Below are 55,958 nucleotides of genomic sequence, written 5' to 3' on the forward strand. Positions count from 1 at the left end.
CCTATCTAAAAGATATTTTATGTTCCTTTGGATTAACTTAGTGTCCACTGAATTTCTGATATAAAAAAGGCTTGATGGTAAAATCCGTCACCTGATGGGACCTGCCAAGTGCTCACAAAGAGTTCCATATCTCTTTCCTAGAATCGACCATTCAAGATTTTCAAGCGCATAAGATTTCCCCCTTCGTCCCATCTCCTTTCTTTCGAGTTCCGTCATTGTGACAAACGTCCTCAAGGCATCGTCCAGCTGCATGACATTGTAGGGCTCAATGCTTATGCCGCTTCCTGAGTCTTCGACAGGGTTGTTGCTCGCTTTTACTGCGTATAAGATCGGGCGTCCAGCTATCAGATAATCTCCTAATTTATTAGGACTGATGCCAAAGCGGAAAACAGGCGAGTTTTTCAGGCTCATAAAACAGACATCCGCCTGCAATATAGCAGATATAATGGCTTTTTTAGGGATTCTTGGAAGAAAACTGACAAAATCAATGTCATCATGATGCTGACGATCCACGAGCTTATTTTTATCTACACCTGAACCTATTAAGATAAAATGATATGGAGCTTCACGACTCTTTAAGACTTTTTTCAGATCAAGAATCTGATCGAGAGCGTTTGGGGGCCCATGAGCACCGGCATAAACAACAATCATTTTTCCCGATTCACGGCATTTATCAAAAACAGCCTGATGCTCTTCAGGTAAAGGCTCAAAAGGAGGATTCCATTCCTCCAGATCGACTCCATTTGGTATATAATGATATCGGTCAGGTAAAAGGCCTTTTTTGCTCATATACTCAACGGCATCGGGGACTAAGCTGACAACGGCATCAGCCTCCCGGTAAGCCATCTTTTCAATGTGTGACATCCATAAAATTAATGGGTGCCATGGAGGAACTCCTGCCAGTTCCACAAGGCTTAACGGCCAGATATCCCGAACTTCAAAGATGACTTTCGCACCACACAGCCGGGCTAATTTTTTTGCAGCCGGGTATGCAAAGATATGAACACAGGAAGGAATCAGAATATCGGGCTTCGGCAATTCACCTGAACGCACTTTCCCGGCAAGATGTTCCACCTCTCTTGAATAGTCAAGCATGTTGAGGACCCTGTATATCCCGTTACCCGTATACGGGCGGGTAGGCACATGATAATAAGAAACACCCTCATAAGCCGTTACATGGTTAATGTCCTCAACGGGCGCCGGCTTAATCCTTGTGTGATGATCAGAAGCCGCCACAATCAGAGGTTCGTGCCCCATATTCATGAGCGCCCGGGCAAGGTACAAGGATCTGCCCGGGGTACCGAATGATGAGGGTTTGGCATAATGGTTCAGATACCAGATATGCATGATATTAACGATCCATCATTTCATAAATCGAACACATTGTGTCTATGCAGGGGATTGATTACAACACCGAAATAGGTGAAGCACACACAGGAACTTTTTTCCCGCTACGTAACGGGACAAAGGCCATGATACTTGATCATTTTTGCCAAGCCAAGCATAACGCCGGGATGTTCTCTCTGTGAATGCTGCAATTTAGCGCTGTTATATTTATAAACGACTCGATAAACATTGCAATTGACTGTGCACAGATCCAACCATCGTGCAGCGGCATTGCTGAAGTCACTCCCCTTGCGATCATCGCTTCCGTCTACAAAAACAGAGAGTCTGTTGTTCTTGCAACGATAAGTGTTCAAAGTGTATTCGCAAATCTCCAGTCATTTCGGCTGAAGACAATATGTTTTGCGGCTTCACCATAGCAATTCAACATCAATCGCTCCGTGTGATATATCCTCCAGCCTGCCCTTACCAGGTCGATATCCCCAAACATACGAATTATTCTTTCCCAAAGACAGGTTATTACGCAGCGTCAAGGCGAGAGCTTTCGACTTGACGAGATATCGTTTCTGCCTGATACCAGCAATAAAGGACTCTTCAATCCCCATGGTTCCATTGAACGCTATAGCAGCATTACGAACAGCCTTATTCGGCTCGTCACCCCTCATTCTATAGTAACCCTGACCACTGACTCGATCCATCCACCATTGATCATTGAATTCCGCAACGGCTTCCTCGGCAAGGCCAATTATTTGCCAGCAACTCCCCGATAATCGGCTTCAGTTCCTTTCTTTCTTTAACAAGAGCGGCAAATTTTACGAGGGGATCGACAGTATTCCCGTCCCCAGGATGGTCACAACAGACACTTTACCCTTGCTTCCTTTGGTCGTACCCCATCCGGATCTCATTCGCCCCGTATAATCCTTTATGCCGCGCTGTTTGTCCGTTGTATTATAGACATCCTCAGCCTGTGAGACAAATTTTTCAATATACTTTTTATTCCCCGTTGCTTCATACATGACCAGATAAGCTTCCAGAAGGTAGCTTTCCGCCCATGACAGCACATTGGCCTCATTGGTCTTTTTACTATGACCTTGGCCACTGTTGATTGCAAAGTCAAAGCGATCAAACTGGGCAATCATTTTTTCTCTTTCATGACCATAGGCAATGCCGGTCACACTCATTAAAAACATCAAAAAAAAGACGACGTTTAAAAATGTTATCTTTCCCTTCATTTGTCCTCCATCTATTTGCAGGATTGCAATTCATTCATTGCGTCAAGATAATTTGAAAATTGATACCCCTCTTCCTGTAAATAAGAAATAACCCACTCATACCATGACTTGAAAACCTGAAAGGCTTCACTGTAATAGCGGTCATGAAATAACAGAGAGAAATAACGATTTCCGCTCTTCCGTGATTGCTCAATGATTCTGATCGTGTTCTCCTGAATGGTTTTGAAATTCGGCTTTCCTGCAATTTTCTTGTTCTGCACGACGCGACCATCCATAACGTGGATTGGGAACTCCCACATGCTTCCGATTCTAAAGGGATCTGCCTGATCGTAAACAGTCGCGTCGAATGCATACCCAGCTTCGGCAAGCAAATTGAGCGTTTTGGGGTCATTTCTCAGGTAGTGCATCCTGATCCCGAAGGTATCTGTCCCCGAAATTTCCTTGAACAGACGATGCTCTTTCTGGATGGCGGATTCGCTGTTATAAGCAACACCATGAAGACCTGCATGAAAACCTTCCGACCGTATCCGATTGATCCAGGGCTCAACATTTTTCAAAGAATAACACATCCCTTTCCCATGGGCCACACCAAGAAAAAACGTAGCTGGAACGTGGTGGGCCTTATTAAAAGCCATTAGTTCTGCGATGTTTTCCCATTTATTCGCCCTAAAGCATTTCAGCCTTTCTATCAGTTCATGCAGGGATATCTTGTTAAAACCATACTCAAGAATCGCCCTTACAAGAAATTTTGGAAGGACCAGATCGTAGGAATGCTCCCAGACGGTAAGATGATCAACATCATGAGATACTATGATTTTCATCCGGCAATTCGTTTATACAAATTAATCAATTTTTCTCCTTCATTATGCCAGTTATATCGATCATAAATGGCTCTTTTACCTCTTTCACCCATTGCTTTAGCTTCTGCGGGATTCACCAGAAGCCACTTTACAACCTCGGATATTTCCTCAACATTCAAAGGGTCCACAGTTATGCCGCATTTTGCGCCATCCACGATTTCTCTCCATAACGGAAAGTTGGACGCAACCACAGGAATGCCCGCCATCATATATTCAAAAAGTTTGTTCGGCTGGGACATCGTATGATTAGGCGCCGGATGGAAAAGAACTAACCCCACTTTGGATTTTGACAACAGATCATCGACAAACTGTCGGGATTGCCAACCATAAAAAAGCGTATTTTTCCACCCCGGCAGCTTGTTGAGATACTGTTCCAGTTCTTTGTCCTGCACACTCCCGGCAATGTGAAGTTGCCACTGAAGAGCATGGGGTAGAAGGGAAACGGCTTCTAGCATTTCTCTGGCTCCTCTCAAGACAGACATTCCACCGATGTATGTTATCACTGCGCCTCTCTTCTCATATGGCATCTCAACAGAAGGATTGAAATTTTCTATCTGTGGAAAATTTTGCACAACCACAGTCTTCGGAGAAGCAAACTGTCTGGCAATTTGGGGAGTCGCGGCAACAATGCCATCGAATGTATTCGCACTAAATGATTCTATGAATGAAAAAGCGTTGGCAACGAGATTGCGCAGGGATGAATGAATCCAACGTTTTTTTGCGATGGATGCCTTATAATCTTCGTGTACATCATAGATAACTTTTTTCCCCATTAATTTTAGTAAGATGCCAATCGAAATCAGCTCAGGATCATGAAAATGGTATGTTTCCGCATTTTCTTCAAGTGCTAATTTTAGTGTTGACAGGTTTAACCTGATCATCCGATCCATTCGATTGTTCGGCTTTGAAAGCATGCGGATCTTAATACCATCAATCTCTTCATCGCACTCATGCTGAACAATGTACGTCACGGAATATCCCGCCTGGCTGAGCGTTTTGCATTGTTTATGAAAAATCCGGTTACTGAAACAACCGTGAACCGTCGAAAGATGGCACACTTTGCACATAGTTGATTAATTCCTTCTTGATTTGCAGGCTGGATATCAAAAAGTTCTGGCTTATCTGCAGCCCTAAGCGATCCCTGAAAATCTATGAGCTTGTTCCGAATAAGTATCAGACTTTTCTGGGTGAGGATTATAGAGAATATGCCGGGACAGCCAATACTTAAATGCCAAAATGGATGAACGTTCTTCATACAGCCATAACATCATCATTCCAATCAACAGGCCGTTGGACAAAAAAGAAGAAAAAAGAGCCGTGTTGCTCAATTTCTGAAGGGGAATAATGACAGCCGATAAAGCCAAGCCGACATCTATATTCTTCGCACAGGAATCAACGAAAACCAATACAAGCCCTAAAATAAATGAGAAAGACAGCATTCCTGCGAAACCGAATTGCATATATGCGTTACCCAAATACCCGGTATTCATGTAGGTATTTATATTTTCCGCGTAAGTCAACCCCATTAAATTCGCGATGGCCACACCGGACTCTTTGTAAGGCGTATCAATCAGCCCCAGCGTTATCCTGGAATTCGACATGTAAACAAACTCGTTTTTTGAAAAATAATCATAATAATTATAGGTTACATTAGCGGGAACGAAAAAGACACGTCTCACCAACAGGGATGCGGGAAATTTCACGATGTCTTCACCGCGGAATGCGTAGAGAATGGATAAACTCAAGACAAGTACAATCAGTATGGACCTTGAAAGATTTTTACTTCTAACGGCAATAAAAAGACAAACAATGGCCAGCGGGGTAAAGAGAAAGCTTTTCTGTGCCAGATAGGCATAAAGGATCAACTGGACACCTAACGGAATCAGCAACCGAAAATATCGCTTCTGATAGCATGCCAGTCCGATGAGAAATGTATTGATCGCACAGGCGAGCCATCCGATCATATAGTTTATCAGCTGTGAACCACGTTCTGCCTCACCCCTGACTTCATAAACAGCGGCAAGATTGAAAGCCTTGAATGTGGGTAAGCCATTTTCTTTGATCAGCACGGAAAGCACAATCAAAGAAACAAATGTTACAAAGGCGTACATGGCGATGCTGCCATACTGTAGTTTTTTTATTCTAGCGGCAGGAATGATCGTTCTTACAACCATTGTAAGGACAAAACTGATGACGAAGAAATAAAAATAAGACCGTTCCTTATCGGTCAATGCATAAAAAGAGCAGAAGGGAACAACCATGAAGAGGAATAGAAGCTTTAATACAATTTTTGATGGAACGTCGTCATCCTCGGGCAGCATTAAATATAGAAGAATGATTAAAAAATAAGATTCAAATAATTTCGTGATATTTATATTCAGCCCATAACCTGCATACGAAAAAAATTCATAAACAAATTTAACATACAGCACTTCCAGAAATGCTTTAAATAGGAGCAGCAGGATGATGTTTATAATTTGATTTTTCTTAACAAGCATTATTAACGTTCCAAAGGTTGCCGACAATATCTTCCGTGTTTAAAAAGTTGTATTTCTTTAATCCTTCCAATAGATCTTTATATGCAGCCCCCTTGGATGACAGATCGAAAGTTTCAAAGATGTGTGTGTGAAAATTGATAGTCAGCACACCATGAACGAGCGAAACTTCATTGGCAAGCGAAAGGACTTCTCTGACGATTTCAGATTCCGCATCATTGGCGTTATCCATATAAATCATTGGAATTTCTAATATATTCAATTGCCTGTCCGCATGGATATCAAAGGGGTGATAGGGCCAGCAGGTACCCGCACGGAATCCATTGCCAGAACGCCAACCCACGTTCGAACAGACAGAAACACCGCACGCTTCTGCCATTTTCCATGAGTCAGGATAATGAACAAGCAAATGGTGATTTCTCAACACATTGACTGTTTTACCCAGTGCATGCTCAAGATTTCTCTGCTGGTTTATCAGGTGGCCTTTATCAAATGGCTTTGTATCTACCGGGATGCAAACCGATTTCGTTGCCATCCCCCACAAGATGACGTAATAGATTTTTCGCCTTGGGGTTTGATATAGGATATCGAAGCCGTTCACCCCACGATATGCCTCTTCGAAGCCCCATGAAAAAGTAGGTGCTTTTTAAACGATGTTCTTTTTCCAGTTCTGCCAGTTTCTGAATGCTTTCATAGATTGAATCTTCTCTACTTTTCAAATTTCTGAAACATTTCCTCAACCAATAACGTCCGTTTTCTTTATTTCCCTGTACCAGTTGTTTTGCCGCGAAAAATAACCAGACAGGGAGTTTCAACAACAACCCATACTTGATCATCAACCTGTCGACATCATGTGTTGCCCAAACGGCCATTTCTCCTCTTTCACCCCAGGGTTTTCGCCTGAGCAGAGGAAAACCAATTTTTTCTTCCATGACTTTGATAAGTTGAACAAGCAGGAGATCAAGGACAGGCCGTTTCCATTGACCTTTCCTGTATGCCAAGGACTTGCAGAGAAGGAATCTCCCTTCCCTGTCCCAGCAATCACTGTTATCACACTGTAACGTTTCCTCTTCACGATTCAGTATCCACAACGCAAAAGAAATCAAGTCAATGTCAGCTTCAATGATCGAATCATCTGCCTTTATCCAAGGTGTTCCTTGACTTATCTTGTCAAACACCAAGGACATCTCATCAAATGATCTCTGTTTCCGAGGTATATAAATATTCAGCTTCCTGTCTGAGAATTTTGTTTTTTCCCCGGTTCCGTAGGATAGATGAAGAGAATTCAAACGAGACCTTATGATTCTGTCCGAGAGGATATCACAAAACCAGGATACCTTTGCCGTATCGGCACGACGTGAAGAATAAGATATTTTTCCAGTTATTTCCATAACTTTTTAATTTGTGTCACGTGTTGACGGGTCACCACTCGTGTTACGATCAATAGCACCAAATAGAGAGAAACGCCGACAAGAGTGGTCAGAATTAGATTAAGCCATGATTGAACTGGCATCCAAGAAATACAGATCCCCATGAGAATGGAGATCGCTATGATTTTCAGGATCAATCTCCAAGGCAGGGAAAAGGTAATATATCTGCGTGCCCATAGGGAGATGATGAGCGCCATGACAAAAAACGTGACAAACCGCGCTATGCCTGCCCCAAGAAGTCCAATGTGGCTGATAAGAACATATCCGAGTATGTAGTTCACAACTGCAGTGAAGATGAAAAGCGCCGGGAGAAGATAGGTTTTTTCCATCAGATGGATTACATACAGATGATTCTGATAAATCATCAAAGCCAATCCGGAAAACATCAGATAGCCCACGAGATCGGGGGACACACTGTAATCTTGGCCTGCCAGCAGCGGGATCAATCCCTTGGAAATGACATACAGCCCGACGATCACAGGTGCACCGAAAACAAGAGTCAGGGTTGCGGCCTGAGAAAAATACCGGCTTGCTTCCTCTGTGTTGTCCGGACGCCATGAAGCCGCCGCCCGGGGAAATAAAACATAATTGATCGGACTCAAAACCACTGCAAGAAGATTTGAAATCTGAAGACTTACCCCGTAAACACCCATATAACTCAACCCCAGCAGATGGATGATCAGCAGCCGATCAACGGATTTTGTGAACCAGAGAAAAAGGGAATTTACGATGAGAGGTGCAGAATAGGGAACATATTTCTTGACCAGGTGAAAGGCAAGATCAGGACGCCTCAAAGGGAACGGTACGCCGATCTGGATCAATATCCAAATAAGCAACACGCTGTCACCAATGATGCAGATGACCAGCAGATAATTTACGTCAATGCGCAGTAAATAGGCAACGGTAACGGCACTGATGAGCCAGAGTGTTGACAGCAATTCTCGCAGGGAAAGGGTCTTGATCCGCTCCTGTGACCTGAGCACAACAAATCCGATATGCATGCAGGCATGAATGGATATCCAGACGGCAGCGAATAATAAAAGAACATAAAATCCCGCCGTGCCGAAAATCAAATTTGAAAGAAGATGGGGAAATAAAAAGATGGAGGAAACAAAAATCAGACAGCAGCATGCGGTAATCGTGAAAACAGATTTGATGACGTCTAGCTTGTTATCTTCGGAAGCAAGATATCGGAGCAGGGCTGTTTCCAGCCGTAAGCTGAGCAAGGGAATTAATATTTCTTTAATGAGAAGAATTTGCAGCCATAAACCGTATATTTCTGGGGAATAGGTCCGGGTCAGAAGGGGGAGAACAATAAATCCCCTGATGGTGACGGGCAGATTGAGGAGTAAGCGAAATAAGATATTTTTAATAAACCGGTGTTCGGCAGTTGTAGGCATATTTCAACCGTTGGAACAACGTAAGTCCATGAATTTATCTGGCTGCAATTTCGAAAGGCTGAACTGCCCGTGAGCATTGGAATGATTTATTTGTATTGTACAATTCGAAATGTCTGTATAGTTAAAAATTTATTTGAATTTTCAAAAGCTGAAACAGCAATGAGAGGAATTATGTTGAACACCGACGTCTCTCATTTCAATGCCGGATAAGGCCTCCCAGGTATCGAGTCCAAATTATCTATCTTGTGCAATTTGCGCCAGGAAAGGCTGAATAATGTTCAACTCGATCTACCTTCCTTGATCAGGTCCGTAATATACCAGTTGCAGGGATCCAGTATGTCTCCAGAGGTATCAACCGTCTCTGATACAAAGACGTTAAACGGATTCTGTCTTTTGTTTTTTGACGTAAACATCCCAATGGAATGCGTTGGATTAAAAGACACAAAACCATTTTTGCGAAACATCTTCTTCAGCAGCATATTATGACTCAACGTCGTACACCTGACCGCACCAGCCCCTTTCTTTTTTGCGTAGAGGATAAGGGCTTGTATCAGTTCAGAAAATATCACCTCGTCCTTTCTGTCCACCAGAATGTCCATAACATGAATCATCGTATCCTTGGCTTCGTAAAAGATAATATAGCCTATGAGACTTCCTCTATCGTAAGCGCACAGATAAGAGTGATTCTGATAGGGATTGCTGTTGATCCTCCAATCAAGATAAGAACTGGTACGGTCAATGCTGACACCGTATTCTCTTTTGTTGCAGATCCAAAGACGTTCAATATCTGCAAGCGAAACCTCGTCTTTTTTACGTAATCTAATGTCATGGAGGATTTTTTTCCCTGGTTTGAGTGCAAAAAAGAAATAAACCAAACGGGAAATCAGCAAAGTAAGAAATTTTACAAAACGAGAATCACCACGGACATACTTATTCAGTTGGGTCTGTAATGCCTTACGGATATAAGCGTTGTCTGTTATATAAACAAAATGGATCCAGGAATCAAAGGCGATGTAGCCAAGTTTACGGCGGACAGCACCAGGTGCACCTTTCGTCATATTTCCAGAAGTCGTGAAAAAGAGCTGAAATCTCTGCCGGGCCTCTTCGAAGGATTTTTTTTCATGGGGGAAATAAATCCCCTTCCCCCGGTAATCGGGATGGCACATGCAATTTTCAGTTTTTCCGGCAAGGAAGGGTTTTCCCCAGACGCTGAAGGGCGTGGGGATCAGGCTGTACTGGGCCACCAGTTGATCCCCCTCCGCTCGGTCCTCGTCAAACATGAGCCTGACAAAACCCGGACCATCCCACGTATGGATCCACTCCCAGTCATATTCGGATTGATTCCGGTCTATATTCGCGACGAGTTTATACAATTTATTGATGTTGTGTTCGTCGCCGCGCTGATACTCCCGCGTCTTCAGCTTCATTGTTCCAGAATGACGCTCCCCCCCTAAACTTTCAGGTACTGCAGATACTTGTTGATGTCGTCAGGGGAAAACATATAGGGCGCCGACTCGCCCGGGACAAAATAACCTTCCGGTAATTCAGCTGTTTTTACGGCTGGATAGCCCATGTACACCCCCGGCTCCATCAGATCCTTCACGACAACGGCACCGGCGCCGACAATCGCATTCGCGCAGATTGTCATGCCGGCTCTTATGGATACCGTACTGCCTATAATCGAGGCGTATCCAATGCGTGTAAGCAGAAAGACCTTTGCGATGCTCCTCTGGTGCCCAACGTTCCGGGTATGATTCGTCATGATTCCGGGGCCGATGAAGGCCTTGTCTTCAACGATCACCGACTTGGAAATCGTTGCGCCGGTTCTGACATTCACGTTGTTCCCGATGATGCACAGTCCCGTTGTTTTGCAGTAATCCGCAAAATCGATCTGGTTCTTGAACCGCGTCCCACTTTTAAGGACGACGTGATTCCCCAGCTTCACATCATCCCCGACAACAACATCCGGTTCGATACACACAAAGGAGCCGCACTTGAAATGTTCGCCATGAATAAAATCTTCCGCGATGTCGCAGTATTTTCCTGTTTCCATCTCTACCTCCGTCAGGATTACTATGATCCCGGTTTCCCTGTCCCCGTCGATGTTCAGAAGGGAACCGGTTCGCCGTATAATGCATCCAGAACATTCTGGTGGAAAAATAGCTCCTGCGTCCTCTCCTGGAGCACTTTCTTCCAGCGCTGAACAGCCACTTCAAAATCAACCAGGGGATAATCCGTCCCGAACAGGCATTTGCCGCGCAGATAGGAGTTGGCTGCATACAGGAACTCCGGCGCCATGTAGATGGGATTGAGGGCGCTGAATTCCAGGTAGATATTGGGGTGCCTTTGAGCAACAACCAGCATGGGAGGGCCAAAACCGTTTCCCCCGTGGGAGACGATCATTTTCAGTTCCGGGAAATCCACGGCCACTTCATCGATGTACTGCGGCTGGCCATGCCACATATAGGAGCCGCGCCAGAAATGAACAGAGCCATGCACGATGACAGGAATCTTCATCAGTTCACAAAGGCCGTAGACGGGATACATATGCCGGTCGTGGACATCCCTCTTATGGATGTGCGGTGTGACCTGGATGGCGGCAATCCCCTGCTCCTTGTATTTGCTGATATCTCTCAACGCGTGGCGGATACCGATCTCCACGCTGACACCGGCCACGGGAATAACCCTGTCGTACCTTCTGGATAATTCCAGGACGTGTTCATTTTCAGCGTCACCCATCCCGCAAACCACCATGCGTTCAATTCCGGCACGCTCCGCATAGGAAAATTGCTCCTCAACCGGCATGACACTCAGCCTGGATTTCATTTTGTAAAGGGAAACATAATCCCGGTAATAGGGCTTCAACTCCGTCGTCCACGGCTTGAGCATCAGGTCCGTGCGCATCCTTACCCTGGCATCGATGATTTTCATGAAAACACCCCTTCTCTCAGCAGTTCACAAAGATCCATCACTTTAAGATCCTGATACCTTTCTTCCCCCCTGGCGCTTTCTTCCAGCATGGCCAGACAGTAAGGGCACGCCGTTGCCAGAATGTCCGCACCCGTCTTCAAGGCCTCTTCCAGCCTGATTTCCGCAAGCCGCTCACCCCTGGCGGTATCCCGCCAGACTCCGCCTCCTCCTCCGCCGCAGCAAAAGCTCTTTTCCCCGGAATGCTCCATCTCAACGAGCTCTATCCCCGGGATATTCCGCAGGACCTCTCTGGGCTCTGTGATGATGGAGTGATGCTTGCTGAAGAGGCAGGGATCGTGGTAGGCAACCCGCTTATGAACTCCGTTCCGGACCGGCAGGGCACCCTTTGAAATCAATTCGTGCAGAAGGATGACGAAGGGATAAACCTGGCATCCGCCCGTTTCAAGGCCATCGTACCTGTTTTTCATGACGTCATAACAATGGGGTGAAAGGGTATAAATCCGCTTCGCTCCCCACTTAGCCAGGTTCCTTGTATTGATCGCCTTCAGGCGCTCAAACGTCCCCTGATCGCCTGCCCGCAATGCGGACTCTCCGCAACAGACTTCGGCCTCACCGAGGATATCGAATGCCACTCCGGCCCGTTGAAGAAGTTCCGCCGCCGCCCTTGCGATCTTTTGAGCACGCTTGTCATAGGATGGCAAACAGCCGACAAAAAGCATGACCGCATCCTGCCGTCCCGAAGTGTTTCCGGAACGATCGCGATCGGCATGCCACTCTCCACGCTGGCTCTGGTCTTCTTTCCAGGGGTTCCCAGCCGAGGACAAAGAGGACAGAACGCCCTTGATCGATGCCGGGACATAGCCGGCTCCCTGCTCCACCACCAGGCTCCGCAGGCTGATCATGACATCGAGAAAGGGGATTTCATAAGGGCAGATCAGTTTGCACTGCCCGCACTGGGTACACAGCCACAAATCCTCGCCGGAAAGGTCCAGCAGGCCCAACCGGGCTTTCTGAATGAAGGAACGGGGCGAAAACCTGGCATTTGTCTCGAGCTTCGTGTGCGGACAGCCTTCCGTACAGATTCCACACTGGAGACAGCGGTCCAGGGCAAAATATTCCATGCTCATCTGGCGCAGCGCCCGCTCCATCAAATGAGAGGATTCATCCATTTGGACAGATCGGTCTTCACAGAGACGCACGATCTTTCCCTGAAATCTCCATCCGTAATCGGGCTGGCCTTTTCCCCCGCTCCCCGTCTTCGCCATTACATCCCCTGGTTATCCCCTGCCCTGATGTAATCGCTGCAGGTACAGGGCGACCTCTCCGCCGGCGGAGAAACCGTCTGACAGGCAATCCCGGATCGGCTTCAGCCCCGAGATGCTGCCTGCCAGAAAAACCCCTTCCTGATGGGTTTCGTAAGGGGACAGATAGTCGTCCTTCGCCTGGAAAAATCCATAGGGATCGAGCTCCAGACCGAGCCAGGCCGCAATCTGGGCCCCATCGGAACAGGGGGCCATTCCCACAGACAAGGAAACCACATCAAAGGCACCTTGAACAGGCCTGCACATGAGGGTATTTTCCGCGCGAACCTGAATGTCCCCGTTGGGCAGGGCACTGCACTCGGATACCCTTCCCCGGACGTATTTCACGCCCAGTTCCTGGGCATACTGGTACATCTCTTCGAATCCCCTGCCGTAAGTCCTGATATCCATGTAAAAGCAGGTTACATTTGCGTCCGGGTGTCTCTCCATGATTTCGATGGCCTGCTTGGTGCTGTATGAACAGCAGATGCGGGAGCAGTAGGGATTTCCCAGCCGCTTGTTCCGTGACCCCACGCAGAAAACGATGGCCACCCTCTGGGCCGGCTGGCCGTCCGACGGGCGAAGAAGCTTTCCCTTCGTCGGCCCCTCCGGATCCAGAAAAAGCTCCAATTCCGGGGCGGTGATGACATTCGGATACACCCCGTATCCGTACTCGCCCTGCTTTCGTGCATCGAATACCTCGAATCCGCAGGTGAGGATCACGGCGTCCGCACAGACGGCATCACCGCTCGTCATGGCAAGTTCAAACCGTCCGTCTTGACGCGCCATGGTCCGGATGGACGCATTCGTCAACACCCTGATGCGCGGCGACCTCCTGGCCTTGTCGATCAATTCCGCAACCAGCGCCTTGCCGTCCTTGAAGTCGGGAAACAGCTGGGCGTATCCTGTCACCTTGCCGCCGAGATTCGGCGATTTCTCGATGATGATGGATTCAATCCCGTATCGATCCAGGGAAAGGGCAGCGCCCAGGCCGGCCACTCCGCCTCCGATAATGGCCACCCGTTTATCCATTGCCGCTCTCACCTGCGGAAACCAGTTCCATCTCTGCCGCAGCCTCCAGAGGCCGGCCGTCCAGGCCGACCCAGGCCTTTGACGGGTCATAGGGGATCCCGATCTTGTCCAGAAGCGGCTCCACGGGAACCGTATGAAATTGGATCCCCGCGGTATTGTAAGGATCCCAGCCCATCAGCAGACCGGCCAATTCCTGATAGGTAAGCACCGGAACAAAATATTCTTCCCCCGTCATTTCATAAATGGCCCATTGCTCCTTATCGAGAAAAACCTGGCAGCCGGGGCAGTTTGTAAGGATCAAATCCGGCTGAAAGGGAGCCATGCTTTTCATTTTCTTGTAGACACTTGCCATCGTAGCTCCCCTGTTCGGAGAAATCATGCATTGGCGGAATCCCATGCCGCAGCAATGGCGCCTCTCCGGGTATTCCACGTTTTCCCCGCCCCATGCCTTCGCCATCCCGGACAGAACCTCACAATAATCGACACCACCCATGGCATGCTTTTCCGGGAACAATTTGCTGTAATGGCAGCCGACATGATCCACCACCCGCAGGGGACGGCCCGTTTTTTCCTCCACGAGCTGAAACTTCATGAATTCATCCCGGATCCGGTTTCGGTAGCGGTAGTAGACATCACTGGTATGCACCAGGTATTTCGGAATTTCGAATTCGCGCCCGCAGGATTCCTTAAGCAGCCTGTCCATTTTTTTCTTCAAGCCCGGTTCATGCTCATAGAGATCCTTGCATTCGCAGTAAGCCCCGAAAGAGGTTACGCAGGTGGGCGTGACAGCGTCCATCCCCGCTTCCTGTGCGATCGACCACAGCCGGGCGATAGTCAGAAGGGTTGCCTCGATGGGCACAATGTCGCCATGGTAGCCAATCGCGGAGCAGCAGGTCCATCCGGATTGCGCATCGGTGCTTGTCCCCCAGTTGAGCCCGAGCAGGTCATAAAGTTTGGGAACCATGGCCTCCGATCCGGGATAAAGAGTCCCCAGAATACAGCTCAATGTCAGGAAATAATTATTGTCCGGAATATCCTTGACATACCGTTGCCATGCGGATTCGCGCCCCTCATGATGAATGACGTTCATGATTCTAACCCTCGCTTTTCACTTTTTCATGATACGAGTCCAGGGAGATTCCCAGCTCCTCGGCCTGCCTTCTGGCCGCCTCCTCGATGCGCTCCCACAAATACAGCACTCCCCCCGCCTGCCACAATTTTCGCACCTCATCGAGGGTATCCGGATGAACCTTTCTTCCCGAAAGGGAGCCGTCCATATCCGGGCAGGCGCCAATCCGTCTGAACATCTCTTCCTTGTGCTTGAAATAAAGGGCAAACCGCGGCCCGAAATCTCGATGGGCAATGGGCTCCGGATTGCGGAAATAAAGCGTGCAGGCGCGGTTCCAGAGGTTGCCCCCCCACAGGTGGCGTGCGGCAAACTGCTGCCTGCCCCGGACGCTTTCCACATGGTACCCTTTAATCTGGCTGAGCTGCCTCAGCGAGGAAATCATCCCGAAGGGGCTGTTCCCTCGTGGGCATTTGGGCTTGCACGATCCGCACTGGTGGCAGTACCAGATGGTGTCCGATTTCAGCAATTCAATGATTTCCGCCTCATCTTTCTCCTGAACGATCGTCATGATCATCCGTGGACTGAAATCATAAAACTCCGCCGCCGGGCAGAGGGCCGTGCAGGCGCCGCAGCTCATGCAACTGCTTATTGAATGCCGGGAAATAATGTGATTTTCAATCCACCAGACGCATGATTTCTCTTTTGCCTCCTCATACCAGCGGGTCACTTCCCGTTGCTGCTGAGAGTTTTCTCTCCAGAGCTGCTGTTCCCGATAATCCTTCTCCCTTTCAAAGGCAGTCCCGAAGAGGTATTGAATGTTGGGGTAGAAAAAGCCTTTCTCCCATTCTATCTTTTCGTCACGAAGGGCCTCATACAATCCAATCACTTCCTCATCCGGGAGGTCCGACAGATAGTTTCTGAATGTCTCCTTCTCGTCCACCGAAGTCTTTGAACGCTTTAAAAAAGCGATGAACTCCCCATGCTTTTTTAAAACGGCGTCTTCCGGAATACGATCTGTCTCAAGGCCTGCGCCTTCCCTGTGGCCGGGATAATTCTCATTTTTTAAGTCAAAGGGCCTCATGGTCATTTCTTCACCGATTGCTTTTAAAAGTCATGGCGGCCTGCAGGAACATAAAATCCCCGAAAGCCTTCCCGAAAAAACCTCTGTCAGGAGGGGAAATCAAGCGGAACGTTCAGGATAAACCGCTCAATCTCCACTAAAAAAGGCTGAAAGCCCTGTCCGGAACTGTGCGATGCCAAAGACATCCCCATCTTCCGGAAATCGCTGACGGCTCACCCGGCGCCGCCGCTCACATTCTCTACCATAATAGTAGACAATAAAAAAAGCTGCCTGTCAATTAAAATTAGCGGGACTTGTCTCGCTTTTTCCATGCTGGCGGGATCGGTGAGGATGCACTGGCTTGTTTCTTTACCGCTGCACCATATCGGGGAGGGATAACGATCAGTAGGAATTGAATTTTGGAATATTCGCTGCCCATTGCGGGCATAAGCCATGGACCGAGGGCGGATGAGAAAAGGGCCTGCTTGAAAAGCTCTCGACATAAGCGGAGCGGATGTTCTTAAAGCAGATAGCGCTTATCCGCTTCCCCGGCCCGGTGGACGGGCATCTTTGATGGCTGAAATGGACGTCACCCCCTATTCGACGGGCGAAACGCGCCGGGTCCCCTCTTCCTTTTCCTTGGACAACCGGTACCGTTTTCCGCACTCGCGGCATTGTCCCTTGCTGTCGTGAAAATCAATCCGGTTACCGCATTCGCACATCCACCCCTTGATCTTTGCCGGGTTGCCCGCCACCATGGCATAGTCGGGCACGTCCTTCTTCACCACGGCACCGGCCCCCACAAAGGCATAGCGGCCCACGGTGTTTCCGCAGACAACGGTGCAGTTAGCCCCCAGACTGGCCCCCTTGCGAACCAGCGTCGGCCGGACCTCCTTCATCCGGGAGATGGGGGAACGGGGATTATAGACATTCGTAAAGACCATGGAAGGGCCGCAGAACACGTCATCTTCCAGGGTGACCCCTTCATAGACGGAAACGTTATTCTGAATTTTTACACCGCTGCCGACGGTTACCTCGGGCGAGACCACCACGTTCTGCCCGATGTTGCACTTTTCCCCGATCCTCGCCCCGTTCATGATATGCGAAAAATGCCAGATCTTCGTCCCCTCACCAATCGAGGTCCCGTCATCGACAACCGCTGACGGGTGCACAAAATAGGAAGGGGAAGGAGGGGCTTCGACTGGCGGCTTCACCTGGTCGGCGGCTTTTTCCTTTTCCTCCAGGGAATGCTGGCTGATCTCCAGGATGCGGAGCACCCGCAGCCCTTCTTCGCCGGAGGTCAAGGGCGGCTGCCCGGTCTCCATGGCGCTCAGGAAAGCCCGGCATTCCGCTCTCAGGGGCTCTTCCCAGATCGCGGACAGGTCGATGGACTGACTGTCCGCCTTCACCGGCACCGGTGCGCCGTCCTTCCAGTTGATCGTGTGGGGATAAAGAACGAGTTTTTCCTCGACGGAAAGGGTATCATCAAAAACCAGCATCCCTTCGCTGCCCACGACGACCAGGCGCTGCTCCTTAAAGGGATTCAACCAGCTTACAAAAATGTGAGCCCCGATCCCGGAGGGAAATTTCAGATTGGTCATGGTCACATCTGGGATCCGCGCATGGAGAAAATTGTTTCCCACGGAATCGACATAGACGGGCTCTTCGCCTACAATACCCAGAACGACGGAGATGTCATGGGGGGCAAAGGACCAGAGGATGTTCTCCTCGCGCCGGATCTTTCCCAGGCTCAGCCGGCGGGAATAGATGTACTGCAGCCTGCCGATCTTTCCTTCATTGATCATGGCCTTCATCCGGATGACGGCCGGGTGGTAGTTCAGGATGTGCCCCACAAAAAGGGCCCTGCCTTGCTCCGCCGCAAGGCGGACCAGGGCGTCGCCGTCGTTGTAAGTCAGGGACAGGGGCTTCTCCACGAAGACGTGCTTCCCCGCATTGAGGGCCGCACGGGCCAGATGAAAATGCTGCGCCGCCGGTGCGGCGATAACCACCCCTTCAATATCCGGATCGTTCAGGGTGGCACGAAAATCATCGGCGACAGCCACATCCGGGTAATCCTCCAGGATCTGCTGACGCGTCTGCGGCTCCGCATCGCAGACCGTTTTCAAGACTCCCAACTGCGAAAAATTCCGTACGAGGTTCTTTCCCCAATAACCGGCGCCGACAACGGCGATATTCCTTGTCATCCCTGCTGATTTCCTCCTCTATATCCTGTTGATCACATCGGCAATTTTTTTCTGATCCCCTTCCTTCAGGTAAGGATGCATGGGAAGGCTGAAGATACGCTCCGCACAGTCGGCGCTGACCGGAAAATCCCCCGGTCTGTAGTCCAGGGCGGCAAAAGCGGTCTGGACATGCAGGGGTTTTGGATAATAAATCGCCGTCGGGATTCCTTCCTTCTGCAGGGCACCCTGAATGGCGGATCGCTGAAATCCGTTGCGGGCCAGAAGAGAGTATTGAGCCCAGACGGACAGGAAGCCTTGGGGGATATAGGGGACCACGATGGACCCATTCCCCGCCAGCAGGGACGAATAGCGCTCGGCAACCTGCTGCCGGAGGGTCACTTCTTCGGGAAAGAGGGAAAATTTAGCCAGGAGCACGGCTGCCTGAAACGTGTCGAGCCGGCCGTTGATCCCTACCCTGATGTTGTCGTATTTGTCGCTGCCCTTTCCATGGATCCGGACGGAAATCATGAAATCCGCCAGGGCGTCGTCATCGGTAAAACACATGCCGCCGTCGCCGTACCCCCCCAGGGGCTTTGCCGGAAAGAAAGAGGTGCAGGCGATATCGGCCAGCGAGCCGGCCTTTTTCCCGTGGTATTCCGCGCCGAAGGCTTGAGCCGCATCCTCAACGACAAAAAGGTCATGCTCCTTGGCGATGGCCTTTATCCGGTCGTAATCCGCCGGCAGTCCGAAAAGATCGACGGGAATAATTCCCCGGGGTGTCAGTGGCTGCGCATGCTTGTTTGCCGGCAGGGGGTAGAGTTGGGGATTGTTCTGTTTCACGGCTGAAATGGCCGCTTCGAGCTTCTCCGGGTCGATGTTGTACGTTCTGGGATCGATATCGACAAAAACCGGAGTGGCACCCAGCAAAGCAACCACTTCCGCCGTCGCGATAAACGTAAAGGGGGATGTGAAAATCGCATCCCCCGGACCGACCCCGTAAGCCATCAGCGCCATCAAAAGAGCGTCCGTCCCCGATGAACAGGAAATGGCATGCTTCACCCCGGTGAAGCCCGCCAGGTTGTCCTCCAGGGCCTTGACTTCCGGCCCCATGATGTACTGACCGTGATCCATGACTTTCAGGACATTTTCTTCCAATAGGTTGCGGATTCGCTGCTGCTGGGCAGCCAGATCAATAAAATCCATGAGATACCTTTCCCCGGTTCTTTTTAAAATGGTTTAAATAATCGATGATTGTAAGGGTAAAGCTCCGCATTCTCGATTACAGAAAGCAATCTTTGCGAACTCTCCAATCAAGGCCTTCCGGCATATCTTTCCGCGCTCTTTACCTTGACCACTCAATTATATACCGTTTATAAAAAATGGTTCGGCAAAAAACAACAAGCGGAGCTTATACATGATCTTCCGGAAAAATTCAACTGTTTGGGGAATCCAACCGACCTCGTTTCTGCCGGCAGCGCAAACTTTCTTCAGATCTTTCGTATCTGATCCTTCAGCCGTTTGATATGTCCGCGCCCCAACCCCTTGACCTCGCAGCCGAGAGAGAGGTAGCGGCAGATCCGGCTGTCATCGAGGATACCGAAGCAATCCACGACGGCACAGGGCTTCCCCACTTTATCCAGCAGCTCATCCGGTGAAAGAGACAGGTACGTTTGATGGCGGACGGCCAGAACCACGGCGTCGGCACCCTTGAGCGCCTCCCCCAGATCCTGCTGAATGCGGAGTTCCGTGAGCTTTTCCTGATTCCGGAAAAAGCGCGACCATGAATGCCCCGGCGCCGGATAGGTGTCCTGCTTTTCGAACTCCCACCAGTGCTGGACATAAGGATCGTGGACGGAAATTTCCCCCCCCATTTCCGTCAGTTTGCGCACGAGCATTTCGGAACCGCTGTAGCGCGTATCACCCACATCCTCGCGGTAGGAAGCGCCCAGAACGGCGATTTTTGATGCGGCAACGATCTTTCCCATATTGCGCAGGGCATCGCGGACCAGTTCCGCAGCATGGAGCGCCCGGGTGTCGTTGATGTCGATGGCCATGGGCGTCAGCTTGAAAATCTCATCGTCAAACCCCATGAGGGTCCGGTAGGCCCAGACACCCAGTCCGCCGTCCTTGGGAAGACAGTAACCGCCGATGCCGGGACCGGGGAAGATCATGTTCGAGTGGGTGGGACGCACCTTGATCGCCTGGATCACCTTGATGAGATCCACGCCGTTACGTTCGGCAAAGAGGCTCCACTCGTCGAGAAAAGCCAGCAGGGTGGCCCGGAAGGAGTTTTCTACGATCTTGCAGGTCTCACTCTCAATAGGCCGGTCCAGCACCGTCAGGGGGAATTTCTCCACATTCAGGATGTCTGAAAGGAATCGCGTCACACGCTGGCGGGCCGTTTCGTTCACCCCGCTGCAGACGCGCCAGAAATCGCGGATGGAAGCCACGTATTCCCGGCCAGGCATGACCCGCTCAAAGGAGTGTGCCAGCAGAGGTTCGGCGGAATTCAGGCCCCGCCTTTCCAAGGCTTTCTTGACGATGGGATAGGCGATGTATTCCGTTGTGCCGGGGGGAACGGTCGTTTCGATCAGGACGAGGCATTCCGGCCGGATCTTGTCGCCGATGATCCGCAGGCTCTCCTCCAGAGCGGCAATCTCCGCATGGCCTGTCTGGACGTCCCCCAGGTCTTCCTTGAAATAATCGCACTGCACGTCCACAACGACCACATCGGCCAGGGAAAGGGCATCTTCGGAAAAGGTCGCCATCAGCGTCTTCTTCTCTGTGACGCAACGGCGAATGAGCGGGACGACCTCTGGATCTTCCGCCTCCACGGGGGAAATGCCCCGGTTAAACAAGGGGATCTTCCAGAAAGACCGGACCGAGGGCCTCTGCATGCCAATGACGAACTTGTTGGGTTTGCCTGTCGCTTTGTCGACGGCGTCGGCCACGACACCGGCCATCACCGCACCGACAAAACCGAGCCCCATCACGACGACGATTTCCCGACCCAGGTCCCGCTGTGCATTCACCACCTGCTGCAGTCGTTCCAATTCTCCCGGATAGTCTTCCGGCAGAGGCAGGCTGAAGCTTTCGCCGCCCGGGCTTACTGAGAGCAATCTTTCCTCAGGATTCATAGACCTTCCTTTCTTCAACAGAAATTTATTGATTTCATGATTCACAGCGATCCATTTTCAGGGATGCCCTTCAGGACCTATCTCCGGACATGCGGAGGGACCGTTCAGCCTTCCCGTCCACAATAGAGGATCCGCCGACAGATCACAGCAAAAGACAGGCCACAGCATCATCCCGAATGCCCGATGCAAAGCGGAACGTATTGATAAGGATGAGGGCGGCCGGCCTGCACCGATGCAATGCCCCATGCGTTCGCGACACGAGCGGCGGTCCATTCATCAGCAGCTTTGGGATTGTTTTGATCGCGCAGCCATGGGATCGCCTTTTTTTTCAAAGCTCCATGACGCTGTCCCGGATCATGCCGGGCCGGGGGGAGGCCTTTTAAAAGTTGCAGGGCTTGAAGGTTTTGATCAACATGGCCGTCATCGGAAAAGGCAGCTGGTTTCATGAGGGTAACATCCGGCATCAAGAGCAGCGCTAACTGGGAAAAAAAGACGGCCCGGACCGGTCACAGCCAATAGTCGGAAAAAGCAGGTCAACCCGATTCACAAGCCGAAAACCAAGATCACATATCCTGAAAGGATGAGCCATCCTCCTGGAGATAAAAACGACGGCAGACCTTATTAAAAACCTTCCGGAAAGTCAATCTTTTTTAACCGTTCCGTGTGCCTGTTTCTCCGTAAAACGTCGTTGTTTTTTTCGCAAGATAAGTTGAATAAACCCTTTACAGACCGGATTATGAATCGGGGAAGCAGGACACGTCTCCGTCGGGAAAAAGAATGGGCTCAACGGATCCATTCCCCTCCCGAGGCAAAAATGCTTTTCTTTGACCTTCCCGATGTGATAAGCGCAGTTCTATCAAGGGACGGAGTGCAGCCTGTTGTCCACAGCATCCTGATCCGATGAGGCGCGCTGACCGCGTTGAATCGCATGGACCTTCAGCAACCGGGGAATCATTCCCCCCTGAGGTCTTCTCCCTAAGCGGAGGCCTTTCGTCTTCTTGAGAAAAAGAGCCCCCGAGAGTGGCGCCCCCCTTCGGGCATATCCCGGAAATAGACTGATTGTAAGGAGTTTCCATGCTTTCCGTTGGCGATCTCATTGATGCCTATTGTCTGCGCTGCAGACTGACCCTCTCCCACGTTATCCTCTACGAGGTGGGCGGAACCATTGACAAGGTCAAATGCAGGACCTGCGGTGCGGAGCACAAGTATCGCGGAATGAAGCCGGAAAGCCAGCGCGGCGCCGGCCTTCTGAAACGGGCTGAAGGAAGGCGGGGGACATCTGCAAGCCCCTCTTCGAAGGCCGAAAAGGCAAAACCGGTGCTCAGGGAATGGGCTCAAAAGCTTGAAGATCTCAAGGATGCAGGAGGAATCCGAACTTATTCCATCAGCGGAGCCTATTCTCCTGGAGAGGCAATCCGCCATCCGAACTTCGGAATTGGATTTGTGGAAAAGGTCATTTCCGAAACCCGGATGGATGTCCTTTTTCAGGATGCCCTGCGCCGAATGGCCATGAACATGCCCTGACCTATCCCTTGAGTTTTTTCACCAGCTCCGCCACCCTTTTTCCCAGTTTGGCTCCATTGGCCCTGGTGACTGCATCGGGCGCTCCGGCACAGGAGACGCCGTAATGTCCCGTGGCGTCCATGGGGTCTCCCACAACAATCATTCCGTAGATCAAAAGGACCTGGAGCAGGGAGATCAGGGTCGTTTCCTTGCCGCCGGAAAGGTCTCCCGACGTGGCAAAGGCGGCGCCGACCTTATCGGCCATTTTCGGGCGGACCCCTACGAAGGAATCCAGCATGGCCTTCATCTCCCCGGCCATCCCGCCAAAGTAGACGGGGGAGCCGATGATGATTCCATCAGAGTGGAGAAAGTCCTCTTTCGTCACCTCGGCGATCGGCTTCAGCAGACAGTCCACGGAATCCACCTCCTGAACGCCCCGGGCCACCTCCCCGGCCAACTCTTTCGTGTGACCTGTCCGGGAAAAATACGTAACCAGAACCTGCATCTTGACACCTCCTGATGTATAAATGAATGGACCTGTGCGGCAACGGATTTGTCTCGGGAATCTCTTCCGCCACCCTTCCGCCGCCGCTATTTCTCCTGGCCCGGAACCTTTGTTAACTCCAGGACAGCTGATGTCATGGCGGCAATCCCGCTCTGAATCGTCGGTTTCGGAACGGGCGCCAGATAGGGGCTGTGCAGGGGGGGCATGTTTCCCCTGGGATCCGCCATGCCCAGCCCGAAAAAGCAAAGGGGGATCCGCGGCTCTGTCAGGCCGAAATGGGCGAAATCCTCCGACACCGTTAACACGGGCATTTCAAGAACCCTGGAACGCCCGAAGGTCCGCCGGAATCGGCGAGCAAGCCTGCGGGTGAGCCTGGGATCGTTGTAAAGCGCCGGCGTGTAACCCCGGAGAGAAAGCCGTGGGAAACGGTTTTCTGGAATTCCGGCAGCCCAGGCAATTCCGTCAGCGGTCCGTTTAATGGAGCTGATGATCCGGTCGTGCTGTTCACGGCTCAGGGCCCGGATGCTGATCTGGAAGAAGGCCTTTTCCGGGATGATATTGTCCCTCGCGCCGGCGTGAATGGAGGAGACGGTGAGGACCACCGGTTCCGAGGGATCGGTTTCGCGGCTGATCAGGGTCTGAAAGGCCAGGATCATCTGAGCCGACAGGACGATGGGATCAATGGCCTCATGGGGCCGGGCGGCATGCCCTCCCTTTCCGAACACGGTGAGCTCCACCGCTGTCGAACCGGCAAACCAGTAGCCTTCGCGGTAAAAGAGGGTTCCCACCGGTTCAGGCAGTACGTGAAGACCAAGGATAAAGGCGGGGCGGGGAAATCGGGAAAAGAGGCCATCGGCGATCATGGCCGCTGCGCCGCTGGCGTTCTCTTCCGCCGGCTGGGCAACCAGGACCAGGGTTCCCCGCCAGAGATCCCGGGCCTGCCCAAGCCATCGAGCCGTTCCGATAAGAACGGTCATGTGGACATCATGGCCGCAGGCGTGCATGACGCCGACGTTCTGACCCGCCTCCGTAAGCGTCCTGATCCGGCTCGCATAGGGAAGCCCGGTTTTTTCCGTAACCGGCAGAGCGTCGAGATCCGCCCGGATCATCACCACCGGCCCGGGACCGTTTTCCAGGACCCCCACCACGCCATAACCGCCAATCCGCGACGAAGTCCGGAAACCGGCCTTTTCCATCTCGGCCGCCATCCGGCGCGACGTTTGTTCCTCCTTTCCGGAAAGCTCCGGAAAACGGTGGAGATCCTGGTACAGGCTCTCCAGGAGGGGATATTCCTCATTCTGGCAGGCCATGATCGCGTTGAGCAGGCCATTCCTTTCGAGATCGGGACGTTTTCCGGAACGCATGCAACTTCCTTCTAAAATTTCAGTCTCTTCTTCATTCCCCGCATGGCGGCCATCCGCATTTTCCGGCATCCTGCAGGAATTTAAAGAGGCTGTCAGCGGCGGTCCTTCCGGCATTGAGGCATTCCGTGCCCCGGTTGCCGCCGGCGGAAGCGGTCTTTTCAGGGACTTCAAAATCCGCAACGATCCGGGGATCGATTTCTTCCGCTTTACTTGAGCCTTGAACACGACCCCGCATCTCTTTTGACTGCACCGGGCTGATTTCATTTTTTGCCGCCGGCAATGTGCAGGGCCAGCCAGGGAGCCAGGTTGAAGAGCCACGTTCCTGCTTTGAACAGGGCCATGCCAGTATAGTGAATCGCATCAAACGTCTCAACAGATATTTGAAACCATCGCCCATGAAGGCGATACATCCAGTCGTGAGCTAGAGCAAAAAACAGAAACCAGACGAGCAGAAGGCACAGGTTGATCAGGGTGCACCAGCCCAGAGCATTCCGAATATCCCTCAAAGCCATGACGTTTCCTCCTTGAAGAGATCGGGTCGACTGCGGCGGAAGGGGAGATCGGCCTCTCCCCCCGTCGCCCGGATCTTCTTCTGTCCAGTCCTTCCATGACCGCCTTCAGGGCAGCTGGCGCACCGCACTGTATACAAGATAGACGCCCAACCCCATGACAAAAACCCCGAAGGCCAGCTTCAGATGGGGGCCGCTGAGGCGGTTGGAAAGGATCGCACCGAGCCAGCCGCCCACAAACAGGGCGGCGGCAACGATGAGGGCGGCCTTCAGGTTGACCTGCCCGTGGCGGTAATATTCCAGCACGGCGGCAAGCCCCACGGGGGGGAGCAGGACGGCAAGGCTGGTTCCGATCGCGGAATGGGTGGAAAACCCGGCCAGATAGATCAGAGCGGGAACGATGAGCACCCCACCACCGATTCCGAACAAGCCGGCGGCGATTCCGGAAAAAAGCCCGATCAGGGTCAGTAGAATCAGCGAAGCGGGATGCATGGAAAAGATCCCCATGGTTCCGGGCATGACGGATATGTGAAGAGGGAAAGAGGAATTTTCATCGGAACCGATTTTTTCTTCCGGAAAATGGCCAACGGACCGGGGCCAATCCGGGGAATCAATAGAATTGACGAGTAATTTCAGACACATTCTGCCACAGGGCCCTGCCTGTGTCAAACAAAAACGGCAGAAACCACCAGAGGCGAAACACCGGGGCGGAGTTCCGAACAGTAGAACAGCCTCAGGGATTTGAGCTCCCCGTAACAGTCCGCCTGGATTCAGGCGGGTTCGCCCCTCAGGGGCCGGATCGGCCGTTTGCCATCAAGCCGCTGCAGGGCAGACAGCCCGGAATGAGAGGGCGGCGTCACCGTCGCAGCCTGAAAACCCTTACGCTTAAAACAACCAGGAGGTAAACCATGCCGGCAATGATGATCGTGGTGGCGCCCGCCGGAAGATCCGGCCCGTAGCTGACGGCCAGGCCGGCCGCAGTAAAAAGGGCGGTGAGCAGCGTGGAGAGAGCCATCATGTGCCACAGCCTGTTTGTCAGCTCCCCGGCCACGGCGGCGGGCAGGGTTATCAGCGCAATGACCATGACGATGCCGACCACCGTCACCAGAAGGACCACCGTCAGAGCCGTCAGGCACAGAAGCACCAGGTAGAACCATTCTACACGGATGCCCCGGAGCCGGGCGAATTCCTCGTCGAAGCACAGGGCGAGAAACTGGTTGTAGAAAAGCACACCGATCATCACGACCAGGACATCGAGTCCAGCGATCATCCAGATGTCCCGGGGCGAAACCATGAGGATGCTCCCGAAGAGATAACTCATGAGATCTTCACTATAGCCCGGGGTCCTGTAAATGAAAAGGATTCCCGCAGCCATGCCGATGGCCCAGAGAGAGCCGATCACCGTATCCTCCCGCTGGCGCGCCCTCATGCTCACGACACCGATGATCACCGCGGACGCAAGGGCTGCGAAGACGGCGCCGTAGAGAGGATGCAACCAGTCCATGCCATAGACCGTCTGGCAGTAGCGTGCGGCGCCGAGGCCGCCAAGAACGGTGTGGGCAATGCTTCCGGCAATATAGGTGATGCGCTTGGTCACGACATAGCTGCCGATAATTCCACAGGCAACGCTCACCAGCAGACCGGTGAGAAGAGCGTACTGGAGAAAGGGGTATCGAGGAAGATCCGTCAGGAAAGCAGTCATTTTCCAGCCCTTTGTCAACCTTTGAGATTGTGCCGCACCATGCGGACATCGGAACCGTACAGATCAGCAATGACCTCACCGGTGACGGCCGTCGTGGGATGCACCTTGACCCGGCGGTTGACACAGATGACGCTCTCCACATACTGGGACACAAACCCCAGGTCATGGCTGACAACAACAACGGCAATGCTCTCGCTCATGGCATGGAGAAGCTCAAAAAGCTCCGTTTCCACCGCCATATCCACGTTGGAAGTCGGCTCATCCAGGAGGAGCAGTTCCGGTTCGGCGGCCATGGCCCTGGCAATGAGGACCCGCTGGCGCTGACCCCCGGAAAGGGCACTGAAGGGGCGATGACAGGCGTTATCCATTTCCAGCCTGCGCAGTGCTTCAAGGGCCATGGCCCTGTCCGCTTTGCCGTATGGGCCGAATCGCAGGCTTTTTCCTACACCGAGCCGGCCCATGAGGACAACATCCAGCACGCTGACGGGAAAATCCGGGTCAAACTGAACATATTGTGGCATGTACCCGATACGGGTCCGGGCCTTTTCGGGGGGTAGCCCAAAGACCTCGATCGTCCCCCGGGAAGGCCTGAGAAGCCCGAGCATGAGCTTCAGCAGCGTGGATTTTCCTCCGGCATTGGGACCGACAATGGACATGAAGGTCCGCTCCTGAATCGTGAAGTTCACATCTTCCAGGATCGGCGCCCCGCCATAGGAAAAGCTGACATTTTGAAAGGTGACAACAGAATTTTCGGCCATGGTTGCTTTCAGCGAAGCCCCTTTTCAACCTCGATTGCAATTTTCTCCATATTTTCAAGGTAATCAGGCGCCAGGGGATTGATGGGAACCACGACTCCCCCGATGGCCTTTGCGATAATTTCCGCACCCTTTCTTGAGAACTGCGGCTGTACAAACATGACTTTGACCTTGTCCCTCTTCGCCCGATCGATCAGATCAGCCAACTGCCTCGCACTGGGCTGCTTGCCTTCAACTTCGATCGGAATCTGCTTCAGGCCGTAAGCTTCGGCAAAGTAGCCAAAGGCCGGATGATAAACATACATCCTGCCGCCCCTGAAGGGCGCAAGGGAACGGGCAATCCGCGCATCCACCCGGTCCAGATCCGCCAGGAAGGCCTTCAGATTGGCCTCATATTCCTGCCTGTGAAGGGGGTCCAGCTGCTGAAGGGCCATCTGGATGTTCCGGGCCTGGATCTTCACAAGCTTTGGATCCATCCAGATGTGTGGATCAGGTTCTTTCCCCCCCTGTACCGCAGACCTCTTCTCATGCCCCTGCCCATGATCGTCGTGGCGTTCGTCAAGATATCGGAAAGGAACCCCCCTGTGGGTCTCCACGATCAAGAGATTCCTGTGTATTTGCCTGATTTTTCTCATAACCCCCTTTTCAGCGGGTACGCCTATGGAGAAAAAAGCCCTTGCCGCAGCAAGTTTCGCCATCTGCTTCGGCGTCGGTTCATAACTGTGGGGCGACTGCCCCTCTCCGATGAGAACGGTCACATCCACGCGATTTCCGCCCAAGCGCTCCAGGAAGAAGGCCTGAGGCACAATGCTCACAAATACTGGGATTCCGGGCTGTACCGCCTGCCCCCCGGCCAATGGCAACCACACGATCAACACGAACAGAAGCACGACAACGGTGCCAATTTTTTTCACTGAAACGATCTCCCTTTTCTTCTTTTTACACGCGCCCGATTGTTGGATTCTTTCTGCAAAAGGCCCCGACGCCGGTGCGGTTCTTCCGTCGGCTACTCATTCTCTTTCCTCGAACACTCGATGAAAAGCTCATGGCAGTCCTCGCACGTTTTGACGGTATGATGCTCCGCAAATATTTCCCAGTGTTCTTTCTGCTTAGGAGTCAGGATGCCTGTTCCCCGGCACAGGGGGCATACATTATCGAGGGCCGACATAACGGCCGCCCTGATAAACTCCGATCGATTGGGGATATTTTTTATAACCCCCAAAAGATCATCATCCACCTTGAAGGTGATGATCCCTTCCTTCTTCTTCATCGCCGCACTCCCGAAGCTGATGCTTAAGTATTATTTAGTAATACCGGGGTGTCAAGGGTTATTCGCGGAATGAGACGATTTTACCCGGCAGGAATACCGGTCAGCGATGACCTGCCCGGCCATTTCAACAGCCGTTGGCCTCCGTGACGGACTTGACGCCACATCCCCCTGTCATTGGGGGGGGACCCCCTCGGAAGGCCGGGGTCCGGACGATGAAAACCGGAGCGGGCCTACCGAAGAAAGGGTGGCAATGCAGCGCACTTTAGTGGTAAGGGAAGCATGCGAAGCCCAACAGGGAACAGCCCACAACAATATGACGGTTCAGGCAATGAGGAACGACCGGGAAAATCAGACGCAGATTATTCTTGACAGCATCGAAGACGGTGTCTTCACCGTCGATTCCGAATGGAAGATCACATCCTTCAATCGCGCCGCCGAGAAAATTACAGGCATACCGAAAGAGGAGGCCCTGGGGAAGAAATGCCGCGAGGTTTTCAGGACCAGCATCTGCGATACGTCGTGCTCTCTCAGGCATACCGTCGAAACGGGGCAATCCGTTGTCAACCAGCCCATATTCATCGAAAATGCCGAAGGACGGCGCGTCCCCATCAGCATCTCCACCGCCCTCCTTAAAAACAAAAAGGGGCAGGCCGTCGGCGGGGTCGAGACCTTCAGGGATCTCAGCCTGGTGGAAAATCTCCGCAAGGAGTTGTACAACCGCCAGTCCTTCCACGACATCATCAGCAAGAACAAAGAGATGCATCGTCTTTTCCACATTGTGGAACAGCTGTCCGACAGCGACGCCACGGTTATCATCTCAGGCGAAAGCGGAACCGGCAAGGAATTGTTTGCAAAGGCCATTCATTCCATGAGTTCGAGAAAGGACGGCCCTCTGATCACGATCAACTGCGGAGCCCTGCCGGACAATCTCCTTGAATCGGAATTGTTCGGCTACAAGGCCGGGGCCTTTACAGACGCCAAGAAAGACAAGCCCGGACGCATCACCCTGGCCCATGGTGGAACCCTGTTCCTGGACGAAATCGGAGACATCTCGCCGGCCATGCAGGTCAGGCTCCTCCGCGTTCTTCAGGAAAAGGTTTTTGAGCCACTTGGAGGAACCAAATCGGAAAAGGTGGATGTGCGGATCATTGTGGCAACCAATAAAGATCTGGAAAAGCTTGTCAGAGAAGGGGCCTTCCGGACGGACTTCTACTACAGGATCAATGTGGTCAACCTTTATCTCCCCCCTTTGAGGGAACGGAAGGAGGACATTCCCCTCCTGGCGGAACACTTCATTGGAAAATTCAACCGCCGCAAGGGAAAAGACATTCAGGGCTTTCAGCCGGAGGCGCTGGCGGTTCTCATGTCCCACGATTATCCCGGCAATATCCGGGAGTTGGAGAACATCATCGAATATGCGATGGTCGTCTGCAGAAACGGCCTGATCGACAGAAAACACCTTCCCGATTACCTCCTTCAGGGATCCGGCCGAGCAGACCCAAAGGGTCTGTCTTCCGAACCAGGAACGATTTCCATGAAGGGGCAGGAAAAGGAGTTTATTTACAGTGCCCTGGCCGAAAACAACTGGTCCAGGAAACGCACGGCAGCCAGACTGGGCATTCACCCCGCAACCCTGTGGCGAAAAATCAAGCGGCTGAATATCGAGCTTCCCAGACAGGACGGACGATCCAAATAACCCGATTCCGCCTTTGTGATCCCGGCAGGGCATCTCCAGGCGGTATTGCATCGTTGCACTTGTGCAAAGAAGAGATTGCATTATTGCAATTGCGCCTCCATCTCCTGATCGCCCCCATCAAAGAATTTTCATCCATTTCGTTTGATTAACCAGGTAGATACATGACACGCCCCTGCCGGTTTTTTTTAATGGCATGGTCCATGCCATTACAAAAAACCGGCAGGCATCCCTCTGACGGAGGTTCCGGTAAAGGGTGATGAGGTTCACCCGAAAAGCACCTGATGCGAACAAGACGGGAACGGTCTGGCGATACGTTGGATGGATGTATTTTCAAGCAAACAGGAGATGATGATGATCATCAGCGTGGCAAGCGGAAAAGGCGGAACGGGAAAGACAACGGTGGCGACCAATCTGGCCGCTTCCGTGGGCGGGAAGGTCCTCCTCATGGACTGCGATGTGGAAGAGCCCAATGCCCATCTGTTTCTCAATCCGGTCTTTGAATCCACCCGCACGGTTACGACACCGGTCCCTGAAATTGATGAAGAAAAATGCACCCGCTGCGGGAAATGCGCCGAAATCTGCCAGTTTCGGGCACTGGTCGTCCTGGGCCAGACGGTGTTGTCCTTCGAAAATCTCTGTCACAGCTGCGGAGGCTGCGAAATGGTGTGCCCCGTTAAGGCCATCCGGTGGAAGGAGCGGGGACTGGGAACCATCCGGAAGGGGCGACGCAATGGGCTTGAATTCGTGGACGGACAATTAAGAATCGGAGAGGCGATGTCTCCCCCTCTCATAAGAGAAGTCCGCGCCCAGACGGCAGCGGAGGGACTGACGATCATTGACGCGCCGCCGGGCACATCCTGTCCCGTCATCGCGGCCATGAAGGGAGCCGATTTCGTTCTTCTGGTCACGGAGCCGACCCCCTTCGGCCTCCATGACCTGAAACTGGCGCTCGGGGCGGTCAGAATGCTCGGCATCCCCTGCGGCCTGGTCATCAACCGCTCCGACATAGGGTATGGGAAGGTGAAGGAATACGCCAGGGAGGAATCGCTCCCGGTCCTGATGGAAATCCCCTTCGATCGAGGCATTGCCGAGGCCTATTCCCGGGGTGAACTTCTGTCTGAAAACATGCCGGGATGGAAGGAAAAGTTTATGGAGTTATACCGGCGCATCGACTCTCTTGTGAAACGGGAAAAGTCCTCATGAAAGAACTGGTTGTTATAAGCGGAAAAGGGGGAACGGGAAAGACAAGCCTCACCGCGGCTTTCGCATCGCTCGCGAAGGGCATGGTCCTCTGTGATGCCGATGTGGACGCTGCGGATCTACACCTGCTCATGGCGCCGGAAATCATCGAACGGCATGATTTTCAGGGCGGCCATAAAGCGATCATCAATCCGGAGAAATGCCTGAGATGCGGCCTCTGCCGCGATCTATGCCGCTGGAGCGCCATTGATGAGGATTTTATTGTCTCGCACCTAGACTGCGAAGGCTGTGGAGTTTGCGTGTATTTCTGCCCGGAAGAGGCCATCGACTTCCCGTTGAGCACATGCGGTGAATGGTTTATTTCCCGGACACGTTTTGGCCCCATGGTCCACGCCAGGCTGGGAATTGCGGAGGAGAACTCAGGAAGGCTGGTGACCGTCGTGAGGCAGCAGGCGGCAAAGCTGGCTGAAGAGCAGAAGCTGGATCTGATCTTGACAGACGGACCGCCCGGGATAGGGTGTCCCGTCATTGCATCCATCGGAACGGCCAGCGCCGTGCTCATTGTGGTGGAGCCCACCTTATCGGGAAAGCACGATATGATGAGGGTTGCCGAGCTGGCTGGGCAGTTCAGAATCCCGGCCATGGTCTGCGTCAACAAATCCGACCTGAACCCGGATGAAACCGGGGCCATAGAGGACCTGGCAAGGGGAAAGGGCATTGAAGTCCTTCCGGGGGTCCCCTTTGACCCGGTCTTCACGAAGGCCATGGTTCAAGGTCAAACCCTGCTTGAGTATGATCCCCGGTCCGAGGCCGCGCTCAGGGTCAGTCGAATCTGGGAAAGGATTGCGGAAAGGCTGCAGATCAACCAGGCCTGACCGGGCAGTTTTCAAGAGGGCGCCCTTCCAGGCCACGGCCGGGAATTGGAAATCCTGCCATTGCCAGGTGTCCGAAGAAGAGAAGATAAAAACGATTAGATCGTAATTTAAGGAGGATATGAAAAATGAAGGATGGAAGAATCGCTATTCCGTCAATGGAAACCGGCGGCCTCGATGGCCACAGATCAGGCCATTTCGGCCATTGCGACGTCTTTACCCTGGTGGACGTTAAAGGCGGCGAAATCGAAAACGTAAGCACGATTGCAAATCAGAGCCACGTCCAGGGGGGGTGCATGGTGCCTGTTAACCTGCTGGCACAGCACAATGTGAATGCGCTGGTCGTCGGCGGGATCGGGTTGAGGCCCCTGATGGGTTTCCGCCAGGTCGGCATCAATGTGTACTATGATGTGACGCGGCCTGAAATCAGGCCCGTTGTTGAAGACCTCATCGCAGGGAAACTGCCCATGATCGAGGATGACCAGGTCTGCGGCGGTGGTGGCGGAAGATAGGAGGGAGGAGACCCGTAATGAAAATTGCCGTCACATCTCAGGGCAGGGAACTTGATTCCCAGGTCGATCCCCGCTTCGGCAGGGCGGCCTATATCCTTATCGTGGATTCGGAAACCATGGCGTTCGAGGTTCTGGACAACAGGGAGAATGTGAATTCTCTTAAAGGGGCGGGCATCCAGGCTGCGGCCGACGTCCACAACAAGGGCGCGGCAGTCCTGCTCACCGGCTTCTGCGGACCCAACGCCTTCAAAACCCTCAATGCCGCCGGCGTAAAGGTTGCGAATGACGCCTCCGGCACGGTAAGAGAAGCCGTTCAGGCGTTTCTGGACGGAAAGCTGACTTTTGCAGACAAGGAGAATGTGGAAGGTAACTGGTAACTCAATAACGAAAAGCCATAAAAGCGGGACAGGGCCGACGGCGAGGGGCAGGATCAGCAAACCGCCGGCAATCCCTGTCCTTTTTTAGCTGCGGCTCGCGGATGACGATTCAGGGGGATGTCATGCTGAAAATATTGTTGGTGAGGCGGGATGCCGATTCGTTGAGCAGCCTGTCATCCGCCCTGGGCGGATACAAAGAGGTTGAACTGGAGACGGCTTCATCGGGAGAAGAGGCCTTGACGCTGCTTTCAGGCCGCACGGCGGATCTCGTCGTGGCCGACGAAAACCTGGGGGACATGACGGGCATTGAACTGTCACGGAGACTTGTGAACGTCAACCCCATGATCAATTGTGCGGTCGTGAGCTCTCTGTCGCCGGAGGAATTCCATGAGGCCACCGAGGGACTGGGAATCATGTCCCAGTTGCCGGAACATTCAACGGCACATGATGCTGAAATAGTGATAAGCACCTTGAAGTGCATCAAGGGGATTCTGGATTAGGCGATCCGGCTCACCCGCTGATCAAGGGGCTCCACTGTCTCATGGCCCGGCATGATCGCAGCGGATCCCCTCCTGGAGAAAACATCGCGCCATGTGGTCTTTTCTTTCGTCCATCAACAAGAATCTGGTCATCGCCATCCCCCTTTTGATGGCGGCCGGATTTTGTTACGGCTTGGTCACCGATGCCGGGTGGGTCAAGTCCCTGATCGTCCCCTTCACCTTCCTGATGGTCTATCCCATGATGGTGACCCTCAGGATAAAGAAGGTGCTGGAGGGGGGCGACGGCAGAGCCCAGCTCCTAACCCAGCTCATCAATTTCGCGGTCATTCCCTTCGCCGCCTTCGGTTTGGGAAAAATATTCTTCCCCGAAAGCCACTTCATGGCCCTGGGCCTGCTCCTGGCTTCCCTGGTTCCCACAAGCGGGATGACCATTTCCTGGACAGGCTTTGCCAAGGGCAATCTTGAGGCGGCCGTGAAAATGACGGTGATAGGCCTCATCCTCGGATCGCTGGCCACGCCCTTTTACGTGCAATGGCTCCTGGGAACCCAGGTCACCGTCGATACGGCGGCCGTCATGACGCAGATCGCCTTCATCGTCTTTCTTCCCATGGCCGCGGGCTTTGCCACCCAGCAGGCCCTGGTGGCGAAGGTGGGACAGAAGGGCTTCCAGGACATTTGGGCGCCCCGCTTTCCGGCCCTGTCCACCATCGGCGTTCTGGGAATCGTATTCATCGCCATCGCTGTAAAGGCCCGGGCGGTTGCCGAACAGCCTCAGCAGCTGATCGGCATCTTTGTGCCTCTTTTGCTTCTCTATCTTTTCAATTACAGCCTGAGCACGATAACGGGAAAAAGCCTGCTTCCCAGGGGAGACGCCATCGCCCTGGTCTACGGCACCGTGATGCGCAACCTTTCCATCGCCCTGGCCATCGCCATGAACGCCTTCGGCCCCCGGGGGTCTGAAGCGGCTCTGGTCATCGCCCTGGCCTACATCATCCAGGTCCAATCCGCCGCCTGGTACGTGAAGCTGACGGATCGGATCTTCGGGCCGGCAGCTCCGGCGAAGCCCTGATCCCTCCCGAAACACCGCAAATCCCGGGCAGGACCGCTCTTCTCGACAGGGGTCCCCCCCCAGCCGCCCGTCAGCCCGCTCCCTGGCATGTATCCCCTTTCACGTCCAGGCCTTCTGCAACAGCCGGAAATTTCCCGATCTGCACCAATTTCTGACCGCGAGGCTTGCGGGCTTCGGCGCGCACCCAACCGAGAATCCTCTGGATCTTCCCATGGCAGCTTCCGCAGCCGCCCCCCGCCTTCGTGTAGTTCGTCACGTCTTCCAGGGCATCCAGACCATTTTCTGAAACGGCCTTCAGAATTTCCTGATCCGTCACGCCGAAGCATTCACAGATAATCTCTTCTGCTTCGGTTTCCCCCGGCTGCCCTCTATAGTAGGCAATCGCTTTTTCGAGAACCTGCTCCCCAAGAACGGAACAGTGCATCTTCTGCGGAGGCAGCCCCCCGAGGGAAGCGGCGATGTCCTGATTTGTGATCTTTTCAGCCTCTTCCACGGTCAAGCCCTTGAGCATCTCCGTCAAGGCCGACGCCGCCGCAATCGCACTGGCGCAGCCGAATGTTTTGAATTTCGCCTCCGTGATCCTTTTGTTTTCATCCACTTTGAACGTCAGGCGCAGTACGTCGCCGCAGGCAATGGAACCGACTTCCCCCACACCGTCTGGATCGGCGATTTCCCCTACATTGCGGGGTTTCCAGAAGTGCTCCATGACCTTATCCGTATATTCCCACATTGCTGCAACTATTTCCTTTTCATCAGAGATGGATGTCTCCGGCAAAAGACATCTTCGAGGTTTTTCAGGACACGCCCTTTCAACCTTTAAAAAACTGCCGTTTCGAAACAGATCCGTCAAACGTCGCTCACGGCTTCAGATCCTCCTTCCGGATCCTTATTTCTTTTCAGAGGGCAGCCAGGTGTTCCCAGGGAACCTTTTCCCGCAGGGCCTCACCGACCCGCTCCTGCTGATCCCGGCTGATCCGCAGGCAAACGCCGCAGTCGGAACTGAGATGGCGGGGAACGGGAATGATCTTGTAGCTGATCCCGAGTCCCTTGAGGATTTTTTCCGCCTTCATGACGTAGTTGGCAGAAGGAAAAAGGTAGACCACATAGCCCGCTCCCACCGTCCTGGAAACGCCGTCCGGGATGCCCCGATCACCCGTTGCAGGGCCGGCCCCACTGCCCTCTTCTCCACGGAAGTTCCCCCCGGGGTTCTTCTGCCTGTAATCGGAGAGAGCCTTCTTCAAGGTCGTCTCGGCCAGAACAGCGCAGTGCATGTGCGTGTCCGGCAGCTTCCCGACCCGCTCCAGGATGGCCGTCGTATCGATGGTGTTCAACTCCGGAAACGTCTTGCCGCGGGCAAGCATCCCCACCGTCTCCACGCACATCTTGCTGATCGCGCAGCCATCGGTCCAGCAATGAACATCCTCGACCTTCGGTCCGTTGAACTTCAGGGCGATCTCCATGGTGTCACCGCATGAACCGGTCACCTTCGCAATCCCGTCGGGATTCTCCATGAGAGAATTCAGATAATAGTGAAGAACGAACCACAGAAGGGCCACCCCTGTGATCGCCAACACCGTCATCAGCAGATTGAAGACCGTCATTCCCATTCTCCGGTTGGTGCGGATCCATATCACGGCCCTGCCTCGAGGGCCTGACAAGAGCTCCTAAATATCACCCTGACGTTGGAATTGGAATAATTTCTTTTCGACGGCTTCCCTGCAAGGATGGTCGCCTTCCCCTTGTGCGAATCTTCAGGAAAACACGAATACGGCGGCCGCCAGGACGGTCGTGTAATCCGTGCCTTTTACGATACTGGACTGAGTGACGTTTCTGGTGCCCACAATCTTTCCGCTGATTTTAAAAATCTCCTTTTTTTCATCCCAGCTTTCTTCAATGTTAAAATCGATTCCCAAGGTGGACGCCAGCATCGCCGCCGCCAGATCTTCCGCATACTCTCCGGCCTGCCTTTCCGTCTGCCCGAAGGCGTGATGTTCGCTGATGTAACCGTAAGTGGTCTTATCCGCCGGGATGGCGCAGCCGACAGAGGCCGCCAGCAGCCTTCTGGGTTCATTGCTGGCGCAGCGGCTCATGACGCAGTAGGTGATTGAGCCGGGTTTCAAAAAACGCAGGCCTTCCGTTCTCGAAATCACCCGGCAGCCGGGAGGCATGATGCTGGACACCTGCACCAGATTGCACTTTTCGATTCCCGCATCCCGAAGGGCCAGTTCAAAGGAGTGCAGCTCCGCCCGATGAGTCCCAACGCCTTTCGTGAAGAAAATTTTATTTGGTAAAAACATGTTATTCCGTTTCCCTTATGCGTAATGCCCGGAGTTGAGAATCCCGGACCGTTTTTATTTTTGATGGAACAGGCGGAAGCGGCGGGTTATTTGCCCGATGTTCCGCGCCTTCCGCAGGTTTCAGGGCCATCTTCAATCCGATTGCGTATTGATCAGGCCGCCCTCCTCCACATCGAGAAAGCGGTTCCCGAAGGCATCGCGCAGCATCTGGACAGCAAGTTCCCCCGTACAATGCGTTGGAGCGACCCGCTGAACGCCGAACATCCGCAAAGCGGCAATTTCCACCGATATCTCTTCCCTGGAGCTGTTCAGCAGGTGAAAACCGCCCATCAACAGGGTAACCGGGTCGGGAAACCGTCTCCGCACGCACTGAAGGATCGGGGAAAGGCCCGGATGAGCGCATCCCGTCAGAACGGAAAGCCCCGGCGGCTCCTGAATCACCATAAACTGCTCCCACAGGGGATTCCCGCTCCACGTTCCGGCGATTTCGCCCGACAGGAAAACGCTCTTTTCAATTTCGAGCCAATCGGCCGCTTCCACCACCGGCATTCCCAACCCCTTGATCCAGGCCTTTACCGAACGTTCCGTGGAGGGGCAGATATAGACGGTGGCCTTTGGATTCTGCTCTGCAAGCGCCACCAGACCGTCCACATGGTCCCAATGCTCGTGGGAGAGGACGACATGCCGGATCCGGGAAACGTCTTCAGCCGTGCGGCAGAGGTTCTCCCGGAACACGGACGGCATGCCGAAGGTATCAAGAAGCACGGAGTTCCCGAGGAGGAGTGACAGACCCCATCGCCTCTCTCTGCGCTCCCGGGGGGTCGACCCTGTCGCCACGACTCGAATGTTCATGGCGTCACCGTGGACGTTCCGCGCTTCATCCTTTTATCCAATTCCCTCATTTCCTTCATCAGAGATCGAGCAGCGGTTCGACGATCCGCTTGAACGCTGCCGCGGCCTCGGTATTCTGATGGTAGTAGATGAAGGGCTTTCCCTCATCCGAGGATATCACGATCTGGGGATCGAGGGGAACCCTGCCCAGAAAGGGCACCTCCATCCGCCTGGCCATTGCCTCACCGCCTCCCTGTTTGAAGAGGTCGATCACCTTCGAGCAGTGCGGACAGATCAGGCCGCTCATGTTTTCGATGACGCCGAGGACAGGGATGTTCAGCTGCCGGCAGAACGTCACGGATTTGCTGACATCGATCGTCGATACATCCTGGGGCGTTGTCACGACCACCGCCCCATCCGCCTCCGGTATGGTCTGGGCCACGGTGAGCGGTTCGTCTCCCGTGCCGGGAGGAAAATCGATGACGAGATAGTCCAGCTCCCCCCATTCAACGTCTCCGAGCAGCTGCTTGATGGCATGGATTTTCAGAGGCCCGCGCCAGATGACGGCATCTTCCGGCTTTGCCAGCAGAAATCCCAGGGACATCACCTTCATTCCGCCCTGAATCAAAATGGGAAGCAGCCCCGTTTCCGTTGCCTGCGGCCTCCTCCCCTCCAGGTGAAGAAGCGTTGGAATGCTTGGGCCATGGAAATCCACATCCAGAAGCCCAACGCGCTTTCCTTCGAGGGCGAGGGCAATCGCCAGATTGACGGCGACGGTGCTTTTGCCGACACCGCCTTTTCCTGACAGCACCAGGATTTTATGGGCAATGCGCTGCATGTTTCTCTTCACTTTCTCATCATCGCTGAGATTCTCCATCGATCTGTCCGGCTGTCCCCCCTCCACCGGACACTCGCCGTTCTCCGGGGAATGATCTGTATCCTTTGAACTCATAACGCCTTTCTCCTTTTCCTTAGTGATTGCTGTATATTCGACAGAAATTTTTTGGGAGCACCTTAATTGTTCGCCCCGTCTGATGTTATTCCTCTGCCGGAAGACGATGCATGGGAAACAGGCCGTTTCCATTCGATTACGGCAGGTCGGTTGTTCCTGCTTAAGGAGTTCTCTCCTGCCTGCCTTCAGGCTCGATGGCCCTTGTTCGTCGCTCCCGCCGCTTCGGAAAATTCGCCGGCCTTCCAACCCTGGAGAACCTCCGCCACACTTTTGCGATCCTTGCCGAAGAGAAAAATCCTTATCCCCGCAGCCTTAAGCGTCCGGAACGCGTTGGGCCCGATATTGCCCGTCAGCACCACGTCGGCACCGAAATCCGCCACTCGTTGTGCGGCCTGGATTCCCGCACCATGGGCCGCCTCGACATTATCCGAATTTTCGCGGGCTTCAAACCGCCCCGTGTCCTCGTCGTAAAAGATGAACCATTTCGCCCGCCCGAAGCTCATATCCGGTTGACTGTCCTTCTCCCTGCCGCAAGATGTAATCGCTATGTTCATTTCGGTGCCTTCCTTCCTCGACGGTTTCGAAACCATCCTTGAGATCCTCGGCAGATGCGCCCGTCCGGCAGGACACGTCTTCCCGGCATAAAGAATCGCCGATCTTCGAGACGATTCCCGCAATAGGCATCAAACACCTCCATCGCCTCTCCCCGTACAAAGGGAATGATGGCAATCCCCATCGCTTCAATCATTCGCTGCAGAGGACACGAAATAGCCCCGCAGATCAGCAGATCCACATCAAGAGATTTGAGCTGGTTCGCTCTGTCGATCATCGTTTTTCCAGAACAGCGCAACCGCTCCTCTTTGAGGAATCCCTTTTCCCCATCTTCGATAAGAAGCAGGAAATCCGCATCATCAAAAACCAGTGCAATGTCCTGCCCGCAAACCGGAATGGCTGATTTCATATTTTGCGCTCCCCACTGTCCCTCATCATCACGAAGCATGCCAGAAGCAACAAGAGACTTTTTAAGTTGTAATCCATTAAGATTTAAAGAGCTTTCAATCTAATCATGAAGCAGTGGCAGGATGAAGCATTGCAATAATGGAACATTGTCCGAGAGAGAAAGTTGCATTTCTGCGCATCATTCTTTTAGTCCTTTCACGACGCCCACCGGGCAAAGGGACGGGATAGACATCGCCATGATTCCTTTTGCCATGATCTGGTTGATATCTTCCCCCAGATTTGATTTATTGAACATCGTAACATAATGAAACCAGAAAAGGGGCTGACACACTGTTATGATAAAACACACCCACCGATTTGTGGAAACCTATGAGGGGCTTGTAGGCTATGGCCTGGACAGGCAGACCGATGAAGACACCGTTCAGTTGTACCTGCAAAAATTTTCCGATGACTCTTTGATGAAAACGATCCTGAAACGGATGAGCGATGAAGATTTAGCGGAGGTATTCGATGTGATGGGAAAAATGCTGAAGAGATATCTGACCGAATCGGAATATCACCTGCTGTTCCTCAAGGAGGAAGAGATATGAAATTCCCGGAACATTTTCCGGAAAATACCCCGCGCTCATTTCAAACCTCACACGGCGACCGGTTGCCGGAAAACAGGAAAGAAGAAAATCAGCCATGTTAATGGATCTTGTGTTCGCACTTTTTATCGGGTTTCTTATCGCAGAGATCTTCGCTCTTCGGCGCTGGAGAGGCTTCTGGAGGCTTGCGGCGCTCATTCCCCTGATTATTGTGGGCTTTGTACTGGGACGGATCGCGGTCGATCCGTCCCAGTATTATCTGCTGGCGTTCGAAGCCCTGGTCTGGTGCTCCTTGGCATTGGCCTTTCTCGGACTGCTGGCGGCCATCCGCTGGGGTGTAGAGGCTGCGCACCGTCGCCGCGCCGGATAACGGGACTTCATCCCCCCGGGGAAACAGCCGAAAAAATGGCCCCCAGGGGTGTGCCCCCTGGCGAAGACACGTGCGACCGTTCGATCCACTCCCGCTCAAACCGCTCCAGAGGAGTCTGGAACGCTACCTTGAAACGTTAACTGCCGCGGGATAATAGATGGGCTCCCCATATTGTTCTACCCCGAAGTCGGCGATAATCCTCTGTCCTTCTTCACCGATCAGAAAATCGAAGAACTTCTCCGCCAGATCCTGGTTGTACTGAAGATGCGGGTGCTTTGCAGGATTCACGAGACACATCTCGTATTCGTTGGCCGGCCCTTTAACCAGCAGTTTCAGGTCCTTCGTCTTGGCCTTGTGAAGAGCCCAGGTTGATGAATCAAGCATATGGTATTGGCCATTTTTATCTGCATCCAGCAGGGATGCCAGCATGAATTTTTTGCTGACCGAATACCACTTTTCACCTTCCGGGTTGATATTCAACTCCTTCCAGGTTTTGATTTCCAGGATGTTCATTCCCCCGCCATCGCCCCGGGAAAGGTAGGGGGACTTCGCCTGGGCAATCCTCCTGTGCACTTCCTTGATATCGGTCAGGCCGGCAATCTGTGCCGGGTCCTTGGAAGGGCCCACCACAATGGTATAATTGTGCATCAGGTCGATCCTTCTGGCAGCATAGCCCTCTCTGACGAACCGGGCCGTCGCCTCCCTCTCGTGTCCCATGGTGATATGGGTCAGGCCATGCCTCCCCAGATCGAGCCCCGGCCCTGTCGGGGTCTTGATGCAGCGGACAACGCCGCCGTATTTCTTCTGGAAAGCCTTTGCAAATTCGTCGACCAGACCCAGCTCAAAGGGACTTCCTGTGGCAATGACAATCTGCTTGTACTCCTGGCTAAACCCGCTGGCATTCCATCCCAGAACCACGGCAATCGCAAGGGCGAAGTAAAGCGCGACAAGAAACGGACTTTTTCTTTTGACAACATGAACCTGTTTCATAACAACCTCCTTCATAGTGTTAATCTTGAAAAAAAGAACGCCGACCAACAAATCCTGCCCCGCCAGAATGGAGCCGTGGCCCGGAAATCGCTGCCAGGCTCTTTTGACAGGGGCGCGGCTTAAAGCGTAATAACCTGATGGCCTTTTTCGATATAGGATGAAAAGGAGGGATGTCCCGTCATGTCGCCTCCCAGCGGGATTCCCACGGTCGCGTTATACTCGAGCACGCCCATTTTCGAAGAGCAGGCCCTGCAGATGCAGTCAATCAACCCCTTCTCCTTTGCCTTTCTGTAGAGAGGGTTCCCCGACGTTTCCATTTCCTCGACCAGCTTCACGGCTTCACCCTCGATGACAATCTTCCCGCCCATCCCTTTGCTTTCCAGATCCAGGGCATTCAGGAGCACATGAACAAAGCACATCGGGTTTCCGTTAAAAGCAAAAATAACGAACTGGTTCATTTCAAACCCTCCTTCGAACATCACGAGATTTTTTTAAAAAGCAACCCTGCACTCACGATTCCCCCTTTTCCGTCACCCTGCCCGGCGACTGGATGCCCAGCGCCTTAAGTTTTCGAAAAAGCGTACTTTTGTGTATTCCGAGTTCCTGGGCCGTGCGGTTCTTGTTCCATGAGTTCCGCCGGAGTACATTGGTCAGAAAAATCGCTTCCATGTCCCGGAAGGACATGGCGTCCAACGCCGGCATTTCCGGGGAACCGGCGATGCCGCAAACCGGCTCCGGAAGATGGACCCGGTCTATCATCCCCGATTTGCAGAGAATGAAGGCCCGTTCAATGATATTCTCAAGCTCCCGGATATTGCCGGGATATGTGTAGGTCATCAGGCAGGCCAAGGCCTCATCGGTTACGCCGGAAATTTCCTTGCCCTGGAGGACATTGAAATGCTCGATGAAATGGTCCACCAGGAGAGGGACGTCCTCCATTCTCTCCCGCAAGGGGGGAAGCTCCAGTCTCACGATATTGATCCGATAGTAGAGATCCTCCCGGAATTTCTCCTCCTTGACCAGATCCCAGAGCTTCTTGTTTGTCGCCGCGATGATCCGGACATCGTGGCGGATGCTTTCCACCGCACCCAGAGGCTCATAGGTTTTTTCCTGAAGAACGCGGAGCAGACGAACCTGCATGGCCGGAGAAATATCCCCGATTTCATCGAGGAAAAGGGTCCCTTTATCCGCCAGTTTGAAGCGGCCCGGCTTGTCCTTCCGGGCATCCGTAAAGGCCCCGGCCTTGTATCCGAAGAGTTCCGATTCCAGAAGCGTATCCGGCAAAGCGGCGCAATTGACCGCAATAAAGGGCCTGCTTTTCCGCGGACTGAGGTTATGAATGGCCTTGGCGATGAGTTCCTTCCCCGTTCCGCTCTCTCCTTCGATCAGGACCGTACTGGAGCTGTTCGCCATATCCGGCAGGATGCTGAACAGTTCGTGCATCCGATGATTCCGGGAGATAATGTCCTCGAAGGAATAGCGCCCCTCGATTTTCTTGCGGAGCTGCTCTTCCAGGCTGAGATCCCGGAAGGTTTCCACCGCTCCGATGATCCGGTCCTCTTCATCGCGCAGCAGCGCCGTAGAAATGCTGATGGGCATCCGACGACCTTCGGCATTGACGATGTAGACCGTGCGGTTGACCACCGGTTTTCCCGTCTGCATGGTTTTTTTCAGAAGGCAGCCGCGGTCGCAGATCTCCGCTTTCAGCACATCCTTGCACCGCTGCCCGATGGCGTCCTCGTAAGGAACACCGGTAATCCTTTCCGCCGCGCGGTTGAAGGACGTGATGTGCCATTGATCATCCACGGAAAAGACGCCATCGGCAATGGAGTCGAGAATAATGTCCCTTTCCCGGGGAGCGGTTTTTTTGTTCTGTTCACTCATTGCTGCTGTTGGGATCCCTTTCTCGACCGGGTTCAGTTCCCTAAAGAGCCGGAATCCATTCCTTTCCTGCAGGACCGTCACGATGCTGCAGCCGATACGGTTGAAGTATAGGCAGCGGAGGTTTATATGTCAACGGCCGATCAGACATCTTCCGCCATGGTCAGAAGACGTGAACAGCCGAGGCCTTGAAGAAAATGTGCACGCCCGCACCGATATCCAGAGCCAGATCAATGGCCGCTCCCTTGGTGACGAGCGACTTGAAGACTACGGCCCGTACGCGGATGTGGACCTCGTAAAGAAAGCCCTGATCGATCATTCCGCAGATCATGCCGGGAAACGCGTTGCGGATGCTTGATTCGAACGGTTGAAGACTGATCACGATATCTTCCGGCCTGACGGCGATGTAGCCTGTGGAATGATGGTGCGGCTGAGGCACCTCGATGGTGAGACTGTCCACACAGGCCTGGTTGCCGTTGAATTGAGCTGAAAAGACGTTCTTCATTCCTACGAAAGACGCCACAAAGGTGGATGCAGGCTTCGAAAAGAGATCACGGATCGATCCGGTCTGGGCAATGGCCCCCTCGCACATGATGGCTGCCTTGGTGGCAAGAGTCAGGGCTTCGGAAAAGTCATGAGTCACCATGAAAAAGGTGATGTGGGAGCTTCGGTTTATCTTCTTGAGCAGCAGACGGATTTCTTCTCTGAAATTTTGATCCAGCGCCGACAGAGGCTCGTCAAGAAGAATGATCCCGGGCTCCACCATGAGAGCCCTCGCCAGCGCCACCCGCTGAAGCTCCCCTCCACTAAGGGTTTCCGGGTAGCGCTTCAGCAGGTGGCCGATGCCGAGGTCATCCACCAACCGCCCGAAACGCTTCTGTGCTGTTTCTTTATCAAGGCGGTGATAGCGCAGACCGTATTTGATGTTCCGGACAATCGTCAGGTGGGGGAACAGGGCGTAATCCTGGTACATGATGCCGATGCCCCGCTCTTCCGGCGGCATTCGGGTGACATCGCGGCCGCCGATGAAGATGTTTCCCCCGAGAACGGGGACCAGTCCGGCAACAGCCTCAAGGAGCACGGTCTTCCCGGCACCGGTTGGTCCCATGAGCACGAAGAATTCTCCCGGATCAATGGAAAGGCTGACGTCCCTGAGGCGGAATTCACCGAGATGAACGTTGAGGTTCCTGATATCGATCATGATACCTTTTTCTGCGGAAGAGCGAGAAGTCTGAGAGCAAGAAAAAGCGACAGGCATACAAGGACAAGCCAGACCGCCACAGGTTGTGAGTACTGGAGCCCGTATCCTTCATAACGTTCATAAATAAGGACCGGCGCAATCATGGGATGATAGGCCACCACGACAACGGCCCCGAACTCGCTGATGGAGCGGGCGCAACACATGATCAAACCCACCAGGACGCTCCGCCACGCAAGGGGAAAGGTGACCCGGACGAAGGTACTCCACATGGAGGCGCCGAGGCTCCGGGAAACGTTTTCCAGCCGGGGGGAAATGGCCTCGAAGCCGGCCTTGAGGGCGTTAATGTAAAAGGGCATGCCCACAAAGGTCAGCACGGTAATAATGCCTGTCGTACTTCCCATGATCCGGATACCGAACTCCTGCAGATACTGCCCCAGCCAGTGGTTCTTTCCGGCAACGCCCAGGATGGCAATGCCCACCACGGGATGGGGAATCACGATTGGCAGGTCGATCACGCTCTCGATGAGATGCTTGCCCCGGAACTGCGAGCGTGCGAGAAGATAAGCCAGCGGGGTCCCGACCAGAAAGGAGATCCCCGCGGCAGAGGCGGCCGTATAGATGCTCAGCCAGATGGATCGGATGACATTCCTGTCCTGAAGAGTTTCCCTGAGCATGGCTCCGGAGGGGGCCGTCAGCATTTCAACGAGCGGCAGGAGAATGAACGTCAGCACCATGATGCCGCATGAAAACGAGACCCAGAAGAACGACCCCTTCCTTCCCATGACGGACGTCCTGTCAATCCTTTACCGTAACGTGCTTTTTCAGCTTTTCCGGCAGCATGGATTTCATCTGTTCCGTCGGCACACGGCAGGGGATAAAGGGGGGCTGCCCCTGATCCTTCAGGATTTTCAAACCTCCTTTGGGATCAAGCATGTAGTCGAGAAAGGCAATCGCCGCTTCCCTGTTCGGGGAATCTTTGATTAAAGTAACCCCGTAAGTGACGGACTCCCCTTTCATGTCCATATATTCCCCGGGCTTTTTGCCGGTCACTTTCACCACGGCCTGGGAATAGAAGGGATCCTCCTTGTAATTCCCCAGGTTGATCTTGTCGGGAAGCACAACGTATTTCAGCCCATGCTGAACGGCAACGGAGAGATACTCCCACGCATAGTCCATGTTCCCCGTCTGAAGCAGGGACACCAGCTCGACTGACTTGGGCCGGATATTTTCCAGAGGCCGGTTTGCAAGAAGCCTGTCGTACAAACCGGGCTTCCGGTAGTATTTCTCCGCCAGTTGGAGCACCATCAGGGCGCGGTATCCGCAGGGGTCCAGATTCGGATCGGAGTGGCCCCAGACCACGCCTTTGCGCTGCAGAATTTCATACCAGTTCCGGGCGTTCACCTGATCTGCATACCGGCTCTTCTCGGTGTAGCAGAGAACGAGCTGATTGGTGGCGAACCGGATGTTCCAGTCTGCAAATTTGGGAATCAGAAGCTTATCGATGACTTTGAAATCAGCTGATGCCATGATATCGCAGGGTTTGTTCAAATCGGTAACCTTCCGTGCCGCGGCCTGGCTTCCGCTGGCCTCGCGCTGAAGATCCACCCCGGGGTACTTCGCCTCGAATGCCTTTTCCATGGCCTCAAAGGGCATGGTCAGACTGCCGGCATGAAACATGACAACGGTCCCTTTCGGTTCGGCAAAGGCCCGGGGCAGCGATAGAAATGCGGTAATGCCTATGATGAAAAAAACGATGAATCCTCTCCCAGCAAAAGATCTTCCCATGATTCTCTCCTCCTTGCGCAAAAATGTGACCGCTTCTCCGGCAGGGAATCGGCCGATTCAGTCCGGGTGATGCAAGCAGATCTTGAATTGGGTAAAAGGGACATCATAAAGCATGCCATATATGGCATATTTAAATTTCATCGAATAATCGGGTAGTTCAATAGCTTACCGGTTCAAAAGATCGGAAGTGGCTTAAAAAGAGTCGCGATATTGCAACTGCTGTCATTTCGAAAGGCCACAGAATCGCCCCGCAGGAAATCCGGGAGCCTCGATCCGGTTCGTCCGACGGCTTTCCCCTATCCGCTTGCAGCCACGATCCTGTCCGCAATGCCTTGGAAGACACGGCCGGTTTCGGAATCGGGCGATGAGACCATCAGGGGCACGCCGGAGTCGCCGCCTCTTCCAATGGCGAGATCGATGGGAATCTTACCCAGCAGGGGAAGCCCGAATTCCTCGCTTAATTTTTCTCCTCCACCTTCGCCGAAAATCGCAATCGGTTTCCCGGAATGATCGGGCTGGAAATAGGACATGTTCTCCACCAGACCGACGATGACCATCCCGAATTTCCGGAACAGGTCGATGGACCTGCGAACATCGGCCAAGGCGACCTCCTGGGGCGTCGTCACCATCAGAATGGCGGCATGAGGAATAGATTGCGCGATGGTAATGGAAGGATCCCCGGTTCCAGGCGGGAGATCCAAGACAAGATAATCCAGGTCGCCCCACATGACCTGCCCCAGCAATTGTTTGATGGCCTTGGCAACCAGCGGCCCCCTCCAGACAATGGGCTGGCCCTTTGCCGTCAGCATGCCCAGCGACATAATCCGGAGGCCGAACTTTTCCGCTGGAAGAATCGCCTCGTTTTCCTCTTCCGGCTGCACCCCCTCGAGCGACAGCATGACAGGAACGCTGGGCCCGTAAACATCGGCGTCGAGAAGCCCCACCCTGCGCCCCCTCCCGGCCAGCGCCAAGGCGACATTAACGGCTATGGTGGTTTTTCCCACGCCGCCCTTGCCGCTTGCAACGGCCAGCACATGGCGGACCTTTTCCAGGCCGACCAGGGGATGTTTCGGAAACAGTTTTTCGAGCTCCTCGTGGCTCAATGTCGCCAGTCGGACATCCACCCCGGCGACCCCCGGCAGTTTCCCCAGCACCCCCTTGATCTCCTCAACCATGGCGTCCTTCCTGGGGCATCTTGCCGTCGAAAGCGCCAGGGTCAGCCAAACCTGACCATTTTCCACATGAATATCGCGAATCATCCCCAGATCCAGCAGGCTTTTTTTCAACTCCGGATCCAGAACAGACTTGACAGCCTCTCTGATTTTGAACTCGTCTATCATGGCGACTCCACCTTTCCGTTTTTCCCGACATGAACGTCATTTCCCCGACAGGGGCACAAAACATACCAGAATGGATACAAGGTTGCCATACGAATTCATGCGCAGCAATTTGGACCACCTGCATGATCAAGGGGGCTTTTCCGCAGCGGATATGCGCAGAAATGCAAACGTCAACACAGGGAGATCGTCGCAATATTGCAATACTCGGATGATGACTGACTCGGAAACCCCTCCCGGAAAAAAGCACTGTCCGGGCGCATGCCGGGATGAAAAGCCGTCTCGTGCGTTGCCTTCATCCGGTCCCGGCAGCCTGGCGGGGCCGCCGGGGGTTGTTTTGCGGACGTCCTTGCTGGAATGGCACACTTCTCGAAGGAGCTGCGGAAGCTGAAAGGAGCCCGACGTTTCTGTCGAAGCGCACGACGCGCATGAGAACGGTAAAGGATGAGGATATGAAAGAAAACGCGGCAGCGGAACATAAGGAAAAACTGATTCTGCAGATTGTCGACAGCCTGAGACTGACTCTCCTCCACTACGGATTATGGTTCAAAGAGGTTGAATATCAGCTTGGTTTGCATACCGCCATGGAGTTGGATGAAGCGACCTGGCAGACCCTGTTCCCCATCGCCATGAAGCGTATGGGGCGTGTTCTCGGATTTGAAGCCGATGCCAGGGGCATTCCGAAACAGCTGTTCGAAAAATCCGACGATGAGCTTCTGGAAATCCTTTCCGCCCTTTCGATCAACTGGCTGGCAGCCGATGGGGTCTGGTTTCAGAGCGTTGAAAAGAGCTTCGATCTTGATACGGCCAAAAGATCCAACGACATCTGCTGGAGCCGCTTCTCCCCGCTTGAGGCCTTTCACATCAAAACCCTGATCGGTCTTCCGGAAAGAGGCGGCCTGGAAGCCCTGGAGGCGGCGCTGAAACATCGTCTCTATGCAAACATCAATGAGCACTCCTTCGAATGGCCGGATGAACGGACGCTGATTTACAGGATGATTCGCTGCCGGGTGCAGGACATCCGGAACCGCAAGGGCATGGAGGACTACCCCTGCAAATCGGGAGGGATCATCGAATACTCAACCTTTGCCCGGACGATAGACCCGGCCATTGTCACGCAGTGCGTCGCCTGCCCTCCCGATCCGCATCCCGCGGACTGGTTCTGCTCCTGGAAATTCACTCTTCCTTGATAGCGGCGACAATTTCCTCCAGGGTTTCCGCATCGGTCCTCTGCGCATCAACGCCGGCGTTGCTGAAAACGTAGCTTGGGCCTTTGTGGGAAAAATCCTCGGCCATGAAAACCTGATCCACCTTCTGTTCGACGAGCCACTCCGCCACGCGGATGCCTTTGGCCGTTTCGACGTCCTTATGGGGATTTTCCATAATCTCCTTCTGCTGAAGAGCATGATCGGCGAGGCGAAGCGTCAGGACGGCGAAGAAGGGGGACTCGCCGAAATGACGGCTGACAGTCCCTGAGCGATCCGACAGGGGAACTGCAAAACGGAGGTGGGAACGGGGACGGGGCTCATAAGAAATGGTTACATGCTCCACATGCGGGATTTGTTTACGGATGCTGCGTTCGAGGGAAAGGCTGATCTGATGGGCTTTTTCAAGATCTCCCGTCCTTAGGATGACATTGGCCTGAAGAAATCGGAAACGGCCCGCGTTTCGTCCTGACAGCGATTGGACAGTCACAACCAAGGGATGGCTCCTCAGGATGCTTCGGGCCATGTCAAGGGTTTCGAAATCCAGGGAGGCGTCCAGCAGGACCCTCATACCGTTGGAGAGCAATTCCCAACCGGCACGGACAATGAAAACCAGGACGGCTCCCGCGGCGATCTGATCGATGGAGAGGCCCCACAGCGAGATATGCCATCCAAAATAGTCCGGCAGGACGGAAACCAGCACGACGAGGGAAGAAAGGACATCAACCTGCCGGTGTCGACCTTCGGCAACCAGAGTCGGAGATTCCGTCTGTCTGCCGATCCTGATGGCGTACTGGCCAAACAGGTAGGTTGCCGCCACGCCTACCACAAGCAGGGTGACGACGCCCAGTGAAATCTGCGGCGACAGAGCGTCTCGGGTAAACAGCTCCCGTGCGATTTCAAAACCGGCAAAAAAGATGGACAGTGCAACAAAGACGGAGAGAAGGTTTTCGACTTTGTAAAGCCCCGACGGAAAGGAAGGCGTCCTTCTGGTGGAAAGCTTTAGCCCCCCGTAGAGGGCAAGGGAAGCAAAGGAATCGGTTGCGGAATCGATGGCCCCCGCCGTGACGGCGAGGCTGTTTGAACAAAGCGCAAGCGCACCTTTCATGACCGCCAGGCCGAGATTCAACAGGAAGGCATACAGGGCGACCCTGCCGATCAATTTCGTCTCTGGATCGTCATGGGCATCCGACCGGAAGGGAGACAGAATCCCACTGCCGACCGCGGGTTTCTTCATGGATCCCCTTCTTCCTCTTCCATCTTCAGGGCCGATTGTACGCCCTTTGCAATGTAGAAGTTCCGTCCGCCTGATACGATGGAGTTCACCTTTCCAAGGTCCACCAGGATGTTCAGGCGCTTGAGAGCCTCCGTTACATGGATGCCGAGGCCGTCCGCGATGTCCTCGGAGGTGCAGGGACGCCTCCGCAGCAGGGCCAGGACTTCCTCTTCCCTGCCTTCGGAAAAAGCCGAAGCTTCAAAATGACCCGAACCCTCCTCGCGGATGATTTCCACTTTTCCAGGGAACAGCTCTTTCATGGAAAGCAGCTCCTCGAGAGAAAGAGGAAAGGCGAATTCCTCTGCGGGTGGACGGCAGACCGTATTGAGTTGAACGCGGTCCGGTGCAATGCGCTTTACCAGGGCGGCAATCTTTTCGACATGGGAGGACAAGCCGGTCACACCTTTCAGCAGCAAGACTTCAAGCCATACCTGCCCTGGGAACCGCCGGGTAAACTCGATGAGCCCGTTCACCACCTGATCGAAGGAAAGATCTCCGTGGGGCCGGTTCACATACTTGAACAGTTTTTCATCCCCGGCGTCCAAAGAGGGGATGACAAGATCGGCCGCCATCAGATCCTCCTGAACCTCCTTCATCCACAACAGGGAGCCGTTGGTCAGAACGGCGACAGGAATGTTCGTCATGGCCTTGACCTCACGGATCAGGTCTCCGATCCGGCTGTTCAGCGTCGGCTCTCCGGATCCTGAAAAAGTAATGTAATCCGGGAGGTCCCTTTCCACAAGTTTCCGTTTTACTTCCTCCAGAATGGCCTCGGCGGGAAGATACTCCCTCCTTTCCATCGTCTTGTTGGTGGTCCGGCCAATCTGGCAGTACACGCAATCAAACGTGCAGGCCTTGAAAGGGACCAGATCCAGCCCCAGCGAGCGGCCCAGACGACGCGACGGGACAGGTCCGTAAACATACTGAAAAGTGCTTTTTTTCATGAATTTTCTCCGCATGATGCATTCCCGCAGCGCTCTTCCCGGCCACAGCAGGTCCTTCCCGTTCTTTCCAGAGAGCATCCCTCCCGGCCCCGGCCCGAAACCTTGAAGAGGAATCCTGTTCCGCCGCTGATCAACCGCCGGACCGCTCCCCGGCACTCAGGACATTCCGACAGGGGGTCCTCAGAAATCGCCTGCTGACGCTCGAACTTCAAACCGCAGAGTTCACATTCGTATTCATAGGTGGGCATTGCTTTCTCCTCCGATCACTTGGAATAGTCCCGCTTTCCCCGCTGCCTGGCCGTTTCCTCGTCCACCTCGTCCTGCCAACCGTTGCGCGTGGTCTGAACGAAGTCGAACTTGGCCGTATAGGGTTTGATGTCCAGGAGGGGCGTGCCGTTCAGTATGTCCACTCCATCGAGATGAAGCACATTCCCTTCACGGCGAATCAACTCAACAATGCTCAACCCGATGGCATTGGGGCGGCGGGGCGCCCGGGTTGAAAAAATGCCGCGCATCACATCCTGGAGAAAGGGTTTGATCATCAACTGCGGCGATTCCGCCCGGTGAAAATGGTAAATCAGGTAAAGGTGTGAAAAACCGTCCAGATCGCTCAATCCCTCATCAAATTCCGGATATATTTTCACCTCTCCTTTACATCCGCGAGCGTATACCGGCTGGATGGGTGTCTTTTCCGGGATGGTATGTTCGCTGTAGATGACCCCGATGGGCCGATAGATGACGACCGCTTCCTCCATGCCCGACTTGATTAACGACCCCCTCGTGCTATTCCTGTCTTCAGAATTTATTTCTTTCATTCTTTGCTCCTCCAAAAATCGGCGCGGCACAGATCACGTTAAAGAAAGATAGGATTTTCGGCTGAACCTCTGGATGACCCTAGTCCCCACACCATGACGGACGGCTTTGAGCACCTTATCCTTGTCAATAGGGACCGTACCGGCCAGCATGTGCACCGGAAGGTGGGAAAAAACTTCCGCAATCATGGGCGTACTGGGGCCAAGGAGAACGGTCTTCACCTCACTGCCGGTATGCTGGAAGATTTCCTCCGTCGTGTTGTTCAGGATCGAAGTCGAAGTCAGAACCATCACCTGAGCCCAGTCCCTGAGCTTGCCATAAAAATCTTCCCTGCTCCCAATACCCCTGGCGATATCGATGACCTCCACAAGCGCCCCCTTCTCCTTCAGAATCCTGGCCACGGGCGCGAAATCACCGACCATGGCCACCCGCGTCTTTTCCCCGATCCGAAAGCTTTCGAAAAGAACCTTGTTTTCCCTGTCCTCCGGCAGGGAAAGGGCATGCCGGTAGTTGAGGGCATTCACAAGGGCGACAGCCATGGTCTTTTCAAGAGGGTGAGGACTTTTGATCTTTTCCAGGAGTTCCAGCGCGGGTTTTCCCTCGAAATCTTCATACCTGTTGACGAAGGTACAGCTGCCCTTGTTGGTGAAGTAGGTGTAGGCGATGCCGATCCCCCCGTCGGAGGTGGTCACGGCCGTATAGCCAAGTCCCAGGGTTACCTGTTCAACGAGAACGTCCTGGGCTTTTGCCTCAAAAAAGCGGTACATCCGATCATCCAATTCCATACAAACCTCTCAAAAAAATACCGTTCAGGAAAAACCAAGGCGGCGAAGACAGCATGCCGGAAGTCGCCCTCCTTTAATGCCCGCGGAGGCTGGCATCCAGAAGTTCCCCGGCATCTGCGACCGTCAGCCTGCCGTCCAACCCTTCCGCCTTGATGGCGTCTTCGAGCATTTTGGCGCACTGCGGGCAGGAAACGACCAGGATTTCCGCTCCGGTTTCCAGGGCCTGCCTGACCCGGATTCTGCTGGGACTGTCCCCTTCCCCGCCCAGAATATCCGTGAAGAAATTTCCTCCCCCGCCACCGCAGCAGAGGGTGTTTGCCCGATTCTGGCGCATTTCCACCAGTTCGACACCGGGAATGGCCCTGAGAATGTTGCGTGGGGCTTCGTACTCACCTCCATGCCTGCCGAGGTAACAGGCGTCATGAAACGTCACCCGGGCAGCAAAGTTCCCCGGTTTCAGGTTCCCCGATTCGATCAGCCGACTGAATACCTGGGAATAATGAAGGACCTCAAAATCTCCCCCAAAGGCGGGATACTCTTTTCGAAAGGCGTTGAAGGCATGGGGATCCAGGGTGATGATCTTCCGAACGCCCAGCTGACGGAAGAGGGCGATGTTGGTTTCCGCGAGATATTCAAAAAGCCCCGATTCGCCCAGAACGCGAACTTCATTGCCGTCGCAGGGTTCCCGCTCTCCAAGGATTCCGAAGGAGACACCCGCCCGGATGAGATTCCGGCTCACCGCCTGCGCGATCTTCCGGCCCCGCTCATCGTAGGACCCCACACAACCGACATAGAACAGGTACTCCTGGCCGTCATAGGGCTGTACGGGAAGGTCCGCGGCCCAGGAGGACCGTTGGGCCGCCGGCAGATTGTAGGGGTTTCCGTGGATCGAGATAGCCTTGAAGTAATCCCTTACGGGGGGGGGAATCCGCCCTCCATTGACCATTTCTTCCCTGGCGGCGATGAAGATGTCGACCAGGTTTTCCCGAAACGTAAAGGCGCAATGCTCGACACAGTTTCCGCAGGTGGCGCAGGAATAGAGAATTTCCTGAAAGCGTTCGCTGTTTTCGATCTCACCGTCGAGCCAGGCGCGGATCAGCCACATCCTCCCGCCCGGGGCAAAGGTGTCGAACCGGTATTTCCGATAGGGGGGACAGTTGAAATTCTCGTAGTCCAGGGTAAATTTGCAGTACCCGCAACGGAAACAGCGATGAAGGATCTCGGCGTATTTCATTTAGATGCCCTCCCAGTTTCCCGGATTCATGATTCCCTGAGGGTCAAGCTCCTCCTTGATCCTCTTCATGAGCCTGGCGGTCTGAGGATCCATCTTTTCCAGGGCGATCCGCTGCTCATCCAGCGTCGGCTTCCAGAAGAGTCCGCCGATGGACAGGGCGTACTCGCTCGCTTCGGAAAGGGCCATCCGGGTCCGGTTCAGCATGTCCGCATCCGCCCGGTTGAAGGTAAAGGAAAAGGCAAACATCATGGCGTGCCCCTTGTCGATGATCCTGGCCGTTGCGTGATACTTGAGGTCATATTTAACGGCCAGTTCATCGAGTTTCCGGGAGCACTGGGGATACCGGTCGATGGGGACGATCGGCCCGGAATATTCGAAGCCGCCTCCCTTGGTCACATCCGCAAAGGTCGTGGCGCTGCGCTGCGGCATGTCCAGGAGCGTTTTTTTCATCCCTTCGCCGACGGTCATGAACCCGCCGTCCTTGTTTTTAATGAACCCATCCAGGGCGTGAAAGAGGGTCCTCTTCTTGAACTCCATCTCCTCCGCGCTGTCTCCCGTGAAATAGATCACGATATGGTGATTGCCGCTGAAGATCAACGGCAGGGGCTGGGCGAAGATGTTGATGTCCTCCGCCATCTCCGTGTGTGTGAGTTCGTAAAGGATCCCCGGCACGAAGTCCGGACTGTCGGTAATAAAGATCTCCACATCCCGCATTTTTTTCCGAGGATACAGCTTGATCCCCACCTTGGTGAGAATCCCCGTCGCCCCGAACCAGCCGAGAAACAGCCCGGAGAGATCCGGCAGGGGGGGGCCTTTGGAAAACCAGTCGTCGGACAGGGCGCAGGAACCGATCCGGCACAGCTCACCCGACGGGAGGACAACCTCGAGGCCGGAAACCATGTCGGAATTGAATCCCTGCTGCTGGGTCAGGCGCCCCTGCCCGTGAATCATCACGTTGGCGGCCACCGTGGCGGCGGCGGGCGAATCGGGTGTGCTGAACCGAAGCCGGGGGTAGTACCGATTGAGGTGGGCATGCAGCTTACCCGTGGAGGTGCCGCCTTCCACCACGGCATAACGGGCGGCTTCGTTGACCTTCAGAATTCCGTCCATGCGCTTCATGTCCAGAACGATCCCCCCCCTCTGGGGAATAACCAGACCGCTCAGGGACATCCCCGCCCCCATGGGAACCAGGGGAATCTTCT

At 53.6% G+C, this 55,958-nt stretch carries 59 protein-coding genes and 1 pseudogene (1 of these 60 running past the window's edge); 11 read left to right on the forward strand and 49 right to left on the reverse strand.

The window, feature by feature from the left end:
- Nucleotides 1-87: 87 nt before the first annotated feature.
- The 19 genes from AB3175_RS02985 to AB3175_RS03075 form a co-directional block, all read right to left on the reverse strand.
- On the reverse strand, nucleotides 88-1,347 hold the full coding sequence (locus AB3175_RS02985) for a glycosyltransferase family 4 protein (RefSeq protein ID WP_367359458.1): 1,260 nt from the start codon (nucleotides 1,345-1,347) through the stop codon (nucleotides 88-90).
- Nucleotides 1,348-2,156: 809 nt separating this feature from the next.
- The gene (locus AB3175_RS02990) at nucleotides 2,157-2,576 is read right to left on the reverse strand and encodes a hypothetical protein (RefSeq protein ID WP_367359459.1); all 420 of its coding nucleotides are present in this window, start codon (nucleotides 2,574-2,576) and stop codon (nucleotides 2,157-2,159) included.
- Nucleotides 2,577-2,587: 11 nt separating this feature from the next.
- A complete protein-coding gene (locus tag AB3175_RS02995; protein ID WP_367359460.1) occupies nucleotides 2,588-3,397 on the reverse strand; it encodes a hypothetical protein in 810 nt (269 codons plus the stop codon).
- Entirely contained in the window at nucleotides 3,394-4,503 is a 1,110-nt protein-coding gene (locus AB3175_RS03000) for a glycosyltransferase family 4 protein (RefSeq protein WP_367359461.1), read from the reverse strand. Before AB3175_RS03000 ends, AB3175_RS02995 begins: the two co-directional genes overlap by 4 nt.
- A gap of 63 nt (nucleotides 4,504-4,566) precedes the next feature.
- Nucleotides 4,567-5,934, reverse strand: a complete 1,368-nt coding sequence (locus AB3175_RS03005; protein WP_367359462.1) for a hypothetical protein — start codon at nucleotides 5,932-5,934, stop codon at nucleotides 4,567-4,569.
- Nucleotides 5,924-6,466 (reverse strand): hypothetical protein, encoded by a 543-nt coding sequence (locus AB3175_RS03010; protein ID WP_367359463.1) that lies wholly within the window; start codon nucleotides 6,464-6,466, stop codon nucleotides 5,924-5,926. Before AB3175_RS03010 ends, AB3175_RS03005 begins: the two co-directional genes overlap by 11 nt.
- Nucleotides 6,420-7,112 (reverse strand): hypothetical protein, encoded by a 693-nt coding sequence (locus AB3175_RS03015; protein WP_367359464.1) that lies wholly within the window; start codon nucleotides 7,110-7,112, stop codon nucleotides 6,420-6,422. Before AB3175_RS03015 ends, AB3175_RS03010 begins: the two co-directional genes overlap by 47 nt.
- A gap of 200 nt (nucleotides 7,113-7,312) precedes the next feature.
- Entirely contained in the window at nucleotides 7,313-8,761 is a 1,449-nt protein-coding gene (locus AB3175_RS03020) for a lipopolysaccharide biosynthesis protein (protein ID WP_367359465.1), read from the reverse strand.
- Nucleotides 8,762-9,039: 278 nt separating this feature from the next.
- On the reverse strand, nucleotides 9,040-10,188 hold the full coding sequence (locus AB3175_RS03025; protein ID WP_367359466.1) for a GNAT family N-acetyltransferase: 1,149 nt from the start codon (nucleotides 10,186-10,188) through the stop codon (nucleotides 9,040-9,042).
- A gap of 23 nt (nucleotides 10,189-10,211) precedes the next feature.
- The gene (locus AB3175_RS03030) at nucleotides 10,212-10,814 is read right to left on the reverse strand and encodes a hypothetical protein (RefSeq protein WP_367359467.1); all 603 of its coding nucleotides are present in this window, start codon (nucleotides 10,812-10,814) and stop codon (nucleotides 10,212-10,214) included.
- Nucleotides 10,815-10,867: 53 nt separating this feature from the next.
- Nucleotides 10,868-11,692, reverse strand: coding sequence for an amidohydrolase family protein (locus tag AB3175_RS03035; RefSeq protein ID WP_367359468.1), 825 nt, complete (start codon nucleotides 11,690-11,692; stop codon nucleotides 10,868-10,870).
- On the reverse strand, nucleotides 11,689-12,957 hold the full coding sequence (locus AB3175_RS03040) for a (Fe-S)-binding protein (RefSeq protein ID WP_367359469.1): 1,269 nt from the start codon (nucleotides 12,955-12,957) through the stop codon (nucleotides 11,689-11,691). The genes AB3175_RS03035 and AB3175_RS03040 overlap by 4 nt, the downstream gene beginning before the upstream one ends.
- Nucleotides 12,958-12,969: 12 nt before the next feature.
- Nucleotides 12,970-14,025 (reverse strand): FAD-dependent oxidoreductase, encoded by a 1,056-nt coding sequence (locus AB3175_RS03045; RefSeq protein WP_367359470.1) that lies wholly within the window; start codon nucleotides 14,023-14,025, stop codon nucleotides 12,970-12,972.
- Nucleotides 14,018-15,115, reverse strand: coding sequence for a heterodisulfide reductase-related iron-sulfur binding cluster (locus AB3175_RS03050; protein WP_367359471.1), 1,098 nt, complete (start codon nucleotides 15,113-15,115; stop codon nucleotides 14,018-14,020). Before AB3175_RS03050 ends, AB3175_RS03045 begins: the two co-directional genes overlap by 8 nt.
- Before the next feature lie 4 nt (nucleotides 15,116-15,119).
- Entirely contained in the window at nucleotides 15,120-16,175 is a 1,056-nt protein-coding gene (locus AB3175_RS03055) for a 4Fe-4S dicluster domain-containing protein (protein WP_367359472.1), read from the reverse strand.
- A 575-nt stretch (nucleotides 16,176-16,750) separates the two neighbouring features.
- Entirely contained in the window at nucleotides 16,751-18,358 is a 1,608-nt protein-coding gene (locus AB3175_RS03060; RefSeq protein ID WP_367359473.1) for a Gfo/Idh/MocA family oxidoreductase, read from the reverse strand.
- Between the two features lie 18 nt (nucleotides 18,359-18,376).
- On the reverse strand, nucleotides 18,377-19,540 hold the full coding sequence (locus AB3175_RS03065) for a DegT/DnrJ/EryC1/StrS family aminotransferase (RefSeq protein ID WP_367359474.1): 1,164 nt from the start codon (nucleotides 19,538-19,540) through the stop codon (nucleotides 18,377-18,379).
- A gap of 284 nt (nucleotides 19,541-19,824) precedes the next feature.
- Nucleotides 19,825-21,474, reverse strand: coding sequence for a nucleotide sugar dehydrogenase (locus AB3175_RS03070; protein WP_367359475.1), 1,650 nt, complete (start codon nucleotides 21,472-21,474; stop codon nucleotides 19,825-19,827).
- A 167-nt stretch (nucleotides 21,475-21,641) separates the two neighbouring features.
- A complete protein-coding gene (locus AB3175_RS03075) occupies nucleotides 21,642-21,920 on the reverse strand; it encodes a hypothetical protein (RefSeq protein ID WP_367359476.1) in 279 nt (92 codons plus the stop codon).
- A gap of 628 nt (nucleotides 21,921-22,548) precedes the next feature.
- On the opposite strand from AB3175_RS03075, the gene AB3175_RS03080 reads away from it, so the two are divergent.
- Nucleotides 22,549-22,998 carry a hypothetical protein gene (locus AB3175_RS03080; protein ID WP_367359477.1) on the forward strand — a complete coding sequence of 150 codons (450 nt, stop codon included), beginning with the start codon at nucleotides 22,549-22,551 and terminating at the stop codon, nucleotides 22,996-22,998.
- A 1-nt stretch (nucleotide 22,999) separates the two neighbouring features.
- Here the strand turns inward: AB3175_RS03080 and AB3175_RS03085 are convergent, their stop codons facing one another.
- From AB3175_RS03085 to AB3175_RS03125, 9 genes are all read right to left on the reverse strand, one after another.
- A complete protein-coding gene (locus AB3175_RS03085; protein WP_367359478.1) occupies nucleotides 23,000-23,482 on the reverse strand; it encodes a flavodoxin family protein in 483 nt (160 codons plus the stop codon).
- 86 nt (nucleotides 23,483-23,568) lie between these two features.
- Entirely contained in the window at nucleotides 23,569-24,846 is a 1,278-nt protein-coding gene (locus tag AB3175_RS03090) for an amidohydrolase (RefSeq protein WP_367359479.1), read from the reverse strand.
- 31 nt (nucleotides 24,847-24,877) lie between these two features.
- Nucleotides 24,878-25,096 carry a hypothetical protein gene (locus AB3175_RS03095; protein WP_367359480.1) on the reverse strand — a complete coding sequence of 73 codons (219 nt, stop codon included), beginning with the start codon at nucleotides 25,094-25,096 and terminating at the stop codon, nucleotides 24,878-24,880.
- 10 nt (nucleotides 25,097-25,106) lie between these two features.
- Entirely contained in the window at nucleotides 25,107-25,358 is a 252-nt protein-coding gene (locus AB3175_RS03100; RefSeq protein ID WP_367359481.1) for a DUF6868 family protein, read from the reverse strand.
- A gap of 105 nt (nucleotides 25,359-25,463) precedes the next feature.
- The gene (locus tag AB3175_RS03105) at nucleotides 25,464-25,997 is read right to left on the reverse strand and encodes a sulfite exporter TauE/SafE family protein (RefSeq protein WP_367359482.1); all 534 of its coding nucleotides are present in this window, start codon (nucleotides 25,995-25,997) and stop codon (nucleotides 25,464-25,466) included.
- Between the two features lie 214 nt (nucleotides 25,998-26,211).
- Nucleotides 26,212-27,057: a metal ABC transporter permease gene (locus AB3175_RS03110; protein WP_367359483.1), complete on the reverse strand. Its 846-nt coding sequence runs from the start codon at nucleotides 27,055-27,057 to the stop codon at nucleotides 26,212-26,214.
- 14 nt (nucleotides 27,058-27,071) lie between these two features.
- Nucleotides 27,072-27,815 carry a metal ABC transporter ATP-binding protein gene (locus AB3175_RS03115; RefSeq protein WP_367359484.1) on the reverse strand — a complete coding sequence of 248 codons (744 nt, stop codon included), beginning with the start codon at nucleotides 27,813-27,815 and terminating at the stop codon, nucleotides 27,072-27,074.
- An 8-nt stretch (nucleotides 27,816-27,823) separates the two neighbouring features.
- Entirely contained in the window at nucleotides 27,824-28,726 is a 903-nt protein-coding gene (locus AB3175_RS03120) for a zinc ABC transporter substrate-binding protein (protein WP_367359485.1), read from the reverse strand.
- A 92-nt stretch (nucleotides 28,727-28,818) separates the two neighbouring features.
- Nucleotides 28,819-29,082: a ribbon-helix-helix domain-containing protein gene (locus AB3175_RS03125; RefSeq protein WP_367359486.1), complete on the reverse strand. Its 264-nt coding sequence runs from the start codon at nucleotides 29,080-29,082 to the stop codon at nucleotides 28,819-28,821.
- Nucleotides 29,083-29,332: 250 nt separating this feature from the next.
- On the opposite strand from AB3175_RS03125, the gene AB3175_RS03130 reads away from it, so the two are divergent.
- The 7 genes from AB3175_RS03130 (at nucleotide 29,333) to AB3175_RS03160 (ending at nucleotide 35,308) form a co-directional block, all read left to right on the forward strand.
- Nucleotides 29,333-30,778, forward strand: a complete 1,446-nt coding sequence (locus AB3175_RS03130) for a sigma-54 interaction domain-containing protein (RefSeq protein ID WP_367359487.1) — start codon at nucleotides 29,333-29,335, stop codon at nucleotides 30,776-30,778.
- A gap of 351 nt (nucleotides 30,779-31,129) precedes the next feature.
- The gene (locus AB3175_RS03135) at nucleotides 31,130-31,981 is read left to right on the forward strand and encodes an ATP-binding protein (RefSeq protein ID WP_367359720.1); all 852 of its coding nucleotides are present in this window, start codon (nucleotides 31,130-31,132) and stop codon (nucleotides 31,979-31,981) included.
- Nucleotides 31,978-32,853, forward strand: coding sequence for a 4Fe-4S binding protein (locus AB3175_RS03140; protein ID WP_367359488.1), 876 nt, complete (start codon nucleotides 31,978-31,980; stop codon nucleotides 32,851-32,853). The genes AB3175_RS03135 and AB3175_RS03140 overlap by 4 nt, the downstream gene beginning before the upstream one ends.
- A gap of 125 nt (nucleotides 32,854-32,978) precedes the next feature.
- Complete coding sequence (locus AB3175_RS03145; protein ID WP_367359489.1) at nucleotides 32,979-33,362, forward strand: NifB/NifX family molybdenum-iron cluster-binding protein; 384 nt, start codon at nucleotides 32,979-32,981, stop codon at nucleotides 33,360-33,362.
- Nucleotides 33,363-33,379: 17 nt separating this feature from the next.
- Nucleotides 33,380-33,739: a NifB/NifX family molybdenum-iron cluster-binding protein gene (locus AB3175_RS03150; RefSeq protein WP_367359490.1), complete on the forward strand. Its 360-nt coding sequence runs from the start codon at nucleotides 33,380-33,382 to the stop codon at nucleotides 33,737-33,739.
- 122 nt (nucleotides 33,740-33,861) lie between these two features.
- Nucleotides 33,862-34,239, forward strand: coding sequence for a response regulator transcription factor (locus AB3175_RS03155; RefSeq protein WP_367359491.1), 378 nt, complete (start codon nucleotides 33,862-33,864; stop codon nucleotides 34,237-34,239).
- A 91-nt stretch (nucleotides 34,240-34,330) separates the two neighbouring features.
- Entirely contained in the window at nucleotides 34,331-35,308 is a 978-nt protein-coding gene (locus tag AB3175_RS03160) for an arsenic resistance protein (RefSeq protein WP_367359492.1), read from the forward strand.
- Between the two features lie 172 nt (nucleotides 35,309-35,480).
- On the opposite strand, the pseudogene AB3175_RS03165 reads toward AB3175_RS03160, so the two are convergent.
- The 7 genes and pseudogenes from AB3175_RS03165 to AB3175_RS03195 all read right to left on the reverse strand — a co-directional run.
- A pseudogene (locus AB3175_RS03165) lies at nucleotides 35,481-36,038 on the reverse strand (iron-sulfur cluster assembly scaffold protein); the annotation flags it as partial.
- Nucleotides 36,039-36,204: 166 nt separating this feature from the next.
- Nucleotides 36,205-36,909, reverse strand: a complete 705-nt coding sequence (locus AB3175_RS03170; protein ID WP_367359493.1) for a putative Se/S carrier-like protein — start codon at nucleotides 36,907-36,909, stop codon at nucleotides 36,205-36,207.
- 150 nt (nucleotides 36,910-37,059) lie between these two features.
- On the reverse strand, nucleotides 37,060-37,605 hold the full coding sequence (locus tag AB3175_RS03175) for a pyruvoyl-dependent arginine decarboxylase (protein ID WP_367359494.1): 546 nt from the start codon (nucleotides 37,603-37,605) through the stop codon (nucleotides 37,060-37,062).
- Between the two features lie 132 nt (nucleotides 37,606-37,737).
- Entirely contained in the window at nucleotides 37,738-38,457 is a 720-nt protein-coding gene (locus AB3175_RS03180) for an MBL fold metallo-hydrolase (RefSeq protein WP_367359495.1), read from the reverse strand.
- Nucleotides 38,458-38,515: 58 nt separating this feature from the next.
- A complete protein-coding gene (locus AB3175_RS03185) occupies nucleotides 38,516-39,388 on the reverse strand; it encodes a P-loop NTPase (protein WP_367359496.1) in 873 nt (290 codons plus the stop codon).
- Nucleotides 39,389-39,573: 185 nt separating this feature from the next.
- Nucleotides 39,574-39,942, reverse strand: coding sequence for a NifB/NifX family molybdenum-iron cluster-binding protein (locus tag AB3175_RS03190; protein WP_367359497.1), 369 nt, complete (start codon nucleotides 39,940-39,942; stop codon nucleotides 39,574-39,576).
- Nucleotides 39,939-40,349 carry a NifB/NifX family molybdenum-iron cluster-binding protein gene (locus AB3175_RS03195; RefSeq protein WP_367359498.1) on the reverse strand — a complete coding sequence of 137 codons (411 nt, stop codon included), beginning with the start codon at nucleotides 40,347-40,349 and terminating at the stop codon, nucleotides 39,939-39,941. The genes AB3175_RS03190 and AB3175_RS03195 overlap by 4 nt, the downstream gene beginning before the upstream one ends.
- A 334-nt stretch (nucleotides 40,350-40,683) precedes the next feature.
- On the opposite strand from AB3175_RS03195, the gene AB3175_RS03200 reads away from it, so the two are divergent.
- Nucleotides 40,684-40,938 (forward strand): cytoplasmic protein, encoded by a 255-nt coding sequence (locus AB3175_RS03200; protein ID WP_367359499.1) that lies wholly within the window; start codon nucleotides 40,684-40,686, stop codon nucleotides 40,936-40,938.
- A 94-nt stretch (nucleotides 40,939-41,032) separates the two neighbouring features.
- Nucleotides 41,033-41,305, forward strand: a complete 273-nt coding sequence (locus tag AB3175_RS03205; RefSeq protein ID WP_367359500.1) for a hypothetical protein — start codon at nucleotides 41,033-41,035, stop codon at nucleotides 41,303-41,305.
- A 123-nt stretch (nucleotides 41,306-41,428) separates the two neighbouring features.
- On the opposite strand, the gene AB3175_RS03210 is transcribed toward AB3175_RS03205, so the two are convergent.
- The 7 genes from AB3175_RS03210 to AB3175_RS03240 form a co-directional block, all read right to left on the reverse strand.
- Nucleotides 41,429-42,295 (reverse strand): substrate-binding domain-containing protein, encoded by an 867-nt coding sequence (locus tag AB3175_RS03210; protein ID WP_367359501.1) that lies wholly within the window; start codon nucleotides 42,293-42,295, stop codon nucleotides 41,429-41,431.
- Nucleotides 42,296-42,414: 119 nt separating this feature from the next.
- On the reverse strand, nucleotides 42,415-42,753 hold the full coding sequence (locus AB3175_RS03215; protein ID WP_367359502.1) for a cytoplasmic protein: 339 nt from the start codon (nucleotides 42,751-42,753) through the stop codon (nucleotides 42,415-42,417).
- Nucleotides 42,754-42,805: 52 nt separating this feature from the next.
- Entirely contained in the window at nucleotides 42,806-44,179 is a 1,374-nt protein-coding gene (locus AB3175_RS03220) for a sigma-54 interaction domain-containing protein (RefSeq protein WP_367359503.1), read from the reverse strand.
- A gap of 160 nt (nucleotides 44,180-44,339) precedes the next feature.
- A complete protein-coding gene (locus AB3175_RS03225; protein WP_367359504.1) occupies nucleotides 44,340-45,377 on the reverse strand; it encodes an ABC transporter ATP-binding protein in 1,038 nt (345 codons plus the stop codon).
- A complete protein-coding gene (locus AB3175_RS03230; RefSeq protein WP_367359505.1) occupies nucleotides 45,374-46,159 on the reverse strand; it encodes an ABC transporter permease in 786 nt (261 codons plus the stop codon). The genes AB3175_RS03225 and AB3175_RS03230 overlap by 4 nt, the downstream gene beginning before the upstream one ends.
- A 13-nt stretch (nucleotides 46,160-46,172) precedes the next feature.
- On the reverse strand, nucleotides 46,173-47,162 hold the full coding sequence (wtpA, locus tag AB3175_RS03235; protein WP_367359506.1) for a tungstate ABC transporter substrate-binding protein WtpA: 990 nt from the start codon (nucleotides 47,160-47,162) through the stop codon (nucleotides 46,173-46,175).
- Nucleotides 47,163-47,458: 296 nt separating this feature from the next.
- A complete protein-coding gene (locus AB3175_RS03240; RefSeq protein WP_367359507.1) occupies nucleotides 47,459-48,502 on the reverse strand; it encodes an Mrp/NBP35 family ATP-binding protein in 1,044 nt (347 codons plus the stop codon).
- Between the two features lie 449 nt (nucleotides 48,503-48,951).
- On the opposite strand from AB3175_RS03240, the gene AB3175_RS03245 reads away from it, so the two are divergent.
- A complete protein-coding gene (locus tag AB3175_RS03245) occupies nucleotides 48,952-49,689 on the forward strand; it encodes a DUF6125 family protein (RefSeq protein WP_367359508.1) in 738 nt (245 codons plus the stop codon).
- Here AB3175_RS03245 and AB3175_RS03250 read toward each other — a convergent pair.
- The 7 genes from AB3175_RS03250 to AB3175_RS03280 form a co-directional block, all read right to left on the reverse strand.
- Entirely contained in the window at nucleotides 49,676-50,941 is a 1,266-nt protein-coding gene (locus AB3175_RS03250; protein WP_367359509.1) for a cation diffusion facilitator family transporter, read from the reverse strand. The genes AB3175_RS03245 and AB3175_RS03250 overlap by 14 nt on opposite strands.
- Complete coding sequence (locus tag AB3175_RS03255) at nucleotides 50,938-51,924, reverse strand: radical SAM protein (protein WP_367359510.1); 987 nt, start codon at nucleotides 51,922-51,924, stop codon at nucleotides 50,938-50,940. The genes AB3175_RS03250 and AB3175_RS03255 overlap by 4 nt, the downstream gene beginning before the upstream one ends.
- Nucleotides 51,921-52,172, reverse strand: a complete 252-nt coding sequence (locus AB3175_RS03260) for an FmdB family zinc ribbon protein (protein WP_367359511.1) — start codon at nucleotides 52,170-52,172, stop codon at nucleotides 51,921-51,923. Before AB3175_RS03260 ends, AB3175_RS03255 begins: the two co-directional genes overlap by 4 nt.
- 15 nt (nucleotides 52,173-52,187) lie before the next feature.
- Nucleotides 52,188-52,739 carry a tRNA (N6-threonylcarbamoyladenosine(37)-N6)-methyltransferase TrmO gene (gene tsaA / locus AB3175_RS03265; RefSeq protein ID WP_367359512.1) on the reverse strand — a complete coding sequence of 184 codons (552 nt, stop codon included), beginning with the start codon at nucleotides 52,737-52,739 and terminating at the stop codon, nucleotides 52,188-52,190.
- 33 nt (nucleotides 52,740-52,772) lie between these two features.
- Nucleotides 52,773-53,522: a DUF364 domain-containing protein gene (locus AB3175_RS03270; protein ID WP_367359513.1), complete on the reverse strand. Its 750-nt coding sequence runs from the start codon at nucleotides 53,520-53,522 to the stop codon at nucleotides 52,773-52,775.
- Nucleotides 53,523-53,595: 73 nt separating this feature from the next.
- Complete coding sequence (locus tag AB3175_RS03275; protein WP_367359514.1) at nucleotides 53,596-54,756, reverse strand: (Fe-S)-binding protein; 1,161 nt, start codon at nucleotides 54,754-54,756, stop codon at nucleotides 53,596-53,598.
- Nucleotides 54,757-55,958 carry the 3' portion of an FAD-binding oxidoreductase gene (locus AB3175_RS03280; RefSeq protein ID WP_367359515.1) on the reverse strand. Its footprint extends 181 nt past the window's final position, so only the last 1,202 of its 1,383 coding nucleotides appear in the window; its start codon lies off the right edge, out of view — the gene reads right to left on this strand; the stop codon is at nucleotides 54,757-54,759.

The sequence above is a fragment of the Syntrophus sp. (in: bacteria) genome (assembly GCF_040768185.1).
In the GTDB taxonomy this organism is placed as follows: Bacteria; Desulfobacterota; Syntrophia; order Syntrophales; family Syntrophaceae; genus Syntrophus; species Syntrophus buswellii.

Bases quoted from the DNA above. Each gene is read 5' to 3' on its own strand.
- AB3175_RS02985 (WP_367359458.1), bottom strand. From the start codon at position 1,347: ATGCATATCTGGTATCTGAACCATTATGCCAAACCCTCATCATTCGGT.
- AB3175_RS02990 (WP_367359459.1), bottom strand. From the start codon at position 2,576: ATGAAGGGAAAGATAACATTTTTAAACGTCGTCTTTTTTTTGATGTTT.
- AB3175_RS02995 (WP_367359460.1), bottom strand. From the start codon at position 3,397: ATGAAAATCATAGTATCTCATGATGTTGATCATCTTACCGTCTGGGAG.
- AB3175_RS03000 (WP_367359461.1), bottom strand. From the start codon at position 4,503: ATGTGCAAAGTGTGCCATCTTTCGACGGTTCACGGTTGTTTCAGTAAC.
- AB3175_RS03005 (WP_367359462.1), bottom strand. From the start codon at position 5,934: ATGCTTGTTAAGAAAAATCAAATTATAAACATCATCCTGCTGCTCCTA.
- AB3175_RS03010 (WP_367359463.1), bottom strand. From the start codon at position 6,466: ATGGCAACGAAATCGGTTTGCATCCCGGTAGATACAAAGCCATTTGAT.
- AB3175_RS03020 (WP_367359465.1), bottom strand. From the start codon at position 8,761: ATGCCTACAACTGCCGAACACCGGTTTATTAAAAATATCTTATTTCGC.
- AB3175_RS03025 (WP_367359466.1), bottom strand. From the start codon at position 10,188: ATGAAGCTGAAGACGCGGGAGTATCAGCGCGGCGACGAACACAACATC.
- AB3175_RS03030 (WP_367359467.1), bottom strand. From the start codon at position 10,814: ATGGAAACAGGAAAATACTGCGACATCGCGGAAGATTTTATTCATGGC.
- AB3175_RS03035 (WP_367359468.1), bottom strand. From the start codon at position 11,692: ATGAAAATCATCGATGCCAGGGTAAGGATGCGCACGGACCTGATGCTC.
- AB3175_RS03040 (WP_367359469.1), bottom strand. From the start codon at position 12,957: ATGGCGAAGACGGGGAGCGGGGGAAAAGGCCAGCCCGATTACGGATGG.
- AB3175_RS03045 (WP_367359470.1), bottom strand. From the start codon at position 14,025: ATGGATAAACGGGTGGCCATTATCGGAGGCGGAGTGGCCGGCCTGGGC.
- AB3175_RS03050 (WP_367359471.1), bottom strand. From the start codon at position 15,115: ATGAACGTCATTCATCATGAGGGGCGCGAATCCGCATGGCAACGGTAT.
- AB3175_RS03055 (WP_367359472.1), bottom strand. From the start codon at position 16,175: ATGAGGCCCTTTGACTTAAAAAATGAGAATTATCCCGGCCACAGGGAA.
- AB3175_RS03060 (WP_367359473.1), bottom strand. From the start codon at position 18,358: ATGACAAGGAATATCGCCGTTGTCGGCGCCGGTTATTGGGGAAAGAAC.
- AB3175_RS03065 (WP_367359474.1), bottom strand. From the start codon at position 19,540: ATGGATTTTATTGATCTGGCTGCCCAGCAGCAGCGAATCCGCAACCTA.
- AB3175_RS03070 (WP_367359475.1), bottom strand. From the start codon at position 21,474: ATGAATCCTGAGGAAAGATTGCTCTCAGTAAGCCCGGGCGGCGAAAGC.
- AB3175_RS03075 (WP_367359476.1), bottom strand. From the start codon at position 21,920: ATGAAACCAGCTGCCTTTTCCGATGACGGCCATGTTGATCAAAACCTT.
- AB3175_RS03080 (WP_367359477.1), top strand. From the start codon at position 22,549: ATGCTTTCCGTTGGCGATCTCATTGATGCCTATTGTCTGCGCTGCAGA.
- AB3175_RS03085 (WP_367359478.1), bottom strand. From the start codon at position 23,482: ATGCAGGTTCTGGTTACGTATTTTTCCCGGACAGGTCACACGAAAGAG.
- AB3175_RS03090 (WP_367359479.1), bottom strand. From the start codon at position 24,846: ATGCGTTCCGGAAAACGTCCCGATCTCGAAAGGAATGGCCTGCTCAAC.
- AB3175_RS03100 (WP_367359481.1), bottom strand. From the start codon at position 25,358: ATGGCTTTGAGGGATATTCGGAATGCTCTGGGCTGGTGCACCCTGATC.
- AB3175_RS03105 (WP_367359482.1), bottom strand. From the start codon at position 25,997: ATGTGTCTGAAATTACTCGTCAATTCTATTGATTCCCCGGATTGGCCC.
- AB3175_RS03110 (WP_367359483.1), bottom strand. From the start codon at position 27,057: ATGACTGCTTTCCTGACGGATCTTCCTCGATACCCCTTTCTCCAGTAC.
- AB3175_RS03115 (WP_367359484.1), bottom strand. From the start codon at position 27,815: ATGGCCGAAAATTCTGTTGTCACCTTTCAAAATGTCAGCTTTTCCTAT.
- AB3175_RS03125 (WP_367359486.1), bottom strand. From the start codon at position 29,082: ATGAAGAAGAAGGAAGGGATCATCACCTTCAAGGTGGATGATGATCTT.
- AB3175_RS03130 (WP_367359487.1), top strand. From the start codon at position 29,333: ATGCAGCGCACTTTAGTGGTAAGGGAAGCATGCGAAGCCCAACAGGGA.
- AB3175_RS03135 (WP_367359720.1), top strand. From the start codon at position 31,130: ATGATCATCAGCGTGGCAAGCGGAAAAGGCGGAACGGGAAAGACAACG.
- AB3175_RS03140 (WP_367359488.1), top strand. From the start codon at position 31,978: ATGAAAGAACTGGTTGTTATAAGCGGAAAAGGGGGAACGGGAAAGACA.
- AB3175_RS03145 (WP_367359489.1), top strand. From the start codon at position 32,979: ATGAAGGATGGAAGAATCGCTATTCCGTCAATGGAAACCGGCGGCCTC.
- AB3175_RS03150 (WP_367359490.1), top strand. From the start codon at position 33,380: ATGAAAATTGCCGTCACATCTCAGGGCAGGGAACTTGATTCCCAGGTC.
- AB3175_RS03155 (WP_367359491.1), top strand. From the start codon at position 33,862: ATGCTGAAAATATTGTTGGTGAGGCGGGATGCCGATTCGTTGAGCAGC.
- AB3175_RS03160 (WP_367359492.1), top strand. From the start codon at position 34,331: ATGTGGTCTTTTCTTTCGTCCATCAACAAGAATCTGGTCATCGCCATC.
- AB3175_RS03170 (WP_367359493.1), bottom strand. From the start codon at position 36,909: ATGACGGTCTTCAATCTGCTGATGACGGTGTTGGCGATCACAGGGGTG.
- AB3175_RS03175 (WP_367359494.1), bottom strand. From the start codon at position 37,605: ATGTTTTTACCAAATAAAATTTTCTTCACGAAAGGCGTTGGGACTCAT.
- AB3175_RS03180 (WP_367359495.1), bottom strand. From the start codon at position 38,457: ATGAACATTCGAGTCGTGGCGACAGGGTCGACCCCCCGGGAGCGCAGA.
- AB3175_RS03185 (WP_367359496.1), bottom strand. From the start codon at position 39,388: ATGAGTTCAAAGGATACAGATCATTCCCCGGAGAACGGCGAGTGTCCG.
- AB3175_RS03190 (WP_367359497.1), bottom strand. From the start codon at position 39,942: ATGAACATAGCGATTACATCTTGCGGCAGGGAGAAGGACAGTCAACCG.
- AB3175_RS03195 (WP_367359498.1), bottom strand. From the start codon at position 40,349: ATGAAATCAGCCATTCCGGTTTGCGGGCAGGACATTGCACTGGTTTTT.
- AB3175_RS03200 (WP_367359499.1), top strand. From the start codon at position 40,684: ATGATAAAACACACCCACCGATTTGTGGAAACCTATGAGGGGCTTGTA.
- AB3175_RS03205 (WP_367359500.1), top strand. From the start codon at position 41,033: ATGTTAATGGATCTTGTGTTCGCACTTTTTATCGGGTTTCTTATCGCA.
- AB3175_RS03210 (WP_367359501.1), bottom strand. From the start codon at position 42,295: ATGAAACAGGTTCATGTTGTCAAAAGAAAAAGTCCGTTTCTTGTCGCG.
- AB3175_RS03215 (WP_367359502.1), bottom strand. From the start codon at position 42,753: ATGAACCAGTTCGTTATTTTTGCTTTTAACGGAAACCCGATGTGCTTT.
- AB3175_RS03220 (WP_367359503.1), bottom strand. From the start codon at position 44,179: ATGAGTGAACAGAACAAAAAAACCGCTCCCCGGGAAAGGGACATTATT.
- AB3175_RS03225 (WP_367359504.1), bottom strand. From the start codon at position 45,377: ATGATCGATATCAGGAACCTCAACGTTCATCTCGGTGAATTCCGCCTC.
- AB3175_RS03230 (WP_367359505.1), bottom strand. From the start codon at position 46,159: ATGGGAAGGAAGGGGTCGTTCTTCTGGGTCTCGTTTTCATGCGGCATC.
- wtpA (WP_367359506.1), bottom strand. From the start codon at position 47,162: ATGGGAAGATCTTTTGCTGGGAGAGGATTCATCGTTTTTTTCATCATA.
- AB3175_RS03240 (WP_367359507.1), bottom strand. From the start codon at position 48,502: ATGATAGACGAGTTCAAAATCAGAGAGGCTGTCAAGTCTGTTCTGGAT.
- AB3175_RS03245 (WP_367359508.1), top strand. From the start codon at position 48,952: ATGAAAGAAAACGCGGCAGCGGAACATAAGGAAAAACTGATTCTGCAG.
- AB3175_RS03250 (WP_367359509.1), bottom strand. From the start codon at position 50,941: ATGAAGAAACCCGCGGTCGGCAGTGGGATTCTGTCTCCCTTCCGGTCG.
- AB3175_RS03255 (WP_367359510.1), bottom strand. From the start codon at position 51,924: ATGAAAAAAAGCACTTTTCAGTATGTTTACGGACCTGTCCCGTCGCGT.
- AB3175_RS03260 (WP_367359511.1), bottom strand. From the start codon at position 52,172: ATGCCCACCTATGAATACGAATGTGAACTCTGCGGTTTGAAGTTCGAG.
- tsaA (WP_367359512.1), bottom strand. From the start codon at position 52,739: ATGAAAGAAATAAATTCTGAAGACAGGAATAGCACGAGGGGGTCGTTA.
- AB3175_RS03270 (WP_367359513.1), bottom strand. From the start codon at position 53,522: ATGGAATTGGATGATCGGATGTACCGCTTTTTTGAGGCAAAAGCCCAG.
- AB3175_RS03275 (WP_367359514.1), bottom strand. From the start codon at position 54,756: ATGAAATACGCCGAGATCCTTCATCGCTGTTTCCGTTGCGGGTACTGC.